This window comes from Devosia marina, assembly GCF_009758415.1.
Taxonomy (GTDB): Bacteria; Pseudomonadota; Alphaproteobacteria; order Rhizobiales; family Devosiaceae; genus Devosia; species Devosia marina.
The window spans coordinates 1,301,638-1,358,758 of the sequence record NZ_WQRF01000001.1 but is presented as its reverse complement, the minus strand read 5'-3'; the positions used below and the strand labels follow the sequence as shown (position 1 = coordinate 1,358,758).

At 61.9% G+C, this 57,121-nt stretch carries 54 protein-coding genes and 1 tRNA gene (2 of these 55 running past the window's edge); 40 read left to right on the top strand and 15 right to left on the bottom strand.

From position 1 onward, the window contains the following. The 4 genes from GO014_RS06600 to hflC all read left to right on the top strand — a co-directional run. A protein-coding gene (locus tag GO014_RS06600; protein WP_157289565.1) for a GNAT family N-acetyltransferase crosses the window boundary here: on the top strand, positions 1-285 show its 3' portion. Its footprint begins 198 nt before the window's first position; 285 of the gene's 483 nt are visible here — the last part of the coding sequence; its start codon lies off the left edge, out of view; its stop codon occupies positions 283-285. Next, positions 282-806: a dihydrofolate reductase gene (locus tag GO014_RS06595; RefSeq protein ID WP_157289564.1), complete on the top strand. Its 525-nt coding sequence runs from the start codon at positions 282-284 to the stop codon at positions 804-806. Before GO014_RS06600 ends, GO014_RS06595 begins: the two co-directional genes overlap by 4 nt. 63 nt (positions 807-869) lie before the next feature. Beyond that, entirely contained in the window at positions 870-1,970 is a 1,101-nt protein-coding gene (gene hflK / locus GO014_RS06590; protein ID WP_157289563.1) for an FtsH protease activity modulator HflK, read from the top strand. Positions 1,971-1,973: 3 nt separating this feature from the next. Next, on the top strand, positions 1,974-3,092 hold the full coding sequence (gene hflC / locus GO014_RS06585) for a protease modulator HflC (protein WP_157289562.1): 1,119 nt from the start codon (positions 1,974-1,976) through the stop codon (positions 3,090-3,092). A gap of 67 nt (positions 3,093-3,159) precedes the next feature. On the opposite strand, the gene serB is transcribed toward hflC, so the two are convergent. Then, entirely contained in the window at positions 3,160-4,032 is an 873-nt protein-coding gene (gene serB, locus GO014_RS06580; RefSeq protein WP_157289561.1) for a phosphoserine phosphatase SerB, read from the bottom strand. A gap of 30 nt (positions 4,033-4,062) precedes the next feature. Here serB and miaA point away from each other — a divergent pair, with 30 nt between their 5' ends. Next, positions 4,063-4,953, top strand: coding sequence for a tRNA (adenosine(37)-N6)-dimethylallyltransferase MiaA (miaA, locus tag GO014_RS06575; protein ID WP_157289838.1), 891 nt, complete (start codon positions 4,063-4,065; stop codon positions 4,951-4,953). Here miaA and GO014_RS06570 read toward each other — a convergent pair. Continuing rightward, entirely contained in the window at positions 4,950-6,365 is a 1,416-nt protein-coding gene (locus tag GO014_RS06570) for an MATE family efflux transporter (RefSeq protein ID WP_246204387.1), read from the bottom strand. The two genes, miaA and GO014_RS06570, sit on opposite strands and share 4 nt — an antisense overlap. Before the next feature lie 80 nt (positions 6,366-6,445). Here GO014_RS06570 and GO014_RS06565 point away from each other — a divergent pair, with 80 nt between their 5' ends. The 4 genes from GO014_RS06565 (at position 6,446) to GO014_RS06550 (ending at position 8,311) form a co-directional block, all read left to right on the top strand. After that, complete coding sequence (locus tag GO014_RS06565) at positions 6,446-6,805, top strand: DUF423 domain-containing protein (protein WP_157289560.1); 360 nt, start codon at positions 6,446-6,448, stop codon at positions 6,803-6,805. Between the two features lie 80 nt (positions 6,806-6,885). Continuing rightward, the gene (locus GO014_RS06560) at positions 6,886-7,161 is read left to right on the top strand and encodes a hypothetical protein (protein ID WP_116588308.1); all 276 of its coding nucleotides are present in this window, start codon (positions 6,886-6,888) and stop codon (positions 7,159-7,161) included. A 319-nt stretch (positions 7,162-7,480) separates the two neighbouring features. Continuing rightward, a complete protein-coding gene (locus GO014_RS06555; RefSeq protein WP_035087182.1) occupies positions 7,481-7,696 on the top strand; it encodes a cold-shock protein in 216 nt (71 codons plus the stop codon). Between the two features lie 141 nt (positions 7,697-7,837). After that, a complete protein-coding gene (locus GO014_RS06550) occupies positions 7,838-8,311 on the top strand; it encodes an NUDIX domain-containing protein (RefSeq protein WP_157289559.1) in 474 nt (157 codons plus the stop codon). 34 nt (positions 8,312-8,345) lie between these two features. On the opposite strand, the gene GO014_RS06545 is transcribed toward GO014_RS06550, so the two are convergent. After that, complete coding sequence (locus GO014_RS06545) at positions 8,346-9,845, bottom strand: inorganic phosphate transporter (protein ID WP_157289558.1); 1,500 nt, start codon at positions 9,843-9,845, stop codon at positions 8,346-8,348. 389 nt (positions 9,846-10,234) lie between these two features. On the opposite strand from GO014_RS06545, the gene GO014_RS06540 reads away from it, so the two are divergent. The 5 genes from GO014_RS06540 (at position 10,235) to GO014_RS06520 (ending at position 16,341) form a co-directional block, all read left to right on the top strand. Continuing rightward, the gene (locus tag GO014_RS06540) at positions 10,235-12,004 is read left to right on the top strand and encodes an acetolactate synthase 3 large subunit (protein WP_157289557.1); all 1,770 of its coding nucleotides are present in this window, start codon (positions 10,235-10,237) and stop codon (positions 12,002-12,004) included. A gap of 21 nt (positions 12,005-12,025) precedes the next feature. Further along, complete coding sequence (gene ilvN / locus GO014_RS06535) at positions 12,026-12,580, top strand: acetolactate synthase small subunit (RefSeq protein ID WP_104893882.1); 555 nt, start codon at positions 12,026-12,028, stop codon at positions 12,578-12,580. A 94-nt stretch (positions 12,581-12,674) separates the two neighbouring features. Further along, positions 12,675-13,415, top strand: a complete 741-nt coding sequence (locus tag GO014_RS06530; RefSeq protein WP_157289556.1) for a pyridoxine 5'-phosphate synthase — start codon at positions 12,675-12,677, stop codon at positions 13,413-13,415. A gap of 232 nt (positions 13,416-13,647) precedes the next feature. Continuing rightward, positions 13,648-14,262 carry an NADPH-dependent FMN reductase gene (locus tag GO014_RS06525; protein ID WP_157289555.1) on the top strand — a complete coding sequence of 205 codons (615 nt, stop codon included), beginning with the start codon at positions 13,648-13,650 and terminating at the stop codon, positions 14,260-14,262. Positions 14,263-14,418: 156 nt separating this feature from the next. After that, positions 14,419-16,341 carry a potassium transporter Kup gene (locus GO014_RS06520; RefSeq protein ID WP_157289554.1) on the top strand — a complete coding sequence of 641 codons (1,923 nt, stop codon included), beginning with the start codon at positions 14,419-14,421 and terminating at the stop codon, positions 16,339-16,341. 33 nt (positions 16,342-16,374) lie between these two features. Here the strand turns inward: GO014_RS06520 and GO014_RS06515 are convergent, their stop codons facing one another. Continuing rightward, entirely contained in the window at positions 16,375-16,806 is a 432-nt protein-coding gene (locus GO014_RS06515) for a hypothetical protein (protein WP_157289553.1), read from the bottom strand. A gap of 108 nt (positions 16,807-16,914) precedes the next feature. Then, complete coding sequence (locus GO014_RS06510) at positions 16,915-18,036, bottom strand: NADH:flavin oxidoreductase/NADH oxidase (RefSeq protein ID WP_157289552.1); 1,122 nt, start codon at positions 18,034-18,036, stop codon at positions 16,915-16,917. A 152-nt stretch (positions 18,037-18,188) separates the two neighbouring features. Between GO014_RS06510 and GO014_RS06505 the strand changes: the two genes are divergently transcribed. Next, on the top strand, positions 18,189-19,073 hold the full coding sequence (locus GO014_RS06505) for an alpha/beta hydrolase family protein (RefSeq protein WP_157289551.1): 885 nt from the start codon (positions 18,189-18,191) through the stop codon (positions 19,071-19,073). Positions 19,074-19,117: 44 nt separating this feature from the next. Here the strand turns inward: GO014_RS06505 and GO014_RS06500 are convergent, their stop codons facing one another. Beyond that, positions 19,118-19,306, bottom strand: coding sequence for a hypothetical protein (locus GO014_RS06500; RefSeq protein WP_133244466.1), 189 nt, complete (start codon positions 19,304-19,306; stop codon positions 19,118-19,120). A gap of 466 nt (positions 19,307-19,772) precedes the next feature. Here GO014_RS06500 and GO014_RS06495 point away from each other — a divergent pair, with 466 nt between their 5' ends. Then, positions 19,773-20,420 (top strand): TetR/AcrR family transcriptional regulator C-terminal domain-containing protein, encoded by a 648-nt coding sequence (locus GO014_RS06495; RefSeq protein WP_116588321.1) that lies wholly within the window; start codon positions 19,773-19,775, stop codon positions 20,418-20,420. Between the two features lie 31 nt (positions 20,421-20,451). Next, positions 20,452-21,474: a ketol-acid reductoisomerase gene (gene ilvC / locus GO014_RS06490; RefSeq protein WP_104893891.1), complete on the top strand. Its 1,023-nt coding sequence runs from the start codon at positions 20,452-20,454 to the stop codon at positions 21,472-21,474. A 51-nt stretch (positions 21,475-21,525) separates the two neighbouring features. On the opposite strand, the gene GO014_RS06485 is transcribed toward ilvC, so the two are convergent. Next, entirely contained in the window at positions 21,526-21,732 is a 207-nt protein-coding gene (locus tag GO014_RS06485) for a DUF2061 domain-containing protein (protein WP_104893892.1), read from the bottom strand. A gap of 159 nt (positions 21,733-21,891) precedes the next feature. Here GO014_RS06485 and GO014_RS06480 point away from each other — a divergent pair, with 159 nt between their 5' ends. From GO014_RS06480 to GO014_RS06460, 5 genes are all read left to right on the top strand, one after another. Next, positions 21,892-22,740: a helix-turn-helix domain-containing protein gene (locus tag GO014_RS06480; protein ID WP_157289550.1), complete on the top strand. Its 849-nt coding sequence runs from the start codon at positions 21,892-21,894 to the stop codon at positions 22,738-22,740. A gap of 94 nt (positions 22,741-22,834) precedes the next feature. Next, a complete protein-coding gene (locus GO014_RS06475) occupies positions 22,835-24,604 on the top strand; it encodes a B12-binding domain-containing radical SAM protein (RefSeq protein ID WP_343030801.1) in 1,770 nt (589 codons plus the stop codon). A 189-nt stretch (positions 24,605-24,793) separates the two neighbouring features. Beyond that, the gene (locus GO014_RS06470; protein ID WP_157289549.1) at positions 24,794-25,258 is read left to right on the top strand and encodes a GFA family protein; all 465 of its coding nucleotides are present in this window, start codon (positions 24,794-24,796) and stop codon (positions 25,256-25,258) included. A gap of 3 nt (positions 25,259-25,261) precedes the next feature. Beyond that, positions 25,262-25,759, top strand: a complete 498-nt coding sequence (locus GO014_RS06465) for a heme-degrading domain-containing protein (RefSeq protein WP_157289548.1) — start codon at positions 25,262-25,264, stop codon at positions 25,757-25,759. Continuing rightward, a complete protein-coding gene (locus GO014_RS06460) occupies positions 25,756-26,634 on the top strand; it encodes a PhzF family phenazine biosynthesis protein (RefSeq protein WP_157289547.1) in 879 nt (292 codons plus the stop codon). The genes GO014_RS06465 and GO014_RS06460 overlap by 4 nt, the downstream gene beginning before the upstream one ends. 36 nt (positions 26,635-26,670) lie before the next feature. Here GO014_RS06460 and GO014_RS06455 read toward each other — a convergent pair whose 3' ends face one another. After that, the gene (locus GO014_RS06455; protein ID WP_157289546.1) at positions 26,671-27,150 is read right to left on the bottom strand and encodes a quercetin 2,3-dioxygenase; all 480 of its coding nucleotides are present in this window, start codon (positions 27,148-27,150) and stop codon (positions 26,671-26,673) included. 44 nt (positions 27,151-27,194) lie between these two features. Further along, a complete protein-coding gene (locus GO014_RS06450) occupies positions 27,195-27,764 on the bottom strand; it encodes a TetR/AcrR family transcriptional regulator (RefSeq protein WP_157289545.1) in 570 nt (189 codons plus the stop codon). Positions 27,765-27,976: 212 nt separating this feature from the next. Between GO014_RS06450 and GO014_RS06445 the strand changes: the two genes are divergently transcribed. The 4 genes from GO014_RS06445 (at position 27,977) to GO014_RS06435 (ending at position 31,382) form a co-directional block, all read left to right on the top strand. Further along, positions 27,977-28,405, top strand: a complete 429-nt coding sequence (locus GO014_RS06445) for a hypothetical protein (RefSeq protein ID WP_157289544.1) — start codon at positions 27,977-27,979, stop codon at positions 28,403-28,405. 97 nt (positions 28,406-28,502) lie between these two features. Next, positions 28,503-28,625 (top strand): hypothetical protein, encoded by a 123-nt coding sequence (locus GO014_RS19360; protein WP_281351139.1) that lies wholly within the window; start codon positions 28,503-28,505, stop codon positions 28,623-28,625. Between the two features lie 119 nt (positions 28,626-28,744). Further along, the gene (locus tag GO014_RS06440) at positions 28,745-30,298 is read left to right on the top strand and encodes a 2-isopropylmalate synthase (RefSeq protein ID WP_104893898.1); all 1,554 of its coding nucleotides are present in this window, start codon (positions 28,745-28,747) and stop codon (positions 30,296-30,298) included. A gap of 139 nt (positions 30,299-30,437) precedes the next feature. After that, positions 30,438-31,382, top strand: a complete 945-nt coding sequence (locus GO014_RS06435; protein WP_157289543.1) for an endonuclease/exonuclease/phosphatase family protein — start codon at positions 30,438-30,440, stop codon at positions 31,380-31,382. On the opposite strand, the gene GO014_RS06430 is transcribed toward GO014_RS06435, so the two are convergent. Beyond that, positions 31,367-32,476: a pyridoxal phosphate-dependent aminotransferase gene (locus GO014_RS06430; RefSeq protein WP_157289542.1), complete on the bottom strand. Its 1,110-nt coding sequence runs from the start codon at positions 32,474-32,476 to the stop codon at positions 31,367-31,369. The two genes, GO014_RS06435 and GO014_RS06430, sit on opposite strands and share 16 nt — an antisense overlap. Before the next feature lie 711 nt (positions 32,477-33,187). Here GO014_RS06430 and GO014_RS06425 point away from each other — a divergent pair. The 3 genes from GO014_RS06425 (at position 33,188) to GO014_RS06415 (ending at position 36,056) form a co-directional block, all read left to right on the top strand. Further along, positions 33,188-33,263, top strand: a tRNA-Lys gene (locus tag GO014_RS06425). A 298-nt stretch (positions 33,264-33,561) separates the two neighbouring features. Continuing rightward, on the top strand, positions 33,562-34,737 hold the full coding sequence (locus GO014_RS06420; protein ID WP_157289541.1) for a lipid II:glycine glycyltransferase FemX: 1,176 nt from the start codon (positions 33,562-33,564) through the stop codon (positions 34,735-34,737). Continuing rightward, positions 34,734-36,056: a lipopolysaccharide biosynthesis protein gene (locus tag GO014_RS06415; protein WP_157289540.1), complete on the top strand. Its 1,323-nt coding sequence runs from the start codon at positions 34,734-34,736 to the stop codon at positions 36,054-36,056. Before GO014_RS06420 ends, GO014_RS06415 begins: the two co-directional genes overlap by 4 nt. A gap of 3 nt (positions 36,057-36,059) precedes the next feature. Here the strand turns inward: GO014_RS06415 and GO014_RS06410 are convergent, their stop codons facing one another. Then, the gene (locus GO014_RS06410) at positions 36,060-36,623 is read right to left on the bottom strand and encodes a hypothetical protein (RefSeq protein WP_104893904.1); all 564 of its coding nucleotides are present in this window, start codon (positions 36,621-36,623) and stop codon (positions 36,060-36,062) included. Between the two features lie 177 nt (positions 36,624-36,800). On the opposite strand from GO014_RS06410, the gene acs reads away from it, so the two are divergent. The 5 genes from acs (at position 36,801) to GO014_RS06385 (ending at position 43,610) form a co-directional block, all read left to right on the top strand. Next, positions 36,801-38,753: an acetate--CoA ligase gene (gene acs, locus GO014_RS06405; RefSeq protein ID WP_157289539.1), complete on the top strand. Its 1,953-nt coding sequence runs from the start codon at positions 36,801-36,803 to the stop codon at positions 38,751-38,753. A gap of 424 nt (positions 38,754-39,177) precedes the next feature. Next, positions 39,178-40,260, top strand: a complete 1,083-nt coding sequence (locus GO014_RS06400) for a glycoside hydrolase family 3 N-terminal domain-containing protein (RefSeq protein WP_157289538.1) — start codon at positions 39,178-39,180, stop codon at positions 40,258-40,260. Positions 40,261-40,351: 91 nt separating this feature from the next. Continuing rightward, complete coding sequence (locus tag GO014_RS06395) at positions 40,352-41,152, top strand: UDP-2,3-diacylglucosamine diphosphatase (protein ID WP_157289537.1); 801 nt, start codon at positions 40,352-40,354, stop codon at positions 41,150-41,152. Positions 41,153-41,240: 88 nt separating this feature from the next. Further along, on the top strand, positions 41,241-42,296 hold the full coding sequence (locus GO014_RS06390) for a glycosyltransferase family 4 protein (protein ID WP_157289536.1): 1,056 nt from the start codon (positions 41,241-41,243) through the stop codon (positions 42,294-42,296). A 114-nt stretch (positions 42,297-42,410) separates the two neighbouring features. Then, positions 42,411-43,610 carry an MFS transporter gene (locus GO014_RS06385; protein ID WP_157289535.1) on the top strand — a complete coding sequence of 400 codons (1,200 nt, stop codon included), beginning with the start codon at positions 42,411-42,413 and terminating at the stop codon, positions 43,608-43,610. A 591-nt stretch (positions 43,611-44,201) separates the two neighbouring features. Here GO014_RS06385 and GO014_RS06380 read toward each other — a convergent pair. From GO014_RS06380 to GO014_RS06370, 3 genes are all read right to left on the bottom strand, one after another. Continuing rightward, on the bottom strand, positions 44,202-44,720 hold the full coding sequence (locus GO014_RS06380; protein WP_157289534.1) for a Clp protease N-terminal domain-containing protein: 519 nt from the start codon (positions 44,718-44,720) through the stop codon (positions 44,202-44,204). A 12-nt stretch (positions 44,721-44,732) separates the two neighbouring features. Continuing rightward, the gene (locus GO014_RS06375) at positions 44,733-44,951 is read right to left on the bottom strand and encodes a helix-turn-helix domain-containing protein (protein ID WP_157289533.1); all 219 of its coding nucleotides are present in this window, start codon (positions 44,949-44,951) and stop codon (positions 44,733-44,735) included. Between the two features lie 208 nt (positions 44,952-45,159). Then, a complete protein-coding gene (locus tag GO014_RS06370; RefSeq protein WP_157289532.1) occupies positions 45,160-50,640 on the bottom strand; it encodes an apolipoprotein A-IV repeat region-like domain-containing protein in 5,481 nt (1,826 codons plus the stop codon). A gap of 357 nt (positions 50,641-50,997) precedes the next feature. On the opposite strand from GO014_RS06370, the gene GO014_RS06365 reads away from it, so the two are divergent. Continuing rightward, positions 50,998-51,390 carry an Hpt domain-containing protein gene (locus tag GO014_RS06365; protein WP_157289531.1) on the top strand — a complete coding sequence of 131 codons (393 nt, stop codon included), beginning with the start codon at positions 50,998-51,000 and terminating at the stop codon, positions 51,388-51,390. 49 nt (positions 51,391-51,439) lie between these two features. On the opposite strand, the gene GO014_RS06360 is transcribed toward GO014_RS06365, so the two are convergent. Next, a complete protein-coding gene (locus GO014_RS06360) occupies positions 51,440-52,099 on the bottom strand; it encodes an outer membrane protein (protein ID WP_157289530.1) in 660 nt (219 codons plus the stop codon). 246 nt (positions 52,100-52,345) lie between these two features. On the opposite strand from GO014_RS06360, the gene GO014_RS06355 reads away from it, so the two are divergent. The 5 genes from GO014_RS06355 to GO014_RS06335 form a co-directional block, all read left to right on the top strand. Beyond that, positions 52,346-53,950 carry a peptide chain release factor 3 gene (locus tag GO014_RS06355; protein WP_157289529.1) on the top strand — a complete coding sequence of 535 codons (1,605 nt, stop codon included), beginning with the start codon at positions 52,346-52,348 and terminating at the stop codon, positions 53,948-53,950. Next, positions 53,947-55,116 (top strand): class I SAM-dependent methyltransferase, encoded by a 1,170-nt coding sequence (locus GO014_RS06350; protein ID WP_157289528.1) that lies wholly within the window; start codon positions 53,947-53,949, stop codon positions 55,114-55,116. Before GO014_RS06355 ends, GO014_RS06350 begins: the two co-directional genes overlap by 4 nt. A 21-nt stretch (positions 55,117-55,137) precedes the next feature. Then, positions 55,138-55,458 carry a 2Fe-2S iron-sulfur cluster-binding protein gene (locus GO014_RS06345; RefSeq protein ID WP_157289527.1) on the top strand — a complete coding sequence of 107 codons (321 nt, stop codon included), beginning with the start codon at positions 55,138-55,140 and terminating at the stop codon, positions 55,456-55,458. Positions 55,459-55,647: 189 nt separating this feature from the next. Further along, a complete protein-coding gene (cysG, locus tag GO014_RS06340; RefSeq protein WP_157289526.1) occupies positions 55,648-57,048 on the top strand; it encodes a siroheme synthase CysG in 1,401 nt (466 codons plus the stop codon). 2 nt (positions 57,049-57,050) lie between these two features. Continuing rightward, positions 57,051-57,121: the 5' end (the start) of a DUF2849 domain-containing protein gene (locus GO014_RS06335; protein ID WP_157289525.1), read on the top strand. Its footprint extends 253 nt past the window's final position; only the first 71 of its 324 coding nucleotides appear in the window; its start codon is at positions 57,051-57,053; the stop codon falls past the right edge of the window.

Below are 57,121 nucleotides of genomic sequence, written 5' to 3'. Positions count from 1 at the left end.
GCGCTCTGGTTCTATACCTATTCGACCTTTCAGGGCCGGCACGGCATCTGGCTTGAGGATATTTACGTCGATCCGGAACTGCGCGGACAGGGAATCGGCAAGGCCTTGCTGGTCCACCTCGCGCAACGCTGCGTAAAAGAGGAGCTGGGGCGGTTCGAGTGGTGGGTGCTCGACTGGAATGAACCCTCCATTGCATTCTACAAGAGCCAGGGGGGCGTGATGCAGGACGAGTGGACCAAGGTGCGAGTGGATGGAGAAGCGCTCTCCAAGCTGGGTCAGCTATGAGCGTTCTCATTTCCCTCATCGCTGCCGTGGCGCGCAACAATGTGATTGGTGCCGATCAGTCCATGCCCTGGCGCATTCCATCGGACTTCGCCTGGTTCAAGCAGACCACGATGGGCAAGCCCATGGTCATGGGCCGCAAGCAGTTCGAAACTTTCTCCAAGCCACTGCCGGGGCGACCGCATATCGTGGTGACGCGGCAGCATGATTATCGACCCGAGGGTGTGCTGGTGCGCCACAGCCTGCAGGAGGCCCTGGCCGCCGCGCGGCGACTGGCCGAGGCCAGCGACCAGAATGAAATCATGGTGATCGGTGGTGGCGACATATACGCGCAGGCGCTGCCGCTGGCGGACCGGCTCTATATCAGCCATGTCGATCTCGCGCCGGACGGGGATGTGCATTTTCCGCCCATTGACGCGGACGAATGGCGGGTTGTCGATGAACCGGACATGCCCCGGTCCGAGCGCGATCCCGCCACCTATGCAATAAGAGTTTACGAACGCATTCAGGGGGGCGCGCATTGATCGGGCGGGCACCTTGCCTATATATGGCAGCAATGATTTCTCGAAGACACCGAAAGGAATGCGATGCCTTGGGAGAATAATGGTGGCGGAGGCGGCCGCAATAGTGGCGGACCGTGGGGCCAGGCGCCTGGGGGAGGCGGGGGCGGGCCACGCCGTCCGGGTAACAATACTCCCAATCTCGAAGACATTCTGAACCGCGGACGCGCTCAGTTTGGCGGTGGATTGCCGGGTGGCCGCTGGCTGCTGGTCGGTGGTGTGCTGCTCTTGGGTGCCTTCTGGGTGGTCAATTCGGTCTATACCGTCGAAGAAGCCGAAGTCGGTGTTGAATTCCGCCTGGGTGCGCCCAAGCAGGATTTATCCACTGCTGGTCTGCATTTCCATCTCTGGCCGATTGAAACGGTTGAGAAGGTGAACACCTCGCAGAACCAGACCACAATCGGTACGGCGACGGGCTCAGGTTCCCGCGGCAATGCCGATGACGGGTTGATGCTTTCTGGCGACCAGAACATCGTCGATGTCCGCTTTGCCGTGCTTTGGTCAGTCGGCAATCCGGTCGACTATGTGATCAATGTCCGCGATCCGGAAGAAATGGTGCGCAACGCTGCCGAAAGCGCGATGCGCGAAATTGTCGGCCGCCGTCCGGCACAGGATATTTTCCGTGACGACCGCGCCGGTATCGCGATCGAGGTGCAGCAAATTACCCAGGACATTCTCGACTCCTACGGGATGGGTGTTTCAGTACAGCAGATCTCGATCGAGAATGCTGCGCCGCCCGCCGAAGTGGCCGATGCCTTTAACGAAGTGCAGCGCGCCGAACAGGACGAAGACCGTTTGCAGGAAGAAGCCCGATCCTACGCCAACACCCTCCTGGGTGACGCACGCGGTCAGGCCGCAGCGCTGCGCGAAGAAGCGGCTGCTTACTCCAACCGCGTGGTGCAGGAAGCGACCGGTGAGGCTGAGCGTTTCAACGCGGTTTATGCCGAATATGTCAACGCACCCGAAGTGACTCGCAAGCGTCTGTTCCTGGAAACCATGGAACAGGTTCTGGGTGCCTCGGAGAAGGTTCTGGTCGAGAACGGTGCCGGCGGCTCAGGCGTCGTGCCTTACCTGCCGTTGCCTGAACTGCGCTCCCGCGCCAACGCAAACACCGGTTCGGGGGAGTAAGCCATGAGCAATCGTCTCTTTATCATCGGCGCCGTCCTGGTGGGGGCCCTCTATGTGCTGTTCTCATCGATCTATGTGGTCAATGAGCGTGAGCAGGCCATCGTTCTGAGGTTCGGCCAGATCACCGATGTCCGCACCGAACCGGGTCTTTATTTCAAGATTCCGACCGATATTGTGGATAGCGTACAGATCATTGAAGATCGTCTGCTGCGCCAGGATATCGCCGACATGACCGTGCAGGTCTCGGGCGGCGCGTTCTACGAGGTGGACGCTTTCCTGACCTACAAGATCGTGGATCCGGTGCTGTTCCGCCAGCGGGCGCTTGGTCAGCTGTCGGTCGCCCAGGATCGTATCGCGACGCGTTTCGATGCTGCCTTGCGTCAGGTCTATGGTCTGCGTGAGTTCAATGCCGCTCTGTCCGAGCAGCGTCCGCAGATGATGACCGAAGCGCGCGATCTGATGCGGCCTGAAATGGCTGCACTGGGCATCGAGATCGTCGATGTGCGCATCCTGCGCACGGATCTTGCGGATGAAGTGTCCGAACGGACTTATGAGCGCATGCGTGCCGAACGTCTGGCTGAGGCCGCGCTGCTGCGTGCCCGTGGTCAGGAACAGGCGCAGAGCCTGCGCGCCATTGCCGAACGTCAGGCGGTGGAAATCGTCGCTGCAGCGACACGCGATGCTGAAATCATCCGTGGTACGGGCGATGCGGAACGGAACCGCATTTTTGCCTCGGCTTACGGGCAGGACGCGGAATTCTTCGAGTTTTATCGCTCGATGGAATCCTACCGGACGGCGCTGGCCAATACCGGCACCACCATGGTCCTCTCGCCTGATAGCGCCTTTTTCCGCTACTTCGGTTCGGACGGCGAAATCCCGGCGGCCAGCACAAGCTTTGCAACGCCGCTGCCGCAGCGATCGGCGCCTCAAACCCCCAGCACCAGCTCGAATGAGCCGGCACTGGATGGCCTGGGCATCGAAGAAACCGTGGCGCCGACCATGACGCTGGACGATGGTTCTGAACTGCAGCCAACCGTGGGCACAGAGGCCCCGCCTCCGGCTGAGGAGACTCCGCCATCGGTCGAGGGTGCAACCCCGACCGAAGTGCCGGCCAGCCAGTAGGCCCAGGGCACGTCAACAAAAGGCCGGCGCAGGAAACTGCGCCGGCCTTCGTTGTTAGAGCGGTCAACTAGCGGACGAATTCGTCGTCGTAATAGCCCTGCAGGTAGAGCAGGGCGGTAAGGTCGCCATGGTCGATGCGGATGCCGGCCGCTTCGGCAACCGCTGGCTTGGCGTGCAGTGCCACGCCAAAACCGGCCACCCCGATCATGTCGAGGTCATTGGCGCCATCGCCGACCGCCATGGTGCGAGCGAGGTCGAGATTGTGTGCACCGGCCAGAGCCAGCAGGCGCTCGCGCTTGGTATTCTTGTCGACAATGGGCTTGGCAACCGTTCCAGTGAGCCTGTCGCCATCGAATTCGAGCACATTGGCAATGGCTTCGTCGAAGCCGATGCGCTTGGCGAAATAGTCGGCAAAGAAGGTAAAGCCGCCCGAAACAAGCGAGGTATAGGCGCCATAGGCCTTCATGGTCTGCACCAGGGCGCGGCCGCCGGGCGCCAGTGTGATGGCTTCGCGGCGCACCTCCTCGATCACCTTGCGCTCCAGCCCCTTGAGCAGGGCAACGCGCGTGTCCAGCGCCTGGGCGAAGTCGAGTTCGCCCCGCATGGCGCGATCAGTGATTTCCGCAACCTGTGGCTTGAGATCGAGCGCGGCGGCCAATTCGTCGATGCATTCCTGCTCGATCATGGTGGAGTCCATGTCGGCAACCAGCAGAAGCTTGCGGCGGCCTTCGGTGGCTACCAGATTGGCATCGACGGCCTTGGCGCCGATGATGTCGCGGGCGACCGCCAGAGCATCTGGTGCATCGGGCTCGAGAATGTCGCAGGCCACACCGTGGTTCAGCCAGTTGAGTTCTCCGCCGGTTTGGGCCACCACAGCCTGCGCCAGCGTTACGCTCAACTCAGGGTCGGCGGGATTGGCGATGAGAGAAAGAACCGGCATGGCGGGCATAACTTTCGGGAGAGTTCTATGATGAGCCAAAGGCGCGCTGTGCTGATAGCGGGTCCGACTGCCAGCGGCAAGTCGGCGCTGGCGCTGGAGCGCGCGCGCGCAGGCGGTGGCGTCATCATCAATGCCGATGCCATGCAGGTTTACGATACGCTGCGGATCGTGACGGCCCGCCCGAGCGTCGCGGATGAAGCAGAGGCAGAGCATCGCCTTTACGGCATTGTGCCGGCCGCGGAGCGGTTTTCGACCGGGCAATGGGTCCGGGCGGCGAAGCTGATCCTGGATGCGGTCGAACCGGCGCGCGAACTGATTTTTGTCGGTGGGACAGGGCTTTACTTTGAAGCGCTGACAAATGGATTCGCTGAGGTGCCGGAAATCTCTTCCACGCTGACCTTTGAAGTTCAACAAGAGATTCAAGCGCTTGAAGAACCGCAGCGGATGGCCCTGCTGGAAGCGGAAGACCCGGTGACCGCCCGGCGCCTGAAGGTGGCCGATCCGCAGCGGGTGACGCGGGCCATTGCGGTCAAGCGCGCGACGGGACGCGCACTGTCGAGTTTCCAGGACGATCAGCAACCGGGCCTGCTGGAGGGATGGTCGGTCGAGCGCATGGTGCTTTCACCCGATCGCGATGTACTGCGCGAGCGCATTGCACGTCGCTTTGAAGCGATGTTCGCCAGTGGCGCGGTCGAGGAGGTTGAGACGTTGCGGGCGCAGAGGCTCGATCCGAGCCTGCCGGTGATGAAAGCCATCGGCGTGCGCGAGATTTCCGACTGGCTCGATGGTGTACATAGCCAGGGCGAGGCGATCACGCTGGCCACCATCGCCACCCATCAATATGCCAAGCGGCAACGTACCTGGTTCCGCAACCGCATGGGTGACTGGCCGCGTCTGGGCCTGGAGGGTAAGGCCCCTTAGGCGTTGATGGAGCGCATCAGGCCCAGGCGCTCGCGGAGGGCGAAACGACCAACCAGCAAGACGGCGACGAAGGCGAGACCGGCGGCAAGGCCGAGCCAGATGCCCACGCCACGCATGTCGAGCACATATCCCAACAGCCAGGCGACGGGCAGGCCAACCAGCCAATAGCCGAAAATGGCCATCAACATGGGCACTTTGGTGTCGCTCAGGCCGCGCAGGGCATGGGCGGCGACCACCTGGGCGCCGTCGACGATCTGAAACAGTCCGGCGATGGCGAGATAGGTTGCAGCGAACATCAATGCATTCTGGTTCTGCGGCAGGGCAGGGTCGAGGAAAAGGGCGACTATGACCGGGCCGAACAGGATGAAGGCAAGGGCAGAGATAGCCATGAAGCCGGTGCCGAGCAGAAAGCTCATCCAGCCCGCCTTGCGGATGCCTTCGGTGTCCTTGCGGCCATAGGCGACACCGACGCGCACCGTGGCGGCGATCCCGAGCCCCAGCGGAACCATGAAGGCCAGCGAGGCGCATTGCAGCGCCACAGCGTGGGCGGCCAGCTCGTCGGTGCCCAGACGGCCCATCAAAATGGCGGCGGCGGCGAACAGGCCAACTTCGGCCAGCACAGTCAGGCCAATGGGCGTGCCGATGCGGAAGATCTCGCGGAAGCGGGGCCAATCGGGCTTCCAGAAGCGGATAAGTATGTTGAAGCGCTTGAAGCGGCGGTGGCGCAGCACATAGGTCAGCATGGCGCCGAGCATGAACAGGTTGGTCAGGACCGTGGCGATGGCAGCGCCACGCAGTTCCAGCCGCGGCAGGCCGAAATTGCCGAACATCAGCAGGTAGTTGGTGATGGCGTTGACGATGACACCGCCCAGGGTGATGACCAGAATGATGCGCGTGGAATCGAAGGTGGAGAGGAAGGAGCGCAGGACGATGACGCCCATGGCGGGCACCAGCATCAGAACAGCGATCTGGATGTATTCTTCGGCCCTTTCGGCCAGGACCGGGTCCTGGCCGAGCCAGCCATAGACGGTGCGGATCTGCAACAGGATCGGTGTGAGCAGCAGCGCCAAGGCAATAGCGGCCCAGAATCCCTGGCGGACGACGCGGCGAATGGCCTTGATATCGCGTCGGCCGCGCGCCTGAGCCGTTAGTGGTGCAACGGCACTAACCGCGCCGACGCCGAACAGGAACAGGGGCATCAGAAAGCTACTCGCCAAAGTGCCAGCGGCAAGCGCTTCCGGTCCAAGCCAGCCCATCATCAGGACATCGGTGGCCTGCAGGGCATTCTGGGCGACCTGGGCGATGACCAGGGGCCAGGCCAGGGCAAAGGTGGCACGCAACTCCGTGCCCCAGCCGGATTTGGCCATGGGGTTCTGTGGCGCCGCACGGGCCGCCGCGACGTTGTCGCTCATTGTCATGTCTCTCACTCGCAGCCCATGCTGTAGTCCAATCCGGTTCCGTGCGAAAGCGCGACCGATGTCTGGAGCATGAGATGGCCAGATTGGTGCCGAGACATTTGCTGGTGCTTGCCGGCCTGATGGGCGCACTTGGCGTTGCCGCAGCGGCTGCCGCCTCGCATGGCGAGAGCCGGAACCTTAGCGCCCTGGCGGCGATGTTTCTGGCCCATGCGCCAGTGCTGGTGGCGCTTGGGCTGTTCGGGCAGGGACGCGTTCTGTTGGGTGCCGGACTGGTGTTGGCAGGCGGCACGCTGCTGTTCGGCGGCGACCTGGCGATGCGCGAATTTGCCGGGCAGGGGGTGTTTGGCGGGGCCGCACCGCTGGGCGGCGGCCTGATGATGCTGGGCTGGGCAGGACTGGCTCTGGCCGGTTTGGTGGGCAAGGGCCGGGATTGAGTTAAGAAAGATTAAAACCCTGCCGGAACCATTCACGGAGCCGTGCATTGCTTCGTGCAAGTGTTTCGTTGGAGGAATTAATGCACAAGATCCTGATTATCGCCGCAACCTGCCTGTCCCTGGCCGCCTGCACCACCACCCAGCAGGGTGCGACCGTGGGTGCCATTGGTGGCGGCATCGTCGGAGCCACCGCAACTGGCGGCAATGTTGTCGGCACAGCTGTTGGTGCCGGTATCGGCGCCGTGGCCGGTGCTGCTGCTGGCGAGCTTCTTGGTTATTACGGGACGAGCCGCGACCGCTGTGTTTACGAGCGCCGTGACGGCACCCGCTATATCGATACCTGCCCGCGCGGATAACGCGCAGCATAGCCAAGCCGCAGCGCCCCCTGCGGCCAAGCGCCCCCAGGCGCCAGACACCCGGTTGGCCCCCCGACCGGGTGTTGTTTTGAACACGTGCGGACAATCGATTGAGCGCGCCGGGCGGTCTTGAAAAAGTCAACAAAAACAGCGATAATTTTGGCATACGTGCCACTTGTCTTGCGCTAACTGAACGACCGGCTTGCCGGAAACTTGGCTACCTCCTGATCTCGTGAACCGTAAGTCCGGAAAAGTTGCACACTCCCGGACAAACCCTTCCGCCGCACACTGCGGCACAACAGACCTAGAGGACCAAGACATGGCCGCCATCACCGGGACCGTGAAATTCTTCAATACCACCAAGGGCTACGGCTTCATCTCGCCCGACAACGGCGAAAAGGACGCATTCGTCCACATTTCCGCCGTGCAGCGTTCGGGCCTGCAGGGCCTTTATGAAGGCGACAAGGTGAGCTTCGAGCTGCAGACCGGCCGCGACGGCAAGGTCTCGGCCACCGAACTGACCCTGCTGAGCTAAGCACGAGACGCAGATTATTGACCGGTCTTTGCCGTTCCCCAAGGAAACGGTGAAGAACCGGAATGGAAGGGGCCCGTTGGGCCCCTTTTGCTTGCAATCGTGTGCACGATCTGTCCGCCTAGGGAAAGTGACGAGTCGAATGTGCCGTTGAACGATATGCGCGAAATACTGAAACATTGGAGCCCGCGGGTCGAAACCGCATCGAGCCTACGCCAATCCGGCGCCATGCCCTATGCGATCATTGAAGGCCGCATGGCGTTTTTGCTGATCACATCGCGCCGCAGCGGCAAGTGGATCTTTCCCAAGGGCGCCATCGAACCCGACATGACGCCCTGGGAGAGCGCCGCGGTTGAGGCGCAGGAGGAGGCGGGAGTCACCGGGGAGATTTCCAGCGAAATCATCGGTACCTACCGGACCGGCGCCGGCGGGGATAATGTCGGGCTGGTCGACGTCGATCTCTATCCGCTGCGGGTAACGCAGCAGTTCGACGACTACAAGGAAAAGGGACAGCGCATGCGCCACTGGGCGACATTGTCCGAGGCGCGGCGCCTGTTGGCAGACCAGACATTGGGGCGCCTGGCTCTGGCGCTGCACAACCGGGTGATTTCGAGCTAGTGGGGGCCAGTCCTGACGGACGAAGGGCAGTGCTTTAGGGGATCAGCAGGCTCAGCCCGAAATAGAGCGATGCCGAGACCAGCGCCGAGGCGGGGACGGTAATCACCCACGCCGCCGCGATGGAATAGACATGCTGGCGCCGCACCAGCATGCGAGTTTCAATGCGACGGGCATTGGCCAGGGCCTCTTCAGGTGTGGCATTGAGCTGGCTGGGGTCGACGAAGCGGGCATTGATCGGCACGGCCGTGCCCTGCAAGTCGCGGCGCGAGATATATTCGCGCACAAAACCGACGCCGAACACCGCGCCGACAGCAATGTGGGTGGATGACACAGGCATACCCAATGCCGATGCGATCAACACGGTAACAGCCGCTGAAAGCGCGGCGCAAAAGGCGCGGATTTCATTAAGCTTGGTGATCTGCTCGCCCACCGTGCGGATGAGGCGGGGGCCGAACAGGGCCAGCCCCAGCGAGATGCCGAGGGCGCCGATGGCCAGGACCCAAAGGGGCAGGGTGATGCCCGAGACTTCGCCGTGACCGGTCTGAATGGCGGTGACAATAGCGGCAAATGGGCCGATGGCATTGGCCACGTCATTGGCGCCGTGGGCAAAGGAAAGCAGCGCGGCAGAGACGATCAGCGGCAGGCGGAAAAGCGCGGCCACGTGCTTCTTGCGGTTCTCCATGTGACGCGACTGGTGGCGGACCCAGGGCATGGCGGCAACCCAGCCCAGCGCGCCAAAGGCAATGCCGAGCGCGATCGGGATGCCCCAGCCGGGCTTCCAGATGCGGCTCAGCCCCTTGGTGGCCAGATACATCGTGAAAATGCCGGTCATGACGGCAACGAATATCGGGACCCAGACGCGCGCCGAGGTGATCTTGTCGAGCCGCGTGGTGATGGTCATGCGGATGATGACCAGAAACACAGCCGCGATCATGCCCCCCATGACCGGAGAAATGACCCAGCTTGCTGCCACGGCCGCAATGGTGGGCCAATTGACGATGGCAAAGCCGGCCGAGGCGATGCCCGAGCCGACAACACCGCCGACGACAGCATGCGTGGTGGAGACTGGGGCACCAACAAAAGTGGCCAGGTTGACCCAGAGCGCGGAGGCCAGAAGGGCGGCCATCATCACCATGATGAAGGTGCGGCTTTCCATTTCTGGGGAGATCAGCAGGTCGCGCGCAACGGTGTTGACCACGTCACCGCCAGCCAGCAAGGCGCCCGCCGCCTCGAAAATACCGGCGATAATCAAGGCACCAACCATGGTCAGCGCCTTGGACCCCACGGCCGGGCCCATGTTGTTGGCCACGTCGTTGGCGCCGACATTGAGAGCCATGTAGCCGGCGATCAGCGCGGCGATGACTACGACATAGGTGCCCGGACCCTGGCCCATGACGAAAGCGGCCCAGGCGCCCACCAGCAGCAGGAAGACCAGCGCAATGCCGGGTGCGGCCAGCGAGCGGCTCAGATTATGGGTCGCTTTCTCGAGGCCCGAAAACCGCTGCAGATCCTTGTCGAGCGCGCTTTTGCCCATGTCACCGAACTGTCATTTTTCGTGTTGGCTCCGCCTTAACATCTCAATGGCGTGCTGCCAGCCCCCATTCGGGCCGGAAACGCGCCCGTGCACGGGAATCCCGGCTCGCTGGCGGCAATGGGTGCATGGCGGCTTGACTTTGGCGTGACAGTGCTTCTATCAATGCGCCGTCTAGAATTTTTGGAGCGGTCCAGTGCGGGCACTCATTCTCGTAGTAAGCAGGCGCATCGGCAACGTGGGGTAGAACCCCGCGCGAAAGCTGGTGCGCCGAACACAGGTCCCGAATGGGGCCTTTTTTATTGCCTTTTTTCCTCAAGAGCGGAAACACAGGCGGCAGGTGAGATAGAGGCCCCGCTGGGAGGGGCGAAAGAGTTAGGAAGGGCTGAGCAATGGCCGAGAAGATGACCGGCGCGGAAATGGTGATTCAGGCGCTGACCGATCAGGGGGTGGAGCACATCTTCGGATATCCCGGTGGTGCTGCGCTGCCGATCTATGACGCCATGTTCCAGCAGGATTTCGTCAAGCACATCCTGGTGCGCCATGAACAGGGCGCGACCCACATGGCGGAGGGCTATGCCCGTTCGACCGGCAAGCCCGGCGTGGTCCTGGTCACCTCCGGTCCGGGCGCGACCAATGCGGTCACCGGCCTTACCGACGCGCTGCTCGATTCCATTCCGCTGGTCTGTATCACCGCCCAGGTTCCAACGACGCTGATCGGCACCGATGCTTTCCAGGAATGTGACACGGTCGGCATCACCCGCTCCTGCACCAAGCACAATTACCTGGTCAAATCGATCGAGGATTTGCCGCGCATCCTGCACGAGGCTTTCCTCATCGCCACCACGGGGCGCCCGGGTCCGGTCGTCATCGATATTCCCAAGGATATTCAGTTCGCCGTGGGCGAATATTTCCGGCCCGAGGCCGAGACGCTGAGGCACCAGTCCTATCGTCCGCAGGTCGATGGTGACCTGGCGGCGATCGAGACCGCCATCGATCTGATGCTGAAGGCGGAACGGCCGATCTTCTATACCGGCGGCGGCGTCATCAATGCGGGCCCGGAAGCCTCGGAAAATTTGCGCGAGCTGGCGGAATTGACCGGTTTCCCCGTGACCTCGACCCTGATGGGACTGGGCGCCTTCCCGGCCTCCAATCCGCAATGGATGGGCATGCTGGGCATGCACGGCACCTATGAAGCCAACATGGCGATGCATGATTGCGACGTGATGATCAATATCGGCGCGCGCTTCGATGACCGCATTACTGGCCGGATCGATGCGTTCTCGCCCAACAGCACCAAAATCCATGTCGATATTGATCCGGCCTCCATCAACAAGGTGGTGCAGGTGCATGTTCCCATTATCGGGGATTGCAATCGCGTGCTGGAGGAGATGATCCGCATCTGGCGCAGCCGTACCAATGCGCCGCGCACCGAAGCCATTGCCGGCTGGTGGACACAGATCCAGAAGTGGCGTGACGTTGGTTCGCTCAACTTCAAGAACTCCGACACGGTCATCAAGCCGCAATGGGCCATTCAGCGGCTCTATGAGGCGACCAGGAAGCAGTCCAAGGAGGTGTTCATCACCACTGAGGTTGGCCAACACCAGATGTGGGCAGCCCAGCATTTCCACTTCGACCAGCCGAACCACTGGATGACGTCTGGTGGCCTGGGGACCATGGGCTATGGCCTGCCGGCGGCAGTCGGCGTGCAGGTGGCCCACCCCGACGCGCTGGTCATCGACATTGCCGGCGAAGCCTCGGTGCAGATGACCATGCAGGAGCTCTCGACGGCGGTGCAGTATCGCCTGCCGGTCAAGATCTTCATTCTCAACAATGAGCGCATGGGCATGGTGCGCCAGTGGCAGGATCTGCTGCATGGCTCGCGCTATGCGCATTCCTATTCCGAATCGTTGCCCGATTTCGTCAAGCTCGCTGAAGCTTATGGGGCCAAGGGCATCAAGTGCGATACGCCGGCCGAGCTCGATGCGGCCATTGCCGCCATGCTCGATTATGACGGCCCGGTGCTGTTCGACGTGCTGGTCGAGAAGGACGAGAACTGCCTGCCCATGATCCCATCGGGCAAGCCGCACAACGAGATCATCCTGCCCGATACGGCCAATATCGGCGACATCATCGACGAGAAGGGACGGCAGCTGGTTTAGGCCGCCGCGGAGGACAAAGACATGAACGCACATTTGCAGCCCACCGGTTCGGCCTATTTCCTGACCCAGGAAACCCAGCTCTCAGAACGCCATACCCTTTCCGTGCTGGTCGACAACGAGCCGGGCATTCTCGCGCGGGTGGTCGGCCTGTTCTCGGCGCGTGGCTTCAATATCGAAAGCCTGACCGTCAGCGAGACCGAACACGACAAGCGACTTAGTCGCATTACTGTCGTTGTGATCGCCACGCCCAAGGTGCTGGTGCAGATCAAGGCTCAGCTTGAGCGGCTGGTGCCGGTGCACCGTGTGCATGATCTGACCGCGGAAGGGGCCTATCTCGAGCGCGAGCTGGCCCTGATCAAGGTCAATGGCACCGGTGACCATCGTGCCGAAACGCTGCGGCTGGCCGATGCTTTCCGCGCCCAGATCGTGGATGCGACGGTGGAAAGCTTTGTTTTCGAGGTGACCGGCAAGCCGAGCAAGATCGACAGCTTCATCGCGCTGATGCAGCCGCTTGGGCTGGTCGAAGTGGTCCGCACGGGCCTAGCCGCGATTAATCGCGGTCCGGAGGGGATGTAATCAGCGAAACGCTGATTGCTCTTATCACAAGGTTCGATTGGGCGAGGCGCCCAGTCTGGTGTATGGCAGGGCCCAGTTCTATCGGGTTCCTGCCATGACTTTGCTTTCCGTTAATCTCAATGCCGTCGCGCAATTGCGCAATCGCCGCGATCTGCCCTGGCCGAGCGTGACGGGAATTGCGCGCGTGGTGCTCGATGCCGGGGCAAGCGGGATTACCGTGCATCCGCGTCCGGATGAGCGGCATATCCGGCGCCTGGATGTGTTGGATTTGGCGGACCTGCTGCGCGCAGACTATCCCAGGGCCGAGTTCAATATCGAAGGCTACCCGAGCGAGGATTTCCTCGAGTTGATCGACCAGGTGAACCCGCAGCAGGTGACCCTGGTGCCTGACGATCCGGCGCAGGCGACGTCGGACCATGGTTGGGATTTTGCCGGCAAGGGCAATTTTCTGCGGTCAGTGGTGCAACGGCTGAAGCGGCCGGATCGCCGCATTTCGCTATTCTGCGATCCGGATGCGGGTGAAGCCGGCATTGCCGCGGCAAAAGCCACCGGGGCGGATCGCGTTGAGCTGTTCACCGGTCCATATGGTGCCTGCTTTGGCGACGCGGCAGAGGCCGAGCGGCAATTATCGGCGCTGGCGGTGACCTGCGGCGCGGCGCTGGATGCAGGTCTCGGGGTCAATGCCGGGCATGACCTGACACTGGTCAATCTGCCGTCCTTCCAGAAGGCGGTGCCTGGCGTTGCGGAAGTGTCCATTGGCCATGGAATCACGGCTGATGCGCTTTTGATGGGATTTGCCGAGGCGACCCGGCGGTACATCGCTGTGCTGGCCTGAGGCGATTGTTCGCTCAGGAAGAACACTTCGTGCGTGCAATCAAGGTAATGACCCGGATTTAAGGTGGCGTTGCTGCCCTGAATGCAGAAATTGCTTGGATTTCTTATGCTTACATGAGTGTGACCGGGGCACGGAAATGTCCCCGGCTGACAAACTCGTGCCCTCTTGAGGCTTTTCGCGACAGGCACATATATCGCCTCAGTTACGAATTGTTACCAAGGAGGGCACTCAAATGTCCAAGCTCAAGATTGGCGTCATCATCTCGTCCACCCGTCCCACCCGTTTCGGCGAAGTGCCGGCCAAGTGGATCCTGGACAAGGCCAATGAACGCCCGGAAATCGCGGCTGAACTGATCGACCTGCGCGATTTCAACCTGCCGTTCTTCGACGAAGCGGCTTCCAATGCCTGGATGCCTTCGCAGAACCCCGAGGCCGTTCGCTGGCAGAACAAGATTTCCGAATTTGACGGCTTCATCTTCGTAGTCGCCGAATACAATCGCGCCATTACTGGTGCGCTCAAGAACGCCATCGACCAGGCCTATGTGAACTGGAACAAGAAGGCTTTCGGGGCTGTCGGCTACGGCACCGTGGGTGCTGCACGCGCCATCGAAAACCTGCGCACAATCGGTATTGAACTGCAGATGGTCTCGACCCGTTCGGCCGTGCACATCGCCGGCGCCGACTTCTTTGCCGTGCATCCGCTGGGCCAGCAGAACAAGCCCATGAGCGAGATCGAAGGCTCGATCGGCAATTCGGCCAACGACATGCTCGACCAGCTGGTCTGGTGGGCAGAGGCCGCAAAGGCCGCCCGCGAAGAAGAAAATTTGGTCTCGGCTGCGGCAGAATAAGCAGCCAGCATAACCAGCGTTCGCTAGGCAAAAGGGGCTTTCTCGTGGGGCAGCCCCTTTTTTGCATGTGGACTATTCAGGTCACCGGGTGTTGTTTGTGATGGGTGACGGGTGTATAGCGGCGCCCGCCCTGAAACAGCGAGAGCCCCCAAGCTCATGACGCATGCGGAAACTGCCGGCGCTCCAGCCGGTGACGTAGCGACCGAACAGGCCAGCCACGGAAAATCGAGTCTGCCGCTCCTCACCCTGGGGGCCATTGGTGTCGTCTATGGCGACATCGGCACGAGCCCGATCTACGCCTTCCGCGAGGCCATGGCGGTGCGTCCCGGCGTCGCGGCGACCGAGACTGAAGTGCTTGGTCTGCTGTCGCTGATCGTGTGGGCCCTGGCCCTGACCGTGGCGTTCAAGTACGTTTTCTTCGTCACCAGGGCCGACAATAATGGCGAAGGCGGAACGCTCTCGCTGATGGCGCTGGCGCGCAAAACCTTTGACAAGCCGCCAGTATGGATTACTGCGCTGGGGGTGGCCGGTGCAGCGATGTTCTACGGCGACGCCATGATCACCCCGGCCATTTCCGTGCTGTCGGCGGTGGAAGGGTTGGAGCTGGTGGCGCCCAACATGTCCCGCTGGGTGGTGCCCATTACCCTGGTCATCATCCTGGGTGTTTTCTTCGTGCAGCGTTTCGGCACGGGCAAGGTGGGGGTGGTTTTCGGCCCGATTACCGCCGTGTGGTTCCTGGTGATGGGGAGCATCGGACTCTACCACATCGTCCAGAATCCGTTCGTGCTATGGGCGCTGAACCCTTACCATGGGATCGAATTTCTCGCGACACATGCCAATATTGCCTTTGTGGTGATGGGCGCCGTGTTCCTCGCCGTGACCGGCGCGGAAGCGCTCTATGTCGATCTGGGCCATTTCGGACGCAAGCCGATCGTGCTGGCCTGGTTCGGCCTGGTGTTTCCGTGCCTCTTGCTCAATTATTTCGGGCAGGGCGCCTTCGTGCTCAATGTGGGGCCGGAAAATGTGGTCAGCCCGTTCTTCGAAATGCATCCGGACTGGGCGTTGGGGCCGTTCGTGGCACTGGCCACCATGGCGACAATCATTGCCAGCCAGGCCGTGATCTCAGGTGTGTTCAGCCTCACCCAGCAGGCCATCGCGCTCAATCTCCTGCCGCGCATGATCGTGCAGCACACCTCGCAGGATCAGCGCGGCCAGATCTACATGCCACAGATCAATACCATCATCATGATCATGGTGCTGATCATGGTGGTGAGCTTTGGCAGCTCGACGGCAATCTCTTCTGCCTATGGTATTGCGGTTTCCGGCATCATGGTGGTGACCCTGGCGTTATTGCTGGTGGTGATGCGCCGCAACTGGAAGTGGCCGCTGGGCGGGGTGATCGCGTTCGGCCTGCTTTATCTGGTAATTGATGGTGGTTTCTTCGCCGTCAATTCGGCCAAGATCGTCCAAGGCGGCTGGGTGCCGGTCGCTGTCGCACTGTTCGTGTCGCTGCTCATGGTGAGCTGGATGACCGGTCGGAACCGGCTGGCGGAGAAAACCCGCCGCGATGAAGTGCCGCTTGAATTCCTGGTCGAGAATCTCGCCAAGAAGAAGCCAACTGTGGTGCCGGGCACCGCGATTTTTCTCACCAGCGATGTCGAGGGCGCGCCCACAGCTCTGCTGCATAGCCTGAAGCACTACAAGGTGCTGCATGAGCAGAACGTCATCCTGACCGTGCGCACCTCGACTTCGCCGCGCGTGCCGGACGATGAAAAGGTGACCATCGACGCTTATAACAATTTGTTCTTCCGCGTGGTGGTGACATTCGGTTTCATGGAAGAGCCGAACATTCCCAAGGCACTGGCGCTGGCCCGCAAGCTGGGCTGGAAGTTCGACATCATGTCGACCTCGTTCTTCCTGTCGCGCCGTTCGCTCAAGCTGGGGCAGAAATCCGGTCCGATCCGGTTCTGGCAGGACCGGCTGTTCATCCGGCTGGCGCGCAATGCCAGCGATGCGACGGAGTATTTCCACATTCCCACCGGGCGGGTGGTGGAAATCGGTACGCAGCTCATCATCTGATTTTTGAGTTCAAAAAATGAGGCCCGGTGGGCCTCATTTCTGCATGTCGGGGCAGAGATAGGGCACGCTGGCGGGGGCAAAACGCTGTTCCTCGACACCGCCGACGAGCTTGAGGGTGAGCACCAGCTCATCGCTGGTCAGCGAGGCAATGTCGGCATTGATGGTCATGCCGTCCTCGTCCCAGGCAATTTCCGTGTCGGAAAGCTGCTGCCAGTTGGAGAGGCGATAGGTCTCCCAGCAACTGTCGGACACCAGGGTGCCGTCGGCGAGGAAGATATGCATGGCGCCGGGCAGGGCGTCGCTGCCTTCCTGCCGCACCCAGACCCGGTTGAGCAGCAAATTGTCCTCGTGCGCTTCGGACTCCTCGGCCGGCGGTTCCGTCTTCTGGGCCATGGCCGGCGCGGCGGCACAGGTACCAACGCCCCAAACGGTCATCAGCGCGAAAATGGCGGCCTTGGTATCCATCAAACGTCTCCCTGCAATGCACCTCACTTGGGCATCACTCTTGTGTGCAACAAGAGTGATCGTCCCAAGGCGGCGAAATTTGGTTCGCGCCGTGACCTTGTGAAGGCCTTATGCGCGCAGGCCCAGCACCCGATCGCGCCCGGAGACGCGCTGGGTCTGTACCGGCCAGAGATCATAGTCCTGGTCGAGTACGCGGGCGGCATGGGCGGCCCAGTTCGGATCATCCAACGCGCCACGCGCCAAGGCGATGAAGTCGGCTTCGTCGCGCTGCAGAATGGCTTCGGCCGCTTCGATGTCGCCCAGCAGGCCGACGGCCATGGTGGGGATGTCGGCACCCTGTTTAACGGTCTGGGCGAATGGCACCTGATAGGCCGCGGTTGAGGCGATGCGCCCCTGGGCCATGCCGCCGCTGGAGCAATCGATGGCATCGACGCCGCGCGCCTTGAGCTCGATGGCCAAGGCGACGCTATCTTCAGGCGTCCAGCCGCCCGGCGCGTTGTCACTCACCGAGAGGCGGACGAGGAGCGGCTTGTCTTCAGGCCAGACAGCGCGCACCGCTTCGGTGACTTCGAGCACAAGGCGCATGCGGTTTTCGCGGCTGCCGCCATATTCATCGGTGCGATGGTTCGAGAGCGGAGAAAGGAACTGGTTGAGCAAATAGCCATGTGCGGCGTGGATTTCGATGGTGTCGAAGCCGGCCTTTTCGGCGCGAATGGCCGCCTCAACAAAGCCGTCCTTGACCCGCTGGATGCCGGCCTTGTCGAGCTCGGTGGGCACCTGGAATTCAGGATTGGCCGGATCATGCGCTTCTGCACTGGGGGCGACCGGTTGCCAGTGTTCGTAACCGACCGCGCGGCGCCGCTCTTCGCTGGCAAGGTCTTCGGGCGTATGCCAGGACACCGGGGTCGAGGCTTTGCGCCCGGCATGTGCAAGCTGAATGCCGGTGGCGGCGCCCTGGCCGTGCAGGAAGTCGACAATGCGGGCCAGGGGTGCAATCTGCTCGTCCTTCCACAGGCCCAGATCGGCGTAGGAAATGCGCCCTTCGGGCACGACGCCCGTGGCTTCCACGATCACCAGTCCGAAGCCGCCCAGGGCGAAGCGGCCCAGATGCACGAAGTGCCAGTCATTGGCGAAACCTTCGATGGCCGAGTACTGGCACATCGGTGCAACCACGGTGCGGTTGCGCAGGGTCAGGCCACGAAGGGAGACGGGTGAAAGCAATTTTGACATTGGCAAAGTCCTTGGCCGGCTGAAGGCTGGATGGAATATCCCTACATGGCCTTTTCCTGCTTCATCGGCAAGTGCCGATGATTGAAAGCTGTGTTGCGAATGACGCATTTCCGTGAATAGCTCCTCGCCTGGACCTCAGAGCGGGAATCGCCATGCCCATCACTGCTAGCCGTTTTCGTGAACTCCTGGGTTTTGAAGATCGTGGTGTGACGCGCCTGGACAAGCGCGTTGAACCCATGGGCGACTATGTCGTCGAGCATCTGCAATTGCGTATTGGCGATGCCGAAGTGCGGGGCATATTGACCCGTCCTAGAGAGATCGCTGCACCGCTGCCCGCCATTCTTTACGGGCATTCCCATGGTGGTCGGTATGATGTCGGCGCCCGCGAACTGCTCGATGGGCGCGAATATCTGGTCAGTCCGCTGGGCCCGGTCTTTGCCCGAGCCGGCTATGTCACCCTGTGCATCGACATGCCGGTCTTTGGTGAGCGCGCCAACGTCACCGAAAGCGCGACCGCCAAGGCACTGCTCTGGTATGGTCGATCACTGTTCGGCGAGATGCTGTCCGATCACGCCGCCGCGCTGACCTATCTGGCGGGGCGTGATGACGTGGATGTGTCGCGCATCGGGGCTTTTGGACTCTCGATGGGCTGCGTGCTCAGCTATTGGCTGGCGGCGCTGGACAAGCGCATCTCAGCGGTGGCGCATCTGTGCTGCTTTGCCGATTTCCGCACCATGGTCGAACTGGGCGCGCATGATGGGCATGGCATCTATCTGACCGTGCCGGGGCTGCTCAAGGAAGCCGATGGCGGATCGATTGCCGCGCTGATCGCGCCGCGCCCGCAGCTCATCTGCGTCGGGGAGGCCGATCATCTCAGCCCGCCGCAGGCCGTGGCACGCGCCATGGACGAATTGCGCCCCGCCTATGCGTCCGCACCGGACAGGCTCGAATTCATTAGTGAGCCTGGCATTGGGCACGAGGAGACGCCGAGCATGCGCGCGGCCGTGTTGCGCTTTTTCGAGCGTTATCTGGGGTAGGGGGCCGGGCCAGGGAATGGCACTTTGCCCTGGCGCCCGTGCCGCTAGCCGATGCCGATGAGATCGAGGGCTCGCTGCTGCAGGTCCGGATTGGTCCAGAGCATGTAACCGCCAAACACCAGCGCGGCGACCAGTGCCAGGCCGAACAGCTTCTTCATCACCGAAAAGACCAGCCAGAGCAGGATCGCGGCGCCGATGCCGAGGACGAGAAGGCTGGACATGTCAGTCGGCATTGGGAGGCCTCTATCGCGTAGATGGCGGCTGTCTAGGAGAGGGGCGTGCCCAGATTGTGGCAAGGGGCGCCAACCGTCCTTGCCTGCTAGTCGGGTCACCTTGCGACGAGCGATCAATAGGAACCACGGCAGCAGGAGAAACCCGCTTCGATCTGTCCCGACAGGGCAAATCTCTCCGGTGGAGTGATTTGAAGTGAGAAGGCCATGAGCGCTACGCGCGAATGGCTGGGGCGGCGACGTCTCTATTTACTTCAGTTTACTGAGACGCGCGCGCCTCGGAACACGTCCAATGCAAAACCGGAGGCCGCAGGGTCGACCGGCGCGCAGACATGTCTGTGGGCCACCAGGAGCCGTTGGGCTCGACAGAGCCACAAAATTCCACTTGCATCGAACCGTACCGTACGGTACGCCCATGTCAGGAAAGGCAGGGCGGTATTGAGCTGCCCCTTGAAGCGAAGAGGTTGCCGTGGCCCTGGCCATCAAGGTCAACGAAGAGACATTCACACCCCGGCAGCAGGCAGTGCTGACGGCGGCGCTGGATCTGCTCGTCGAGAATGGCGACGGGCTGACGATGACGGCAGTGGCGCGGCGCGCATCCTGCTCTAAGGAAACCCTCTACAAATGGTTCGGTGATCGCGACGGGCTGCTGACCGCGACGGTGCAGTGGCAGGCGGCCAAGGTGCGCATGCCGTTCGTTGATCGCAGCCATCTCAACATCAAGGCCTTGCGGGCCAGCCTCGAGCAATTCGCGCGGGACCTGCTGACCACCATTATCGGCGAAGTCTCGATTACCCTCAATCGCACGGCCATCACCCATGCCGCGCAGGAAAAGGACGATCTGGGTAATATCGTGCTCGAGAACGGCCCCATGGCCATTCGCCGGCGCCTGAAGCCGATCCTCGAGGCGGCGCGCGATGCGCGTCTCTTGCGCTTCCCCAATAGCGAGGAAGCCTATCGCACTTTCTATGGCCTGGTCGTGCGCGACGTGCAGATCCGTCTGCTGCTCGGCGACAAGGGGCTCACCCAATCCAATGTCGAGGCGAACATCGAAGCCGATGTGAAGGCCGCGGCGGACCAGTTCCTGACCCTTTATGGGGTCAAGGCAAATAGCTGAAACAAATCGCAAATTCTCAGGGAGACCCCCAATGCGCGTCTATTATGATCGTGATGCCGATCTGAACATCATCAAATCCAAGAAGGTGGCCATCATCGGCTACGGTTCGCAGGGCCATGCCCATGTGCTGAACCTGCGCGACTCGGGCGTCACCAACGTTGCCGTGGGCCTGCGTCCCGGTTCCGCTTCGGCCAAGAAGGCCGAGGGTGAAGGTCTCAAGGTGATGAGCGTTGGCGAAGCTTCGGCCTGGGCCGACGTCATCATGCTGCTGACCCCCGATGAGCTGCAGGCCGACATCTACAAGGAGCACATCGAGCCCAACATTCGCGATGGCGCTGCGCTGGCTTTCGCGCACGGCCTCAATGTGCACTTCAACCTGATCGAGCCCAAGTCGACTGTCGACGTGATCATGATTGCGCCCAAGGGCCCCGGCCACACCGTGCGCGGCGAGTACCAGAAGGGTGGCGGCGTGCCGTGCCTGATCGCCGTGCACCAGGACGCGTCGGGCAATGCCCATGACATCGCGCTGGCCTATGCCTCGGGTGTTGGCGGCGGCCGCTCGGGCGTCATCGAGACCAATTTCCGTGAGGAATGCGAGACCGACCTGTTCGGCGAGCAGGTCGTGCTTTGCGGCGGTCTGGTTGAGTTGATCCGCGCCGGTTTCGAGACGCTGGTGGAAGCTGGCTACGCACCGGAAATGGCCTATTTCGAGTGTCTGCATGAAGTGAAGCTGATCGTCGACCTGATCTACCAGGGCGGCATCGCCAACATGAACTACTCGATCTCGAACACCGCCGAGTGGGGTGAATATGTCACCGGTCCGCGCATCATCACCTCTGAGACGAAGGCCGAGATGAAGCGCGTGCTGCACGACATCCAGTCGGGCAAGTTCACCTCCGAGTGGATGCAGGAAATCAAGTCGGGCGGCGGCGCCCGCTTCAAGGCGACCCGTCGCCTTGCCGACGAGCATCCGATCGAGGAAGTCGGCACCAAGCTGCGCGACATGATGCCGTGGATCAAGGCTGGCGCCCTGGTCGACAAGGCGAAGAACTGATCCTCGCGTCTGCGATGGAATAATGGAAGGCGGGTCTGCGGGCCCGCCTTTTTACTGTTCGATACGGCCCCACTGGATTCGCGCCCAGAGCCGCTCGTGGAGGATGAAGCAGACGAAGCCGGAAAGCGCTCCCGAGACGGCGAGTCCACCGGCTGCCACCAGGCTCCCGGTGGCCAGCCAGCCCATCAGCGTCATGGTGACCAGGCCAATGGCCTGCCATGTGACCGCTTTGACGATGGAACGGGCCGGACTTTCCAATTTATCCTCCTGAGAGATGGGGGTGCTATGCTGCTGTTGCAGCGCTGATGTCAGTCCAGACGCCTGACAACAAGGAGGGATTGGTGACGCCCTGCGACAATTCGGTGCGTTTTGCGACTATTGTTGTTTTTTATCACCATGCGTGGCAAAAGCCCGCATATGGACAAGCGCGAACGGGCAGAAATCTTCAAGCAAAGACTGACCGATGCCGTCGGTCGGGCCGGGTGGTCGCAAACGCGGCTGGCGCAATCGGCCGGGCTTGACCGGTCAACAGTGTCGCAATTGCTGCTTGCGGAAGAGCCGCGATTGCCGAGCGGCCAGGCTCTGGCTGAAATTGCGGCGGCCCTGCAGGTTTCGTCCGACTGGTTGCTGGGCCTGTCCAATCATCGCGGTGCGGCTAGTGAAATACTCGATCAGGCCGTGCAGATGACGGAGGCGGCGCGCCACCCGGTGGATGAGCAGGTGCTGAAGTGGAATGCCGAGGTGCTGGGCGCGAAAATCCGGCATGTCCCGGCTGGGCTGCCCGACATTTTCAAGACCGACGAAGTTCATGTCTTTGAATATGAAACGGCGGTGCGCCGCACGCCTCAACAGGCGATCAGCGATTCGGCGGCGCAAATTGCGCTGCTGCGGCGGCTGGAGACGGATATGGAGATTGCTGTTCCCGTCCAGACCTTGGAGAGCTTTGCTGCGGGCGAATGGCAATGGCGCGGTCTGCCGTCGGAGATTCGCAAACGGCAATTGGAGGCCATGGCCGCTTCGCTTGAGGAATTCTACCCGTCGGCTCGGCTCTATGCGTTCGATGCCCGCGAGCTCTATTCGGTGCCGTTTTCGGTCTATGGCCAGCATCGTGTGGCGATCTATCTGGGGCAACGCTACCTGGCCTTCACGGCGCCCACCTACATTCGCCTGATGGCCCGGCATTTCGACGAGCTGGTGCGCTCGGCGAGTGTGCACGGACATGAAGCGGCCGCCTGGGTGGCCGATCTGGCGCGGCGGGTGCGCTAGGGCGAGCAGAGAAGGGGTCTTTCGTCTCGATTTCATTCTGTTACGCTATTGATCAGCGTCGTCAGTCTTCAGGCTTCCCAACAGGGAGACTATCGTGACTTTGATCAAGCGGTTCGCGCTCTATCTGATCAAGCCGTCTCACTATGATGATGACGGCTATGTCATTCAGTGGAAACTCTCCCCCATTCCGTCCAATTCGCTCGCCTCGGTACATGGGCTGGTGCGCGATGTGATCGACCGCAAGGCGCTGGGCGACGATTGGGACGTCGATGTCGAGACCATCGACGAGACCAATACCGAGATCGACATCAAGGAGGTTATCTCCGACTGCAAGAGGGCGGACGCGGCGTTGGTCATGCTGATCGGCGTGCAGTCCAACCAGTTCCCGAGGGCGCTCGATATCGCCCGGCCGCTCAGGGTCGCTGGAGTGCAGGTGGCAATCGGCGGGTTTCATGTCTCTGGCGTGATCTCGATGCTCAATGGCGAGGACGCCGATTTCAAGACGGCGCAGGCGATGGGCATTTCCCTGTTTGCCGGGGAAATGGAGGGCCGGACCGATGCAGTGCTGGCCGATGCTATCGCCGGGACGCTGCAGCCGCTCTACAATTTCATGCACGATCTGCCGGGGATCGAGGATACGCCGGTGCCCTTCATGCCCGCCGAGCATGTGTCGCGCACGGCCTATAACCTGACCAGCTTCGATGCGGGCAGGGGATGCCCCTATCAGTGCTCATTCTGCACCATCATCAATGTGCAGGGGCGCAAGTCCAGACGCCGCTCGCCCGATGATATCGAGAAGATCATCCGGCTCAATATGAGCCAGGGCGTGCATCGCTATTTCATCACCGACGACAATTTCGCGCGCAACAAAGACTGGGAGGCGATCCTGGATCGCCTCATTCACATGCGCGAGGTCGAGGGGTTGAACTTCAATTTCATCATCCAGGTCGACACCCTCTGCCACCGGATTCCCAAGTTTATCGAGAAGTGTTCCCGCGCGGGGGTCACGCGGGTGTTCATCGGGCTGGAGAACGTCAATCCGGCCAATCTCAAGGATGCCAAGAAGCGGCAGAACAAGATTACCGAATACCGGGCGATGCTGCAGGCCTGGAAGCAATGGCATGTGATCACCTATGCCGGGTACATCCTGGGCTTTCCCACCGACACGCCCGAGCGGATCATGCATGATATCGACGTGGTCAAGCGTGAGTTGCCCGTCGACATACTGGAATTTTTCTTTCTCACGCCGCTACCAGGATCGGAGGACCACCAGAAATTGCATCGCGCCGGGGTGGCGATGGACCCCGATCTCAACAAGTATGACCTTAATCACTACACCACCGGCCATCCCAATATGAGCAAGGCCGTGTTCGAAAAGGTCTATGCAGACGCTTGGAGCCGCTACTACTCGCTCGACCATGTCGAGACGATCATGCGGCGGGCTGCAGCTTCGGGTGTGTCCACTGCGCAAGTACTCTTGCTTTGCACCTGGTTTATGGGCGCGCTCAAGATAGAGGGTGTGCATCCGCTCGAGGTTGGCTGGATCCGCAAGAAGTCGCGGCTGAACCGGCGCTCGGGAATGCCGATAGAGCCAGCTGTGCTGTTCTATCCGAAATATTATGCGGAGCTGGGCTGGAAACTGGCGCGATGGGCCTGGCTCTACTTCCGCTTTGGGCTGAAGCAGCTCAAGGTGGAGCGCGATCCCAAACGGCAGGACTATACCGACCTCGCCATGTCGCCGGTCAACGAGCACGATGCGGAGGATCTCGAACTGTTCAAGACCAGTGACGCAGTTGCCTGGCTGGACCAGCAGAAGCGGATCAATAACGCACAGCACGGTATCAAGACGCCGGCAGCGGAGTAGGGGACTGTCGCCGCCACATTGGCTTGCGCGCCGGGCCCGCCGGGCCCGCCGTCATCACACCCTTGGTCCCTCCCATCAAGGGAAGGAAGCAAGGGTGGGGTGCAAGCTTCGCCAGCAAGCGCAGGAAGCCACCTTTCCCCCGGCGGTCAACTGGCCTAGAAGTTGGCCTGCAAGCGAGGGAGATGAGTCATGACTCTGCCAAATTTTCCGGTCGAGGGCGGGTGTTCGTGTGGCGCGGTGCGGTATCAGCTCGAGGCCAGTCCGCTCAGCGTCTATAATTGCCATTGCAAGGATTGCCAGCGCTATTCCGGGGCCGGCTGGTCCATGTCAATGATCGTCAAGGATGACGACCTGCAGGTGCTGTCCGGCGACACCGAGCGCTATGGCCGTACGGCCGACAGCGGCAATGTCATTGACATGCATTTCTGCGCCAACTGCCATACCTGGCTCTGGAACGTCCCACCGGCAGGCGGGATAAAGGTGATGCGCGCCGGGTCACTGGACAATATGGATTGGGCGGCACCTGTGGGAAATATCTGGACAGACAGCAAGGCGGCCTGGGCCGGTATCGACCCCGGCCAGGTCAATTTCGCCAAAGGCGCTACGGATCGGACCCCGCTTTTCGACGCCTGGACCCGCGCGCATCAGAGCTAAGCCATGAGCAAACAAGACGATATTGTATTGGTCACTCGCCAGGAAAACGAACTGGTTCTGTCGCGTTTTGACGAGGCAGTGGCCTTCGAAATCGGCGCTGCCATCCGCGGGCGGGCTCTCAATGAAGGGCTGTCGCTGGTGGTCGACCTCAGAACCTGGGACCGCCAATTGTTCTTTTCGGCCACGCCCGGCACCAGCGCTGACAATGCCGAATGGGTGCGGCGCAAGATCAATTCGGTGCGGCGTTTTCAGCGGGCCAGCTATCGGCTGGTGCTGGAACGGGGGGAGGCGCCTTTCCCAACCCAGTCCGGTGCCGATCCAGCCGACTTCGTGATTGCCGGGGGCGGGTTTCCCATCCGGGTGACCGGCGCCGGGATTATCGGTTGCCTCACTATTTCCGGACTGCCGGGGCGCAAGGACCACGGCGTGGCCGTTGACGCGCTCTGCGACTTTCTGGGCAAGGTGCGGGCGGACTATGCCCTTGCGGAGGCGACCAATTGAGGCTGTCCTACCTGATCCTTGACGTCTTCACGCGCATTCCGCTCAAGGGTAATGCGCTGGCCGTGGTGCCCAAGGCGGACGGTCTGATGGACAATGAGATGCAAGCCATTGCCCGCGAGTTCAACCTGAGCGAGACGGTTTTTATCTGCAAGCCGCAGAACGAGCGCAACAGCGCCATGCTGCGCATCTTTACGCCCCATCAGGAACTGCCCTTTGCCGGTCATCCCACGGTTGGCGCGGCTGTTTCGCTGGGGCTGAACAGCCGGGCCTCGGCCATTCGCATGGAAGAAAAAGTGGGTCTGGTCACCGCGCTGTTCGAGCGGCTGGACCGGCGGAGCGGGGAGGCGCGCTTTACCTTGCCACGGCTGCCGGCGCGCATTGCCGAATTGCCTGACCGGCTGGGGATTGCGCAGGCACTGGGGATCGAAGTCGATGAGATTGGCTGCGATGTCTATAAGCCGGCGGTGTTTTCAGCCGGTGTAACCTTCCACCTCGTGCCGGTCCGAGATGCCTCGGTGCTCAAGCGGGTGCGGGTCAACAAGACGGCTTGGGACCAGGTGTTCGATCAGGAACATCACTCTGCCTATGTATTCACTCTCACCCCGGAAGAGCGCGAGAACGATATTGCCGCGCGCATGTTCGGGATGGATATCGGAGAAGATCCCGGCACTGGCTCGGCCGCTGCGGCGCTGATCGGGCTGTTGGCCGAGCAGGCGATGGGGACCGGGCAGACCGACTATGTCCTGCGCCAGGGTCACGAAATGGGACGGCCCTGCCGCATCACGCTGCAATTGCGCAAGGACAATGACGTATTGGTGTATGGCGCCATTGGCGGCGAGGCGGTGGTGGTCGGCGAAGGCGTCCTGGATCTCTAAACGCGCGACCGTCCGGCTCGCTCTGGCCCGGACGCATTAGCCTAGCATTTCGCAACCGAAGCGCATCGCGATTGGCGGAAGTGCAGCGAAATCCGCAATGGCGTCTTCCGCACTTGGTATCCGCTTTGCCAGTGCAGGAATGCTGCTGGCACGTACGAGGTCCTCGAAACCGCCAGGGGTCAGCAGAAAAAGCATTCGCGCGGGTCCCTTTCGCACCGTGTAGCCGTGGGGGATGCCCCTGGGGCCAAATACAGTGTCGCCCGGACCGGCCTTGATCCGCTTGCCATCCACCTGGAACTCAATCTCTCCTTGCAGAACCAGAAAAGTCTCGTCCTCGCGGTGGTGAATGTGAAGCGGTGTTTCTCCTTCGTTTTCAAGTACTTCAATGAGAGTAAAGTGGCCTCCGGTCTCCTTTCGCTCGGCCTTGATCACGGCTAGTGAACCTAGCCACCAATAGGCTTCGCCTTCGCCCGCGTGGCGGACAAAAGGTGCAAGTGACTTACTCGTGCTGTCCATGACGTCATCCTCGCATAGCTGGCCCGCGGGCCAGGGTTGATCGGTCACAAATTGAGCCAAGCGGTGAGCATGTCAGCTGTCATCTCGCCAGCCAGTTCAAGTGAAATGCCACGCAGACGCATGGCGCGAAAACTCATGAAGTCCAGTCGGGCCGCAGCGCATTGCATGACTGGCTCGGAGAGTTGCTGCGGCAAGACGGCCTCCTTCACAAAATGCGTAACGGTGGTGCGCAAATGCTCCTCCCATTCGCGAACTGCCGCCAATTCTCGCTCCCGAGGGTCCGACTCCAGATAGATCTCGTTGCGGTGGTAGAACTCAAACAGTGCTCGGCAGACACGCAAGAGACGTTCGCGCGGTGCGGTGGCCTTGCCGATGATCCCCGTGATGTCATCCGCCGACGGGGGAGCGGCCTTTTGCATGAGCAACTCGCCACAGGCCGGCACCAGTTGCTCCAGCGAGGGAAAGTGCTTGTAAACCGTACCAACCGAGACGTCTGCGGCACGGGCAATGTCCTGCCAACTGGTGGCGAAGATGCCTTTCCTGGCATGCAGGTCCAGCGTGGCCGCGACAATCCGCCCGCGCGTTTCTGCGGTGGCGCCGCTGCGCTTGTCCATCCGATAATTTCGCGGCGAGACGTGTCCTCCTTTTTAATTGAATGAATAATCTATGCAATGAATTTCGACTGAACGCAATTGGTTTTTCGAGGCGATAAGGCCGGTCCGATCCTTCCGCTGCCGAAAAAGCTGCTTCAGCCAGATCTAAACCTGCTCTTTCTCCGGGGCGCTGCTGTGGTACTCTAGTGAATGGGGACATTGGGAGGGTAGCCGTGGACGTCGTGATCAATCTTCTTATCTGGGTGCACGTTGTGGCGTTTATCGCCGGCGGCTCGAATTCGGTGGTTGGGCCGGTTATTGGCGCTCGCATGGCGACGGCGACGGCGGAACAGCGCAGTGGCTATTTTGGCGTGATGAATACGCTCTCGCAGGTGGGCAAGGTGGCCATGGCCGCCCTGCTGATAACCGGGCCGTTGATCATGTTCATGAAGTATGGCGGGCTGGGCAGCGCTTCGTTTTGGTTCTGGATCAAGATGGCGCTGGTGGTCGTGATGCTGGCGGCCATCATCTATGGCGGCATTCAGTTCAAGAAGTCGCAGAGGGGCGATGCGGAGGCGGCGAAGCTGGCTGACATTGCGCACAAGATCACCGGCCTGGCGTTTCTCGGTGTGCTGCTGTCTGCGGTGTTTGCATTCGAGTGACGATAAAAAAGTAACATAATTCAGCCTGCTACCCTTGCGCCGAGAAACGGCTTGGCGCATTGTGGCCGACAATTGATAGCCGTACCAGAGCGTACTCATGCAGCGCCGCCGCGCCAAAGCCATTGCCATCGCACAAACCCAGGCCCTTCAGGCCCGTTTGCTGCTGGCCGCAGGCCTGCTGCTGCTCCCTGCGTTGCTTCTCCTTCTTATCAGCCCCTGATAACCGGCAGCTCGCCATAGCGAGCGGGTCGTCAGGGGATTGCGCAAAAACCGAACATCAACACATGTGCGGTCCTGCGAGTGTTTGCCTCGGGGCCGATAGGGAACCAAGAGAAGTCAATGTCCGTCGACAGCAATAAAGAACGCGTCTTCATCTTCGACACCACGCTGCGCGATGGCGAGCAATCGCCCGGCGCCACCATGACCCTTGAGGAAAAACTCCAGGTCGCCGAGTCGCTTGATGAAATGGGCGTCGACATCATCGAGGCCGGGTTCCCCATTGCTTCGAATGGCGATTTCGAGGCTGTCGTGGCGGTGGCCAAGCAGGTCAAGAATGCGACCGTTGCCGGTCTCGCCCGCGCCATCAGCGCCGATATCGATCGGGCCGGCGAGGCTGTGCGCCATGCCCAGAAGGGGCGCATCCACACCTTCGTGTCCACCTCGCCGATCCATCTGGCGCACCAGATGAAGAAGACTGAGGACGAGGTGATCGAGATCATCGCCCGCACGGTGACGCAGGCCCGCAACCTGATCGATGATGTCGAATGGTCGGCAATGGACGCCACGCGCACCCCGATGGAATTCCTCAAGCGCTGTGTCGAGACGGCGATCAAGGCCGGAGCGACCACGATCAACCTGCCCGACACCGTGGGCTATGCGGTGCCCGAAGAGCATTTCGCCATGTTCAAGGAGATCATCGAGACGGTGCCCGGCGCCGACAAGGCGATCTTTTCGGTGCATTGTCATGATGATCTGGGTATGGCAGTCGCCAATTCACTGGCCGGTGTGGCCGGTGGCGCGCGCCAGGTCGAGTGCACCATCAATGGGCTGGGCGAACGGGCCGGCAATGCGGCACTGGAAGAAGTGGTGATGGCGCTGCGCACGCGTGGCGACGCCATGCCCTACTACACCGAGATCGACAGCACGCAGCTCAGCCGCGCCAGCCGCATCGTTTCGGCGGCGTCGAACTTCCCGGTGCAGTATAACAAGGCAATTGTGGGCAAGAACGCCTTCGCCCACGAAAGCGGCATCCACCAGGACGGCATGCTCAAAAATGCCGAAACCTATGAAATCATGACCCCGGCCAGCGTCGGCATCAAGGAAACCACCCTGGTCATGGGCAAGCATTCGGGCCGCGCCGCGTTCAAGGACAAGCTCAAGGAGCTGGGTTACGAGCTGGGCGACAATGCCTTCCAGGAGGCGTTCCAGCGCTTCAAGGATCTGGCGGACCGCAAGAAGCATGTCTATGACGCCGATATCGTCGCTCTGGTCGACGACGAAGTCGGCTCGGTGGGCGACCGCATCCGGCTGGTCGACATGGAAGTCGTCAGCAAAACCGGCGGCACGCATCGCTGTGATCTGACCGTCACCATCGATGGCGAAAAGAACAGTGTTTCGCTCGAAGGCACCGGTTCGGTGGACGCGATCTTCAATGCCATCAAGGCGGTCTCAGGGCAGAACCCGCACCTGGTGCTCTATGCCGTTGATGGCGTGACGGGCGGCACTGACGCGCAGGCCTCGGCCCATGTGCGCCTTGAGATGAACGGCCGTATCGCCTCGGGCAACGCTGCGGAGCCCGATACGCTGGTGGCCTCGGCCCGCGCCTATCTCAATGCGCTCAATCGCGTGATGATTGAGCGCGGGGCTTCTGCGCAGGGCGCACTGGCGGGCTGAGCGCGAGGACATCGCGGAAATTCATGGGGCGCGGTCGACAGGCTGCGCCCCATTGCTTAATCACTTGCTCGCGCAATGCTTGCGCACCGGCGCCCAAGATGGTCTAGCCATGGTCGGGCTGTCTGGGAGTGAACGATAGATGTGGGGCAAAGCAGAATTCAGGGGCGGCCTCCTCGTGCTCCTTGGCGCGCTGATTGTAGCACTGGCCGTGGTTGTCTCGGGCCGGTACCTACCCGGCCTCATTCTGTTGCAGAGCTTGCGGTTTCACATCGTGGCGGCCGGAATTGTTCTGGCGCTGGCCCTGATTGCGCTCGGAGGACGCTGGCGCGGGGCGTTGGCGCTGGTGCCGCTATTGGCGGCGGGGCTGCACGGCTATTGGCTGGTAGGGGAGCTCTATACCAATCGCACCATGCCGGACGAGGCACCGGTGACCCACTTCCGGTTCCTCAGCTTCAACGTCTTGTCGGGCAATCCGCGGGCGAGCGAACTGGTTGACGCCGTGCTGGCTGATCCTCCCGAAGTCGTCCTGGTGATGGAAACACCTGGTATTGAGCCTCATCTCAATCGGTTGGCTGAAATCTATCCTTATCGGCTGGGCTGCGAGAGGACAGAAAGCTGCGATATTTCGCTTTATTCGCAACTGCCCATAGAAGAAGGCGGCGTCCAACTATTCCGCCCGTTCAACCGGGAGAGGTTGGTCACTGCGCGGGTCCGGGTTAACGGGTTGCCGGTGACCATTGTCGGCACCCATTTGACCAAACCTTATGACGATCACGTGGTCTGGCAAGAAATGGCGATCCTACGGCGCCTGCTCGCCAATATCGAGGGGCCGCTGGTGCTATCGGGCGACTTCAATTCGGCCATCTGGACGCAGTCGGTGGGCATGTTGATGCAGGAAGGCCGATTGGTGCCAGGTCCGTCCACGCCTGCAACCTGGCCGGTCCGTCTGGGGCCGTTCGGTGTGCCGATCGACAACATGTTTACTCGGGACAATGCCCGTATCCTGACACTGGAGTCGGGGGAGAGTCATGGCTCCAATCATCGCCCACTCTGGGCCACCATCGGGCTCTACGCGGCCGAATGAGCCTGCCTGAGGGCCAGGGGCAGGGCTTCTGAGAGAATGTCCAGCTCGCGGTCCGGCGCCGCACTGACGCGGATGTGCTGGTCCAGCCCCGGTGCGGCCGGCTTTCGTACGAAAACACCCTGTTTCCCCAAGGCCTCAAGAACCCGCGCGGCGAAGGGCCCATCGCTGCCGCAGTCGATGGCGACAAAATTTGTCGCCGAGGGCAGGGCGACCAATCCGTTGTCGTGGGCGATCTGTGCGATGCGGTCGCGTGCAGCAGCGATCGCGGTGACTGCGTGATGCAGATAGGCCTGGTCATCCAGCGCCGCGAGGGCTGCAACCTGGGCCAGCTTGTTGACGCCAAAATGATTGCGAATGCGATTGAAGGCACCGGCAAGCCGGCGATTGCCTATGGCATAACCACAGCGCAATCCGGCCAGGCCATAGGCCTTCGAGAAAGTCCGCAGGCGCAGCAGATTGGGCCGGTCGGTGTCCAGCGGCGGGCCCTGGTCCGGCGCCGTCTCGAGATAGGCCTCGTCCAGGACGATGAGGCAGGTCTCGGGCACGGCGTTGATGAACCGCTCGATATCGCTGGCGGGCCAGAATGACCCCATTGGGTTGTCGGGATTGGCCAGATAGACCACGCGCGCATCGGTCTGGCGGGCCATAGCGGCCAGGGCCTCGGGATCTTCATGAAATTGCCGGTAAGGAACAAGTCGCAAGTCGCCGCCGAATCCGGCCACGTGATAGTTGAATGTGGGGTAAGCGCCCAGCGAGGTGACGACGATATCACCCGGCGCAATGAAGAGACGGACCACCAAGCCCATCAGTCCATCAATGCCTTCGCTGACGGCCAGTTCATCGTTGGCGACCCCTATATGTTTGGCCAGCGCAGTCCGCAGCGCATGGTTCTCCGAATCGGGGTAGGTCCAGACGTCGGGCGCGGCATTGCGAAGGGTGGCAATCACGCGCGGGCTGGGTCCGAAGCCCGACTCATTGGCACCAATGCGGGCCCTTGTGGCTATGCCGGTCTGACGTTCAATCGCTTCGGGGCCGACGAAGGGGACGGTTTCCGGCAGTGCCTCGACGACGGGCGTGAATGGGGGCAGGGGCAAGATGGGATCCTTGGCGACGATTCCGAACCCATACTAGCGGCGCCGTCCGAGCTTTCCAGCGTGCATTGTGGCCTCTCGATGAAGCGGTCGAGAATTTGATGATTCCATGTCGTGAAGAGGGCAAGAACTAGACGGTCGGAGTGCAGCTTCGATCAGGTCCCGCTGTTTTGCACAGGCGCAGAAAATCTTCACGGTCTGCAAAGTCCCGGCTGCGCTTGGCTGACACGGCGCAGGCCCAATTGGTGGCATTTGAATCGAATGCGATTCAGGTGGGCAATAAGTCGGGAACTATGCAGGTCCACCTTTTGGAGGAGCCGGAAACGGCGATTCTTCAGTTAAATTCCAGCCAGAAGGAGTGAGCGATTGCCTCCAACCTACGTGCTTGCGCGTGACCACCTGCAGCGGGCCGCCACCATCCTCCAAGGAGCCGATCAGCGGTCTCGGCAGCTTCGACACATCATCGAAAGGACGATCGGACTCATGGATGAGGTGCGGGCGGAGTCCCGCGAACCGGTCAGTAACGTGGTCGAGCTGAACGATTACCGGCATCTGCAGCAATGATCCCGAACAGCCCGGCCCAAGCGGCCGGGTTGCCGCCCCCAGCTATCCTGTATGACAGTTTTGCACACAATCTGATTTTGAGCGCTAGACAGCTCTGAATCACTTTGGTAGATAGGCGCCACTTTGGTGCCGAGGCGCTTCAAAAAGCCCGGGTGCATAGCTCAGATGGTAGAGCAGCTGACTCTTAATCAGCGGGTCCAAGGTTCGAGCCCTTGTGCACCCACCAAAGCCCTTGATGACATTTTGGTCAAGATGCGCCGGTGGCATGTTGGCACCGGCCTGACGGCGTGAGCACTGGTGGTCCGCTGCCCGTGGAGTTCAATGGTGAACATTTGGCCATGCCGCCGCACAACTGACGTCATTTAAGGTGCGGCCAGTGAACGCCGCTTCGTCCTCTCCTCCCAGAGCGGTAGGCTTTGGTAACCAAGGCCAGAAGTTTGGGACATTTGTTGCGACGGGATAGGGATTTGCACACCTGCTGGGTCTAGCGTTCGGCTGAACGCGCATCAGTTGGAAGCAGAGCCATGTCCTTATCTGCACGAGCAGCCCAAAGTGACGCCGAAGCCCTTGTGTCCTCGCCGACCCGCATGGCGGCGCCGGCTGTGCTTGTGCGTCCAGTTGATGGGCAGGAATGGGACGCTGTCGTCGGCGGCTTCGATGGTGTCTGCCAGGAGCAGCTTTATGCATTCGCCACGATCCGCTGGCCCGGCGTGACGGTTGAACCCCGCCTGTTCGAGCGCAATGGGCGCGTCATAGGCGGTTCGCTGGTCATGGTGCAGCGCCTGCCGCTCGGCCTGAGCCAGATTGCCATCATCAAATGGGGCCCGATCCTCGCGGACACCAAGGCTCAGGATGGTGCATTGCTTTATCAGGGCATGATCGAGGCGCTGGTGGCTGAATATGCCGACCAGCGCGGCATGATGCTCTCCATTCTGCCCCATGCCAGCACCCAGGAGAATCACGGCGAGTATTGCGAGCTGCGCGCACGCGGCTTCAAGCGTGGGGCCACCCTGCGATTTCCAGACCGCTATCTGGTCAACCTGCGCCTCTCGGACGAGGCGCAACGCAAGAGCTTCGGGCAGACCTGGCGCCGCCAGCTCAACAAGTCCGAGAAATCGGACCTGCTCTTCGAGCCTGCCGGCGCCCAGAACATCGATGCGTTCAAAACGCTCTACGCGGCGATGAGCGATCGCAAGCAATTTCCTGACTATTCGGCCTTCGACACGCTGGACGCGCTGATGGCGCTCGATCAGCCTTTGCGGCCCGAATTGTTTTTCGTGCGGCAGAGCGGCGATCTGGTTGCGGGCGCGCTGATCTTCAAAGCGGGGGATCGGGCCGTCTATCTCTACGGGGCCACAAATGACAGGGCCCTGCCGCTGCGCGCCGGCTATTTCCTGCATTGGCATATCATCCGCTGGCTACGCGACCACAGCCGTGCAAGCTGGTACGATCTGGGCGGCACAGATGGCTTTCATGGGCTGCACCAGTTCAAAAAGGGCATGGTGGGTGATGCGGGCCTGATCCGGCCTGTGCCGCCGGTGGCCAATTTTGCGTCGCGGCCTTTGGCCTATGCGCTGGGCGCCGGAGCCTTTGCCGCGCGGGAGGCCTATAACGAGCTGCGCCGCCACATTGAGGCGGTGCGACCTTCGCGAGCCCGACCCGACCAGACGCCCTTGCCATTGCCCGAAGAGTTCCGATGAGCCTCGCACGCCGGCTGGCATCGCAATCGACAATCATTTTCGGCGGACGGCTGTTCGGCGCCGGCCTGATATTTCTGGTACAGGCGTTCATTGCGCAGGTCTGGGGCGCTGCCATTCTGGGCGACTATCTGGTGGTGATCGCTGCGGTAAACCTGATCGCCGTAACCATGCCCCTGGGTTTTCAGACCATCGGAACTTATTTTGCTGCTGAGTATCGTGCCCGAAGCGATCGGCGCCAGCTCATTGCGTTTGTTGTCCGCGCCTATGGTCATGTCGGCCTGACCTTTCTGGCGCTTGTGCTGGCGGGGCCGCTTGTGCTGGGTTGGCTCGGGCTGGGACAACATGTTGTTGCCATGCATTACACGCCAGTTGCCTTGCTCGCTCTTGCGACAGCGCTGGTCTATGTCAACGGTGCCGTACTGGTCGGGCTGAAGCGACCTTTTGCAGGTTTCTTCGCTGACGGGATTTTCCGGCCCATGATGGTGCTGGGAACAGTACTTGCCTGTGCAGCGATGCTGAGTGCGCCCGTCGAAGCCTTCAGCACCATGCTCTGGGTCACCGCCTTGGGCTATGTGCTGATTGCGCTGGTGCATATGGGAATTGTAATCGTCACGCTGCCGCGCATCGGCGAGACTGCTGAGAGGCGCGACGCCGACGCTCCCCGCTGGTGGCGGTTCGCCGCGCCCTGGGTGCTCATCACACTGGCGACTGACTTCTTCTTCGATATCGACCTGTTGCTGCTGGCCAATCTGCTGGACCGCGAGGAACTTGCCATTTTCGGCGTCTGCACGCGGATATTTTCTCTGGTGTCATTCGGTGTAGCCGCGGTCTATGCCGTGATCCTGCCGGAGATGTTCGAAAGCGAGGCCAATGCGGATCGCGCGGCTTTTCATCGTAAGGTGGGTGAGGCCAATTTGGCGGCGAGCGCGGTGTCGCTGGTGCTGTTTGGCCTCGTGATCGTCGGAGCGCCGTTCGCTTTGCTGCTGTTCGGCCCCGCATTTACAGCCGGGGCGCTGCCGCTGGCCATATTGTGCCTGGGACTGGTAGTGCGCTCGGTCATGGGGCCCGCATCAATGGTGCTGTCCATCCATGACCGGCCCTGGGCCAGCCTGCCTGCCGTATTGCTCGGCATGGGCACCCTGTTCGTGGGCAATCTGGTTCTGGTGCCCGCATTTCACCTGGTCGGCGCAGCACTGGCGGCGATCATCGCAATTTCGGTCTGGTCGGTAGCCCTTTGGCTGATCGCGCTCAGAACCGCCCAGATCGACGTGTCGATCCTGCAGTGGTTCAAGGCCCGGCGCGTGGTGGCTGCGGAATAGGCGCTAAGCCCCGACCAGCCCCTTGAGTCGGTTCTTGAGGCGCCCCAGGCGTCCCACATAGCCGCTGTCATAGGGGACATCGGGTCGCGTATAGAACTTCTCGATCAACAGGTAGTCCTGGCCGAAGATGTGTTGCTCGAGCAGGGCGGTTTCCCTGTAGCCATAGCGCTTGAGCAGCATGCGGGCGATTTCGTTTTCCGGGCGGACATAGGTGTAGGCCTTATGAAACCGGGTATTGTCCCAATGGGCATCGAATTCACGCATGCCGAACATGCCCAGCTTGGTCTGGCGATGGCTGGGGAATACCCAGCTCCAGTAGCGAAAGATCGAACCGCATTCTGGCCCGGACACCATGGCGCCCCCCGGCACACCGTCGGCGCACATCAGCATGATGTGCCATGGGTCGATGGCCATGAGCCCCTTGAGAAAGGTCCGGTCCAGCCTGCCCGCCTCATGTTGCTTGAAGCGGTCATTGTAATGCGGCGAGGTCAGGATGACGTCGCTCAGCTCGCGATACACAAGGTCCAGATCCGCATGGGTGGCGGCCCGGATGGTCATTTCTGCCATGATGCTGCTCCGCGCTAGAGGAGCGGAAAGTGTATCCAGTTCCGGTTAACGGCAGGTGCCGTGCCTATCGAGCAAACACCCTTGCCGGAAAAACCCATTAAATCGCAGGTACTAGGCCTTGCCGCCATGGGGGTGGAACATTATTACGGATGCCGGGAGAGATAAGGGAGGATGACGATGAGCGACCAGCTCCTATTCCAGCCAAGCGCGGCTGCGATCGCGCGCACCCATACCACAGCCGAGCAGTACAATGCGCTGTATCAGCGTTCGATTCAGGACCCGGATGGGTTCTGGGCGGAACAGGCGAAGCGCCTCGACTGGGTAACTTTCCCCACCAAGATCAAGAACACAACGTTCGAATATCCCGACGTGTCGATCAAGTGGTTCGAGGACGGCGTGCTCAACGTAGCTGCCAATTGCATCGATCGGCACCTGGCTGAGCGCGGCGATGACATTGCCATTATCTGGGAGCCGGACAATCCGGAGGACCAGGCCGAACATATCTCCTATCGCACCCTGCATGAAAAAGTGTGCCGCTGCGCCAATGTGCTGAAATCGCTCGGCGTCAAGAAGGGCGACCGCGTCACCATCTACCTGCCGATGATCCCTCAGGCCGCCTATGCGATGCTCGCTTGCGCGCGCATCGGGGCGGTTCACTCGGTGGTGTTTGGTGGTTTCTCGCCCGACGCTCTGGCCGGACGGATCAATGATTGTGACTCGGCAGTGGTCATCACCGCCGACGAAGGCCGTCGCGGTGGCAAGACCGTGCCGCTCAAGGCCAATGTCGACAAAGCGCTGGAAGACTGTCCGGGCGTCTCCAAGGTGCTGGTGGTGCACAATACCGGTGCCGATGTCGCCATGAAGGGCTCGCGCGACGTCTGGTGGCATGAAGCCGCGGCCGGCGTCGAGCCGTTCAATGATCCCGAACCGATGAACGCGGAAGATCCGCTATTCATTCTTTACACCTCCGGTTCGACCGGCAAGCCCAAGGGCGTGCTGCACACCCAGGGCGGCTATCTGCTCTACACCTCAATGACCCATGAGTTGAGTTTCGACTACAACAAGGGCGATGTGTTCTGGTGTACGGCCGATGTCGGTTGGGTGACAGGGCACAGCTATATCGTCTATGGCCCGCTGGCCAATGGCGCGACGACTGTAATGTTCGAGGGCATTCCGTCCTGGCCCGATGCCAGCCGCTTCTGGCAAGTAGTGGAGCGCCACAAGGTCAATATCTTCCACACCGCTCCGACCGCCATCCGCGCCCTGATGGGTGCGGGGTCCGAGATTGTCGAGAAGCACGAGATGCCCTCGCTGCGCCTGCTCGGAACGGTAGGCGAGCCGATCAATCCCGAAGCCTGGATGTGGTACTACAACAAGGTGGGCAAGGGACGGTGTGAGATTGTCGATGCTTGGTGGCAGACGGAAACCGGCGGTCATATGATCGCTCCATTCCCAGGAGCCATCCCAACCAAGCCCGGTTCGGCAACCAAACCGTTCTTTGGAATTCAGCCCGAGGTGCTGTCGCCGGAAGGCAAGGTGCAGGAACAGACCAAGGCGGAAGGCGTGCTGGTCATCAAAGATAGCTGGCCCAGTCAGGCCCGCACCATCTGGGGTGACCATGGCCGGTTCGTCTCGACATATTTCGAGACCTATAAGGGCAACTACTTCACCGGTGACGGCTGTCGCCGCGACGAAGATGGCTATTACTGGATTACCGGGCGTGTTGACGACGTGCTCAATGTTTCCGGCCACCGCCTGGGTACGGCCGAGGTGGAGAGCGCTCTGGTTGCGCACCCAAAGGTTTCCGAGGCAGCCGTGGTTGGCTTCCCGCATGACATCAAGGGGCAGGGCATCTATTGCTATGTCACGCTGATGGCCGGCGAACAGAGCAGCGACGAGCTGCGTCTTGAGCTGCGCAACTGGGTGCGCAAGGAAATCGGACCGATCGCTTCGCCCGATTTCATCCAGTGGGCGCCTGGTCTGCCCAAGACGCGTTCGGGCAAAATCATGCGGCGTATCCTGCGCAAGGTCGCGGAGAACGAGTTTGGTTCGCTTGGGGACACCTCAACCTTGGCAGATCCATCCGTTGTGGATGATCTGATTGCCAATCGCCAGAACAAGCCGGCGTAGGGCAAAAAAAATCGGGCGGTGGCACCACGTTCCACCGCCCTTCCAGTTCGGCGGGGGCCGGCTGGAAGGTTGAATAACCGCCGGTCCTGCGACCACCTTGAGCTCAGTATGGATGCAAACTCCGATTGCGCATAACGCAAATGGATCAGTTGGAACGATTTTTTTCAGAATCACAGGAGTTTTCTGAAAAAATCGGCCGGAGAGGCTGTTTTCTGAAAAAGATCGGGCGGCGAGGCGCGGTGCCTGCCACCCGACCAGTTCGGTGGGGAGCCGAAGAAGGTTGAGAAATCCGACCCTGCGTCCACCTTTGTGAGGGTTTGGCATTGCCCGGCCCCTTGCGGCCATCCCCTGTTCAGGGGAGACCATTGTCTTGCCGCCATTTGCTGGGCACTCTGCAGATCCGATTCCTCAGCCGGTGATGTCCGTGCTTCGATTGCTTTGCGCCCTTATTGTCCTGCCATTCTTGGCGCAGCCGGCGGCGGCCGCGACGCTGGAAGAAATGGCAGGGCAGATGATTCTTGTCGGTTTTGAGGGCGACGCACCTGCCGATGCCGGCGTCAAAGCCGTCGTCAGCGACCTTGAGGCCGGACGCTTGGGCGGGGTGATGTATCTCAAGAAAAATGTGTCGAGCCTGCAGACCGTGCGGGAGATGAATGGCATTTTCCGTGCTGCGTCCCCGGACTTGCCACCCTTCATCACGCTTGATCAGGAAGGCGGGGCGGTGGAGCGGTTGACCCGCGATGTGGGGTTCACCGAAATTCCCAATGCCGAAACGGTTGCCGCCAACAACACGCCGGAGCAGGCGGAGGCGATCTACGCTCGCATGGCCGAAAGCATTGCTGAGCAAGGTTTCTCGGTCAATTTCGGTCCGGTGGCGGACCTTAACACAAATCCGGAAAACCAGATCATCGCGCGTTTCGGGCGAGCCTTTTCGGCTGACCCCATGGTGGTGATCGACTATGACGCGGCCTTTGTGCGCGCGCATCGCGCCGCGGGTCTCGTGACGGCGCTCAAGCACTTTCCGGGGCATGGCTCTTCCACCGCCGACAGTCATGAAGGTTTCGTGGATATCACGCGGAGTTGGTCGCCAGATGAGTTGGAACCCTATCGGGTATTGATCGCCGAAGACATGGCCGACATGGTCATGGTGGGGCATCTCTACCACGCCGATTATGCCAATGGGGACGGGGAGACCCCGTCATCTTTGTCATCCCGCTGGATCGATGGCGTGTTGCGGGACGAGCTTGGTTTTGACGGCGTGGTAATCAGCGACGATCTGGAAATGGGCGCGATTCGCGAGCATTTTTCGCTTGAGGACACGGTCGTCAAAGCGGTGCGCGCGGGCATGGACATCCTGTTGTTCTCCAACACGGCCGATTATCGCCCGGGGCTGGCCCGGGAGGTGCTCGACATCCTGATGAGCGAGGCTGCGTCCGACCAGGCCTTTGCCGATAGGATCGAGGACAGCTATCGCCGAATCGTGGCGCTCAAGGCGCGGGTGCAGTGAAGAGGCTTTCCCCGGCTTTCTTGGCAGGCGTGTTTGCAGCGCCGGGCGCAGCCGATAAGATGCCCTCCCGTAGTGAGGAGGCCCGAGACTGATGTCGGAAGAGCGCGAGATCAGGCGTGTTCGGGCGCTTTTCCTGTCGGATGTGCATCTGGGCATGAAGCCGATCCGCAGTGCACAACTGGCCGATTTCCTGCTCGCGCATGATGCCGAGACGATTTATCTGGTCGGGGACATTCTCGATGGCTGGCGGCTGGCCAAGCAGTGGCACTGGCCGGCCCAGTATAACGAGGTGATCCAGATCATGCTCGACAAGGCGACTGCCGGTACGCGGATCGTCTACCTGCCGGGCAATCACGACGAGTTCCTGCGCGAATATCTCGGCACCTATTTCGGCGAGATCGAGCTGGTGGATCGCACCATCCACACTTCGGCGACGGGCAAGACCTATTTGGTGATCCATGGCGACCAGTTCGACGTGGTGGTGATGAATGCCAAGTGGCTCGCTCATGTGGGGGACTGGGCCTATAATGCGGCGCTGCGCGTCAACATTGCCATCAACTGGGTGCGGCGGCGGCTGGGGCTGCAATATTGGTCGCTCAGTGCCTGGGCCAAGCAGAAGGTGAAGAACGCCGTTTCGGTGATCGGCCGGTTCGAGGAGGCCCTGGTGCACGAAGCCAAGGAGAGCGGCGTCGATGGGGTGATCTGCGGTCATATCCATTTTGCCGACATCCACGACCGGCTGGGCATCCAATATATCAATACCGGCGACTGGGTGGAGAGCTGCACGGCCATCGTTGAGAATGACGATGGGGCGTTCGAGCTGATCAAGTGGACCGAAATGGTCACCGGCGATACCCGCAAGCCGAAATTGCGCCAGAGTTCCGGGCAGTAAACCCGTCAAGTGAACGTCACATGGCCGTCACGCAAGCGACGCGGGGAACGCGCACCATGGTGGCATTGCGAGCAATCGTGGTGTCGCCATGTATATCGATCCCAAGCTTTCCCGCCGCCGTATCCTGATCGTCACTGATGCGTGGCGCCCGCAAATCAATGGCGTGGTGCGCACGCTGGAGAGCCTGGCCGGGCAATTGAGAGCCTGGGGGCACGAGGTCAGCTTCCTCACCCCGGAGCCATTCTGGACCGTGCCGGTGCCTACTTATCCCGAAATCAGGCTGTCGCTGGCCTCGCGGCGGGAGGTGTTCCTGTCCATGGCGCGGTCGCGGGCGCATCACATCCACATCGCCACTGAAGGCCCGCTGGGCCTGCTGGCGCGGCGCTATTGCCTGGAGCGGGGGAAGGCCTTCACCACCAGCTTTCACACCCGCTTTCCCGAATATGCGGCGGCGCGGCTGCCGCTGCCCGAGGAGTGGAGCTATGGCTATCTGCGCTGGTTCCACGATCCGGCGGTGGCAACCATGGTGCCGACGCCGTCGCTGCGGACCGAACTGAGTGGCCGCGGCTTCTCGCATTTGACGCTGTGGGGCCGGGGCGTGGATGGGGTGCGCTTCCATCCAGGCGAGAAGACCCTGTTTACCGATCTGCCCGGTCCACATCTGCTGTATGTGGGACGTGTCTCGGCGGAAAAGAACGTGACGGCCTTTCTCGATCTCGACGTGCCGGGCAGCAAAATCGTGGTGGGGGATGGGCCGGACCGGGCGCATCTGGAGCGGCTTTATCCGGACGCGCATTTTGTCGGCTATCTGCACGGCGAGGAACTGGCTGCCGCCTATCGCAGCGCTAATGTGTTCGTGTTTCCCAGCCGCACGGATACGTTTGGCAATGTGGTGACCGAAGCCCTGGCCTCGGGCACGCCGGTGGCTGCCTATCCGGTCACCGGGCCGCGCGACGTGGTCACTGACCCCAGAGCGGGCACGCTCTCGGAAGATCTGGGCGCCGCGGTGCGCCGGTGCCTGACCCTGCGGCGCGCAGATGCGCGCGCGCTGGGCGAGCAGTTCACCTGGGCGGCGAGCGGCAACCAATTCCTGTCGGCGCTGACGCCGGCCAATGCGCCCGCAAAGCTGGCAAGGGCCATCTAGAACGTTCCAGAGACCGGTTTTGCAGACGATTTGGGTGGAAATGCCCTTGCGTCGCGCGCGCTTCCGAGTCAGTTGAGGGAACGCGGCGCGCCTCTGCGCCGGGAGTCCATTTCCATGCCATCGGCCTTTTCGCGCTGGGATTCGCCCGAGCTGCGCGCTTCCATTTATCAGTTTACCGTCTATCTGCCGGGCGGCGTCGCGTCGGTGTTCCTGGGCATCTGGCTGAGCGAACATGGCATTCCGGCCGACCAGATCGGCCTGATCAATGCGCTGCCGACACTGCTTCTGCTGGGCCTCAACATGATCGTCGGCCGCGTTGCCGACCGGGCCGATGACTGGCGGACGGCGCTGATCGGCATTTCCATTGTTTCGGCGTTGACGGCGATACCGATGTATTTCGTCTCCGAGTTCTGGGGCATTTTGCTGGTCTGGGGACTGTGCGCCTCCAGCAATGGCCTGGTCGCGCCGGTGATCGATGCCGCGACAGTGCGCATGACACGCCGCAACGGCACTGATTTCGGTGTCATCCGGGCCTGGGCGACGGTGGGCTATGTCGTGGGCGCGGGCGGTATCGGGCTGTTTCTCAACGTCCTCGGCTCGGGTGCATTCATCACGCTCTATGTGGCCATGGTCGTCGCACGGGCCGGGCTGGCGTTCCTGCTGCCGCGGTTCCGGGCCCCGAAACCGCAGGTGACCCTGGCCGGTGCGGCGCCTGAAGCGGTGGCGCCACCCAGCCGGCTCAAGGATGCGCTGCAGCCCTGGTTCGTGCTGCCGCTGCTGGCCTTTGCGCTGGTCAACTCGTCCAATGCCGTGATTGGCGGGTTCGGGGCGTTGCTCTGGCACGAAAACGGTATTCCGAGCTACTTCCTGGGCCCATTGCTCGGCTTTGCAGCCGTCGGTGAAGCGGTGCTGATGTTTGTCTGGCGGCGCTTTGGTGGCCGGGTGACGGCACGTAACATGATCCTTGCCGGGGCCGTTGCCGGGCTGATCCGCTTCACCATCATGGCGTTCAATCCGCCGGTGGAGGTGCTGTTCCTCACCCAGTCGCTGCACGCATTCAGCTTTGGCATGGGCTATTTCGGGGTGGTGCACTTCATTGCCAACTGGACCAATGAGGCCAATGCGGCAGAGGCGCAGGGCTTTTTCAACATGCTCAACATGGCCATGGCCATGCTGGCGCTAACCGTGTTCGGCGTGCTGGTCGAGTTCTTCGGTGCCTATGCTTTCTTCTATTCGACGGTGACCTCGTCGCTGGCGATCGGCTGCGTGCTGTGGTCGCTCAAGATGCGGCCACCGAAATCGCTGGTGGGGTAGGGCGTTTGTCACGGCGTTTCCATTGCTCAGGCCGTGAATGTACGCCAGCTGGCCCTAGTGGCCTCCGGTTGTGCAGTGGACGTGTTCCGAGGCACGTGCGTCTCGGTAAAACTAAGTAATAGAGACGTCGCCGCCTCGGAACACCGGGTTTCTCCTGCTGTCGTGGCCCCTATTGATCGCTCGTCGCAAGGTGACCCAACGAGCAGGCAGGCCCTGGAGCGACCCAGAGCCCAACCGGCTCCCCCCGCAAAAGTTCGCTGCAGTCCGTCCGCGCGGGAGTGATGACTGGGATTATGGGGGAGGTTTTGGGCGCGGGGATTACTTTTTGCTTTGGCAGGCGCTCTTTGAAGGGGATGCCCCCACCCAGCCACCCCCTGATAGGGGGAGGGGTGGTGCGGAGGTTATTGCGGCCAGCGTGCCAGAGAATGCGGTGATCGGCGAGGCTCTGTATTGCCTGCCAGCGCAATGGGTTGGGCATCGCGGCGAGGAAGCGGTAGGGGCGTTCCCGCCGGTGGTCCGGTCCTGCAAGCCAGAGTGGGGCCATTGAAGGCCGTGGCGACAGAGATCACCACGTCGAACAGCAGGCACCGGTCACGTGGCCGGCGAGTAGCTTGCGGCCACCTCCTCGGCCATCGTGCGCAGCAGGACGGGATCTGAGCCCATGCCGCGAAGCGCACGGGCTGCAATCCCATGAGGCATGGCCGCCACGACGGCTACGACATGGGCACCAAGAAGAGGGGCATGCTGGTTGCGAGAGTCTGCCAATGCCTGCATGACGTCCTGCCCGGATGGTGCTGCATGGTAAGCACCCGGCGCTGGAGGCCTGGCCACGGCGTCGTGGTGGTCGGCAGTCGGCTCAACGGCCAGCCCGATTGATTCCAATGCGGCGACGTATTGCTGGGCGATAGCGGCCTTCAGGCCATCGGGATCCATTCCGGCTGCCTGAAAGGCGCGTCGCGCCGTGCCGTCCTCCATCTCCAGCGCCGCGAGGAGAAAATGCTCGGCGCCCGGTTCCGGCTGCCGGTCATGCAGTGCGTGTTTCTCTGCGCGTTCGCAAAGCTGCTTTATCGTGCCCATGTCGCGAAGCTTGGACTTGATGGCGTTGAACATTGTATTGCCTCTTCAGGTCGGGTTTTGACGGGTGAGGTGCGAAAGACGCTTGTGTGCGGCCTGCTTGCTGACGCCGAGCGCCTGGGCGATCCTTGACCAGGACCACCCTGCATCGAGGGCGGTCCCTACAGCCGTTTCTTCCATGCGGTCCGCCAAGTGGCGCAGTGCCACCACGGCAGCCAGTGCTTCGTCGGGGTCGTCGGGGGTTTGGATGTTGCGGAGGTCGATCATGTGTCAACTGTAGTTGACGGCAATGAAGCTGTCAACACTTGTTGACGAGGTTCAGGGTCACAACGCTCATGGGGGGAGCAGCATCGCTGCGACCGACCGGGTGTGCAATCCTGCAACAAGGGCAGCACAGTGCGCCATGCACCGTTGATTCAAACAAAAGGCCCCGGATTGCTCCGGGGCCTTTTGCATTTCCTGGCTCTCAACAGCCTCAGCCGAGGCGGCCGCTGGCGTGGGCGAGGGTGGTGTAGACCTTGCCCTTGTCCGAGAGCAGATATTCGCGGGTTTCGGCGGCGGGGTTGGGGCCGGCAGCGGCGCGTTTGAGGAGCTGTTCGAACTCGCTCATATAGGCCTGTGCGGTCCTGGCGAAGTCGGCGTCGCGCTGGATGCGCTTGCGGACTTCGTCATAGGTGCCCTGGCCGGTGAGCGTATAGATGCGCCGGGTGAACACATTGCTTTCGCCGGCCTGGTAGCGGGCCCAGGCTTCGCCCAGGGCCGCATCGTCGATGGCGCGGGCGATTTCCTCGCTGAGGCCGGACAGGGCCTGCGGGGCGGAACCGCCGGCCTGCTTGGCCGAGGCGTTGCGCAGCACGTCGCGCAGCCAGCCGCCGCCTTCGGCTTCGGTGGCCTGGCGAGGCGCGGGCGCCTGGGTAGGGGCAGGTGCCGCCTGCTGCGGTGCGGGTGCGGGGGCGGCGGGTGCCGGGGCCGGGGCCGGGGCGGGCTGCGAGACAATAGCGGCCGGGCGGATCGGATCGACCAGTGTCTGGCGCGGGGCCTCGGCGCGATAGGTCTCACGCGGCGGCTCGGGCTGGCGCGGCGGCGGCTGATAGGCCGGGGGCTCAGGCGCACGCGGGGGCCGCTGGCTGGCGCGACGGTCGGTCAGGTCGTGGCTGGCCGGCTGGCTGCGCACGATGGCGTTGAGCTCGGAGAGGGCCTCGATCTGCTCGGCCACGACGCGGCGCATGGCGGCGGCGCTGGCACGGGTTTCCTCGGGCAGCTCGTTGACGCCACGGGCCAGCTCGGCGCGGGTGGATTCGAGCTCGGTGCCCACTTCGCGGGCCGTTTCGCGCATGGCGCGGGCGGTGTCGGCAAAGCGCTGGGTGGCTTCTTCGATGGCGCGCTGCATTTCGGTGACCATGCGCTGCTGGGCTTCCTGAAGGGCCTGGTTGGCGCGGCGGCCTTCGCTGTCGGCCACTTCGTGGAACTCGCCCAGCTTGCCGGTAACTTCGCCGGTGGTTTCATCCAGTGCGCGGCGCAGCTGGCCGGTGTTGGACGCAATGGCGTTGCGCACCGAGCTGGTCGAATCCGAGATGGTGTCGGCCAGCGTGCTGGTGGTGGAGGTGAGAACGTCGGTAACGCTGCCGGCGGTGGAGGACAGCACGTCGCTGACGCGGCTGGCATTCTCGTCCAAAGCCGAGTTTACGCGGCCCGCATTGTCCTCGAGGACGGAATTGACGCGGCCGGCATTTTCCTGGAGGGCCGAATTGACCTGGCTGGACTGTTCGCTGAGCGCCAGGCGCACCGACTGCGAGGTCTGGTTGAGGGCGGCGGCAGCGGCTTCGGCGGCGCGCTGAACAGCGTTGTCCATCTCCGAGACATTGCTCTGCAGCGTGGTCGAGAAGCGCTCATTATTGGCATAGAGCGCATCGGTGACGCTGTTGGCGTTCTGCTCAAGCGCCTGGGTGACGGTGGCCGTGGTCTGGCTCAGGGCGTCGGTGACCGCATGGGTGGTGCCGTTGAGAGCTTCGTCCATGGCGCGGCGGGCGCCGATCAGGCGGCGTTCGGTATCGTTGACCGTATCGGCAATGGACTGGGCGAACAGGCGCATGCGGCCATCGATATCGTCGGCACGGGCGGCAAAGCTCTGCGCCAGCGCATCCATGGCGCCGCGGCGATCCTCGAGATTTTCCAGCGCATTGGAGCTGGAGGCGTCGAGTGTCTGGGCGGCCTGGGTGAGGCCGGAGGCCTCGGCGTCGAGACGGCCAAGCATGGTGGAGAACTGCTCGACCATGCCGGCAATGGTGGCCTGCAGGGCGCCGACATGCTGGGTGACCATGGTGCCGGCCTGTTCGGTCTGGCCCATGGCTTCGCGCATGGTGTTGGAATAGTTCGCGGTCTGCTGGGCGACGCTGGTTTCCAGGCTCGCCAGATTTGCGGTGGAAGCGTCCAGCACGCGCTGCAACAGCAGGTTGGAGTCGTTGAGCTTGTTGAGTGCGCTGGTGACGTCGTTAAGAATGCGCGAGGTGGAGACCGACATGATCTCTTCGGCCTCGCGGGCATTTTCGCCCAGGGCATCGCGCAGCAGATTGCCGTGGCTGGCCAGGGCGGTTTCCAGTTGCGCGGATTTCTCGGTGACCAGGTTCGCGAAGGCGTTGGTATGCTGTTCGACGGACTGGTTGATGGTGGTCAGGCGCCCTTCGATGGCGTCGGCGGCGCCAACGGCCTTTACCGACACCAACTGGTCGATATTGCTGGCGGCCATGCGGATCTGTTCGAGCGCGCTGCGCACCGCAGAGTCCATACGGTTGGCAGTATTTTCGACATCGGCCGAAATGGTGCTGGTGGCCGCGGTGATGCGGGTGGCGATGGTTTCCTCGATGCGGTCGGCGCCGGCTTCGAGATCGGCCATGGACTGGGTGATCGAGGTGCTGATCGAAGCGTTGAGCGCGGCCAGGCGCTCGGCCGTGATATCGGCGCGTGCGGTGATCGCCTCGGGCAGGGTGCCCAGGCGCTGGTCGACCATCTCGATAACGGCCTTGCGTGCCGAGCTGACGCCGGATTCGATGAGTTCGGCGGCCTGGCGGGCGCTTTCGCCCACGGTCTCGCTGGCGCTTTCGATGCGGGCGGCAACGCCCTGTTCGGCGTCGGAAATACGGGCAATGGCATTGTCGAGCCCGGCGCCGAGGGTGTCATTGACCTCGGCAACCTTGCCCGAAACGCGGACCGACATGTCGTCGAGCCGGGTTTCCATGGTCGCGGTGACTTCGCGCAGCGAACCATCAATGCTGTCGCGGGCCTTGGCGCTATGCTGGTCGAGGGTTTCTGCCAGTTCGGAGGTATGCAGGCCAATGGTTTCGCCAATAGAGGCGGTGTGGGTCGAGAGGGTGTCGGACAGCGCCTGGGTGCGGGCGTTAAGCGCATCGGAGAGCTGCTGGGTGCGGGTGTTGACCGCGCCGGCCATGTCTTGGGTGCGCTCGTCGAGGCGCGAGATGAGGCCTTCGGCACGCTCGTCGAGCTGTGCGGTGAAGGCACCAGTGCGGGCGTCGAGGCCGGAATTGAGCGCTGTCGTGCGCTGATCGAGTTCGGAGGTGAGCGTGGTGGTCCGCTGGTCGAGCTCGGTGGCAAGGGCGCTGGTGCGCTGGTCGAGCTCGGAGGTCAGGGTGCTGGTGCGTTCGTCCAGGCGGGATACCAGAGTGCCGGTGCGCTCGTCGATCTGGTTGGCAAAGTCGCCGGTGCGGGTTTCCAGCTCGAGCGAGAGCGCATTGGTGCGCTCGGAGATGGTTTCGCTCAGGATCTGGGTGGTCTGGTTGAGCGTGGTCTCGAAGCGTTCGGTCTGCCCCGAAAGGGTGTCGGCCATGCGCTGGGTGCGGCCAGCAATGGCCCTGTCGAAGGCCTGGGTGCCGGTCGAGAGTGTCTCGCCCAGTTCCTGGGAGCGCAGGCGGATGGCCTCGTTGACCTCGGCGCTGCGGCTGACCAGGGTCTGCTCGAGCTCGCCAGTGCGCGCAATGATGGCGTCGCTGACCTCGATGGTGCGGGTCGAGAGCATTTCGTCGAGCTTGCCGGTGCGGCTGTCGAGCGCTTCGGTGAGAATCTCGGCGTGGCCGTCCAGGCTGTCAGAGATTTCCTGGGTGCGGTTGGTCAACGTCTCGGTGATGGCCTTGGTCTTGGCGCCGATCACTTCGCTCATTTCGCGGGTGCGATCGGCGACGATGTCGTTGAAACGACCCGATTCCTCGTTGAGCGCCATTTCCAGAACGTTGGCGCGAGCGGCGAAATTGACGCCCTGCTGGTCAAGGCGCTGCACCAGGCTCTCGCCCTTGTCGCCGATGACATTGTCGAGGGCGTGGAGCTTTTCGTCGAGCAGGCCGGTGATTTCGGTCAGGCGCGTGTCGAACAGGCTGAGCGAATCCTGGCCCGCCGTGGACAGGGTTTCGCGCGCGCGCTCGGAGGTGTCGTCCAAGGCGCCATTGATCTCGATGATGGCCGATTGCAGGCGGCTATCGAGCGCGTTGAGCTGGATCGACACCGATTCATCGAGCTGGCGGGTGAGAGTGGCCAGGAGCAGCTCGGCCTCGGTGGCGCGGCCGCTGATGTCGCCGGAGACGCGGGCACCAATCGAAGCCAGGGCCTCGCTGACTTCCTCGCCGCGGGTGCGGAGCTGATCGAGCAGCGACGTGCCGCCATCGGTCAGGAGGTTGGAGAGTGCAGCGGTGCGCTCGTCCAGAGCCGTCGAGAGGTTGCCGGTGCCCGTTTCGATCAGGCCGGCGATGGCGCGGGTCCGGTCCTCGAATGTGCCTGTCAGGGCCTGGGTGCGTTCCTCGAGTTGCTGGGTGCGCGAATCCATGGCCAGCGCAATGCTGTCGGCATGTTGGTCCAGCGCCTGGCTGAGCTTGCTGATGCGGCTTTCAATGCCGGCATTGATCTCGGCGGCCCGTTCGTCAAGTGACTTGCCGATGGCAGCTGCATTGTCTTCGAAGCCGAGCGACAGGCGTCCAGTGCTTTCGTCGAGAGCGCCGAGGAAGTCGGACGTGCGGTTATCGACCAGGGCAACAAAGCCGTCGGCACGTTCGGAGAAGCCGGTGGTCAGCGTGTTGCCCGCGGTCTCGAGCGCGCGGGTGAGATTGCCGCCGCTGTCCACGATGGTGCCGGCGATGCGCTGGCTGATCATGTCGAGGTCGAAGACGAGGCCGGTGTGGCTCTCGGTAATGGCTTCGCGGACCCGCTCGGTATTGGTCAAAACGCTTTCGCGCTGGCTGGCCAGTTCGGCGATGAGCGCACGCATGCGCGACTCATTATCCGAATAGGTGCGTTCGAGCGCGGTGACCTCATTGTGGATCATCACTTCAAGCTCGCCGGCGCGCGACAGGGCGCGCTCCAGGCCATCGCCAAGCGCGTTGACTTCGCGGCGCACGGCCTGACCGACCGAGGCGACCTTGTCGGCAGCGGTCACCTCCGGTTCTGCCAGGCGAATGGCCGCCTGGGTAATGGAGGAGGCGGCGTTTCGCAGATCGGCGGCGCGGCGGAACAGGGTCGCCACGGCAAAAAAGCCCAGAACAGGCACGACCATGATGGCCAGGGTGGCGACAAATTCTATGGTGCTGGCAAAGGTGCCGAAATCGAGCATCTGCGTGCCGAAGCGCAGCCAGGCGACGGTCGCAACAGCGGCGATCCAGAGCACCGATAGCAGCAGGGCCAGCCAGGTCGGGGTGGCCGAGGACCGGCTCTGCAGGTTGTAGAGAAGCTTGGAGGCGGAGACGCGGTCGTCATTGGCCACGGTCCCGGCCTGCTGGGCAATGCGGTCGGCGGCGCGCAGGCGCTCGGAGCGCGCCGGGTCGGGCTTCTTTTCGGGCTTTTTTTCCTGAGCGGGCTGGGCCGGCGGATCCAGATTGAACACGGAGTCCTTCAGGGCATCCTCGACGGCCGAGAAGGCCAATGCGGCCGGATCGTTCTGGGGTGTCGGATTTTTCGCCATACTCTTTACAACTCTCGCGTCGGCACAACAGCATCACGGCGGACAATAGGAGTCGTCATGGCATAATGGCCCTTTCCGGGCCGGTCGCCAAACCGGAACAATTCGATGCAAATGCCCCGCATCGTCCCCACGAACCCTCACCGCCGCGCGCTGGTTCAAAGCTCATTCATACATTCAATTTTATGCAAACCGAACGGTTTCTTACCCAAAGGTTAATTTTTGGGTGGGAAACGTTAAGGACTGGACGGCCAAACAAAGGCGAAGATGTGGCTTAAGCCCCTGTTCACGCCCTGGGCCTTAGGCTTGTGCACAAGGCAGGGGCCATGGCGCCTGCCGGTGTAGTCAGGAGTAGCCAGAATGGCGCAAAGAGCGATTGTCGAGGAAGCGCTTCCTCAATCCCAGCATCGGCCGATACGGCCCGTCGATCTGGTGCATCTGGCCAAGCAGTGCCTGGGGGATGAAAATCTCGAACTGGAAGTGCTGCGCCTGTTCGATACGACGCTGTCCACCTATTTCGGACGCCTCAAGCTCGCCACGGCTTATGACGATCTCGCCATCAACCTGCATTCGATAAAAGGGGCGTCCGCCGGTGTCGGTGCCTGGAGCGTTGCCGATCTGGCGCAGCGCCTTGAAAAGGATCTCAAGGGTGGCCGCCCGCTCCGTGCCGAACAGATCGACGATCTGGGCATGGCGGTGGAGGAAGTGCGCGACTTTATCGCGCGGATGCTGGCCAACAGCCCGGAAGACTGACCGGCACGCATAGCTGGGCAGAAGCGGGGGCGCACCCCCGCAATTCCAATCAGAAGCGATAGCCGATACCGGCTCGCAGGGCGTGAGAGGTGACCTTTACGTCGGAATGAACGACATCGAAGGTCATGTCGCGCACCCCCAGATCCGTGTAACGGTATTCTGCACGACCGAACCAATTTTCATTGAAGGCAAGTTCCGCACCGGCGCCGACGGTCCAGCCGAAGCGGATAGAAGAGTCGTGATAGCTGACATTGGTCGGGCTGGTGGTCGAACCGCCGGCATGGGCTGCGGCAAGCCCGGCAGTCCCGTAGACAAGGAAGCTGTCGGTTGCGACACCAAGCCGGGCGCGCAGTGAGCCCTGGAAATTCACATAGCCCCGGCAAGTCCAGGCAGCGCGCGTACCGCAGGCCACCGACTGGTCATAACTAGACCATTCAGCATCCGCTTCGGCGCCATAGACCAGGTTTTCCTGATGGACATTGTAGCCTGCGAACAGGCCGCCGATGAAGCCATTGTCTTCGAAGGTCCCTTCGCTGGGGACGTCGATACGCGTGCGTTGCCCGCCAAGAGTGGCGCCGAGATACTGGCCGCCCCAGCCGCCATTTGACATTGGGTAATAGGGCTCGGGTTGGTAAGGAAGGAATTTATCCGCAGCGAGCGCTGGCGATGCCAATAGCAATGCGGCTGAAGCCACCATGAGTGTGCGCATAAATACCTCCTGCGTCTAAGCTTATCGTCGACGATTATGCTTAATACCGGCTTAATGGGCAGGGATAGCGGCATGCGTCGCCGTGCCCCTGGTCCCGACGGTTTTTTGGTCTTGCGCGATGAACCCGGAAAGTCGCCGCAACGGCCTCCCAGCCCCGTCATTTGACCGGGCAACGGCCATTCTCTATAGAGCAGGCCACTATGACGCGCGTGCCGATTGTCCGGCACCCCATGCCCAAAAGTTCCCATGTCGACACAGTCCCTTGCCATCGAGGCTGCGCCTCGGACCAATCTTGAACCGTTCCAGACCCGCCGGACCTTTGCGATCATTTCGCACCCGGACGCGGGCAAGACCACGCTGACCGAGCGCCTGCTGGCGGCTGCCGGGGCGATCCAGTCGGCCGGCATGGTGCGCGGCAAGGCCGGGGCGCGTTCGACCCGTTCGGACTGGATGGAAATGGAGCAGCAGCGCGGCATCTCCATCACCTCATCGGTGATGACGTTTGAATTTGACGGGCTGACGCTGAACCTGCTCGACACGCCGGGCCACTCGGACTTTTCTGAGGATACTTATCGCACGCTGACAGCGGTGGACGCCGCGATCATGGTGATCGATGCGGCCAAGGGCATTGAAAGCCAGACGCTGAAGCTGTTCGAAGTGTGCCGGCTGCGCGACATTCCGATCATCACCTTCATCAACAAGGTGGACCGCGAGGGGCTCAGCCCGCTCGAACTGATCGACGAAATCCAGGGCAAGCTGGCGCTCGACCTGACGCCGGTATTGTGGCCGATCGGGCAGGGCGTGGATTTCGGCGGCTATATCGACCTGGTCGAGAAGCGCGTGCTCAATCCACAGGGCAAGATCCTGGCCGAGTACGAGGCGCTTGAAGATCTTCTTGAGGTCGAGGAACTGATCGACAATCCGGTGTTCATGAGTGCGCTTGAGACACTGGAAATGGCGCAGGCAATGTTGCCGGGATTCGATCTCAAGACCTTCCATGAAGGACATCTGAGCCCGGTGCTGTTCGGCTCGGCGCTCAAGGGCGTATCGGTTGCCGAATTGCTGCGTACGCTGGGGGATTGGGGTCCGGAGCCGCGGCCGCAGCCAGCTTTGCCGGCGCCCATTCCGCCTTCGGATAAAAAGGTGAGCGGATTCGTGTTCAAGGTGCAGGCGAATATGGACGCCAATCACCGCGACCGCATTGCCTTTGTTCGGTTGTGCTCGGGCAAGTTCGAGCGCGGCATGCGCCTCAAAAATGTCCGCTCGGGCAAGGATATGGCCGTGTCCAATCCGATGTTCTTTTTCGGCAGCAATCGAGAATTGGCTGAAGAGGCTGTTGCAGGAGACATTGTCGGCATTCCCAACCACGGGACCCTGTCGGTGGGCGATACGCTGACCGAGGGCGCCAATATCAATGTCACGGGCATTCCCAACTTCGCACCGGAAATCATCCGCCGCGTCCGCCTCACCGATGCGATGAAGACCAAGCAGATGTCGAAGGCGCTGAACGACCTTGCGGAGGAGGGGGTGACCCAGGTCTTCCGCCGGATGATGGGCGCCGACTGGATCGTGGGCGTGGTCGGTCAATTGCAGCTCGAAGTGCTTTCGGCACGGGTGGCCAAGGAATATGGGGTGCCGATCACCTTTGAGAGCCTGGGCTTTGAAGTGGCGCGCTGGGTCGAGTGTGAAGACGCCGAGGAACTCAAGCGCTTCATCGCCGCCCAGAAGACCAACATGGTGGAAGATCGCAATGGCGCGCCGGTATTCCTGGCGCAGAATGCCTGGTGGGCGGACCGGGCCAAGCAGGACTGGCCCAAGATCGATTTCCTGACCACCAAGGAACGGCATTGAACGCGCCGGACCGTATCGCCGAATTCGTTGCGGCATTGCGCGATGCCTTTGTGGACGGCTCGCTGATCCGGCTCAAATGCGGCGGCTATCATGGCGCGGAAGCCGGGCTCAAATCGGTGGAGGCGCGCAAGGTGTCGATCAAGGCCGGCGAGCGGCTGAGCTTTGTGTTTCGCTACAAGACCCGCGACATCACCAAAAATCTGACGCTGGACGAGGCTGCGGGTTTTCTTGAGCACGGGCTCGCCGCCGAGTGGCGCTCTGCCCGACTGGAAGCGACCGGATCTGACCTGCAGTTTGAACGGCAGGGCGACAAGCAGCGGCTGAAGCGAACAGAAACCAGCGGCCGTGCGGCGCCCGAAGCCAGTCACGACCGGGCCAAGAACCGGCCGCTATCGGACACTTCTGCGGTGTGGCTGCACGCGCTGGGGATTACCGGCAAGGACGGGCAGGTGCGCAATGATGCGCAGGACAAGTTCCGCCAGATCAACAAGATGGTGGAAATTTTTGCTCCTCTGATTCAGGGGCTTAAGGCAGAGAATCCGAAGATCCTCGATATGGGCGCGGGCAAGGGCTATCTGGATTTTGCGCTTTATGACCATCTGCAGGCGCAGGGGCGAAGCGCTGAGATCATTGGCGTCGAATTGCGGGCGGCGCTGGTGTCGGCCGGCAATGCGCTGGCGCAGAAGAGTGGCTTTGCCGGACTGCGGTTCGAGTCAGGGTCCATTCTAGACTATGACGCTAGTGGCGCCGATGCGGTGATTGCGCTGCATGCCTGCGACACGGCGACCGATGACGCGATCTTTCGGGGAATCGCGGCGGGGGCGGGGCTGATTGCCGTGGCGCCGTGCTGCCACAAGCAGATTCGGCGCGAAATGAGCATCGGCGTGGCCGACGACCGGCTCGAGTTCCTGCTGCGCCATGGCACCTTCATGGAAAAGCAGGCCGAGATGGTAACGGACGGGCTGCGGGCGCTGCTGCTGGAGGCGCATGGCTATCGCACCAAAGTGTTCGAGTTTGTCTCCGACGCCCATACACCGAAGAACAATCTGATCGTTGCACAAAAGGGCAAGGCAGCTTCCCGCCAGTCGGTGCTTGACCGGATCGCGGCGGTCAAGGCTATGTTCGGTATCGATAAACATTATCTCGAGGGCCTGCTCGGCCTTTGATCGACGTTCTACAGGCACCTAATGACCAAGATCACCTATATTACCAACGATGGCGAACGCATTGAAACCGAAGGGGAAAATGGTTCGACAGTGATGGAAACCGCGATCGTGAACGCGGTGCCGGGGATCGTGGCGGAATGCGGCGGTGCCTGCACCTGCGCGACATGTCATGTTTACGTCGATGAAGCCTGGCGAGAAGTGGTTGGTGGCCCGTCCAACATGGAAGAAGACATGCTCGATTTCGCCTTCGATGTGCGGGACAACAGCCGCCTCTCGTGCCAGATCAAGGTGCGCGACGAGATCGACGGCCTCGTGGTGCAGGTGCCAAGCCGTCAGGGCTGAGCGCGACGCTTGAGCAAAATTTTCGTGCATTGGGGCCGGAAGGGATTCATTTGGCGGCTCGCATGGCCTGCCGCGCTTGGATTTCCACGGCGGCCAAGCGCAGGGAAATATAAAAGCTATTGATTTTCAACGTCTTGTTGCAAGCGCGCGTTTTGGATTATTTTGTCCCATCTATCAGACAGGACGACTATGGGACTTCTCAACACATTTCCGTTGAGCTTCAAGGTCAAGGGCAGGCGCGTCATCATCGTCGGTGGCGCCGACGAAGCCCTTAACAAAGTCCGGTTGGTTGCTAAGACGACCGCATCGATAGAGATTTATTCCCGCCAGATCGAAACCGATTTCTCCGCCTTTCCCGTCGCGGTGTTCGAACGCGCTTTGCGCGCGGAAGATGTTGCTGGGGCGGCGCTGGTGTTTGTGGCCGAAGAGGGCGCGGATGCTGAGCTCGCCAAGGCGGAGGCGCGGCGACTAGGCATTCCGCTCAACGTGGTCGACGTGCCTGGCGAATGCGACTTCTACACCCCGTCCATCGTTGAGCGGGCGCCGCTGACCGTGGCGATCTCCACCGAAGGCAATGCGCCGGTGCTGGCGCGGCTGGTGCGGGCTCAGATCGAGGCGCTGCTGGCGCCGGGGGTCGGGAAAATCGCGAGTCTGGCCGGAGGTTTGCGGCATCGTGTTGAGAGCCTGATTCATGACGGGGCGGCGCGGCGGCGCTACTATGAGGATCTGGTGTCCTCGCCTGCTGTCGAACAGGCTGTGGCCTCCAGTCCCATTGCCGGGATCGCCGAGGCCGAAAAGCTGTTGTCCGCCCATGCGGCTGACAGGAGCGGGCAGGGCATAGTGTGGCTGATCGGCGCCGGGCCGGGCGCCGAAGACTTGCTGACGCTGCGCGCGCAGCGGCTATTGCAGCAAGCCGATGTGATCGTGCATGACCAGCTCGTGCCGGCGCCTGTGGTCGAGATGGGCCGCCGCGACGCCGAGCAAATCTGCGTCGGCAAGGCGCGGGGACATCATTCTTTCAGTCAAGCGCAGATCAATACGCTAATCGTTCGTCTCGCCAGCGAGGGCAAGAAGGTTGCCCGCCTCAAATCGGGTGACCCGATGGTGTTCGGGCGCGCCGGTGAGGAAATCGCTGCGCTGCGCAAGGCGGGCATCGCCTATCAGATCGTGCCGGGTGTTAGTGCGGCCCTGGCCGCTGCGGCGGACAGCGCGACGCCGGTAACACTACGCAAGGTGTCGAGTGGCTTCGTGATGGCGACGGCGCATGGTGCCGATGACGGTGACCTTGCCCACTGGGCGGCCTTGTCGCAGTCCGGTCTTACATTGGCGCTTTATATGGGCAAGGCGATTGCAGCCGAAGTTGCCGGGCGGCTGGTGTCACTCGGGGCTGCGCCGGACCTGCCGGTGGGCATCGTGGTCAATGCCGGGCGCTCAAACCGCACGCTCTATGCGGCAACGCTGGGGCAATTGGCGGCAGGCGCGGTGGATTTTGTCGATGGACCGGCGGTCATTCTCGTCGGCCGGGCCGTGGCTGAAGGCGATTGGGCGGATGCCGCCGATGCGGCCGCAAGCAGTTTCAAGGTAGCGTAACAATGGACATCCTGACGGGCAATGAACTGATCTCGGGGGCGACCGTCTATCTCGACGGGCAAGGCAACTGGAT

Coding starts and splice junctions, on each gene's coding strand:
- GO014_RS06595 (WP_157289564.1), top strand. CDS start 282: ATGAGCGTTCTCATTTCCCTCATCGCTGCCGTGGCGCGCAACAATGTG.
- hflK (WP_157289563.1), top strand. CDS start 870: ATGCCTTGGGAGAATAATGGTGGCGGAGGCGGCCGCAATAGTGGCGGA.
- hflC (WP_157289562.1), top strand. CDS start 1,974: ATGAGCAATCGTCTCTTTATCATCGGCGCCGTCCTGGTGGGGGCCCTC.
- serB (WP_157289561.1), bottom strand. CDS start 4,032: ATGCCGGTTCTTTCTCTCATCGCCAATCCCGCCGACCCTGAGTTGAGC.
- miaA (WP_157289838.1), top strand. CDS start 4,063: ATGAGCCAAAGGCGCGCTGTGCTGATAGCGGGTCCGACTGCCAGCGGC.
- GO014_RS06570 (WP_246204387.1), bottom strand. CDS start 6,365: ATGAGCGACAACGTCGCGGCGGCCCGTGCGGCGCCACAGAACCCCATG.
- GO014_RS06565 (WP_157289560.1), top strand. CDS start 6,446: ATGGCCAGATTGGTGCCGAGACATTTGCTGGTGCTTGCCGGCCTGATG.
- GO014_RS06560 (WP_116588308.1), top strand. CDS start 6,886: ATGCACAAGATCCTGATTATCGCCGCAACCTGCCTGTCCCTGGCCGCC.
- GO014_RS06555 (WP_035087182.1), top strand. CDS start 7,481: ATGGCCGCCATCACCGGGACCGTGAAATTCTTCAATACCACCAAGGGC.
- GO014_RS06545 (WP_157289558.1), bottom strand. CDS start 9,845: ATGGGCAAAAGCGCGCTCGACAAGGATCTGCAGCGGTTTTCGGGCCTC.
- GO014_RS06540 (WP_157289557.1), top strand. CDS start 10,235: ATGGCCGAGAAGATGACCGGCGCGGAAATGGTGATTCAGGCGCTGACC.
- ilvN (WP_104893882.1), top strand. CDS start 12,026: ATGAACGCACATTTGCAGCCCACCGGTTCGGCCTATTTCCTGACCCAG.
- GO014_RS06530 (WP_157289556.1), top strand. CDS start 12,675: ATGACTTTGCTTTCCGTTAATCTCAATGCCGTCGCGCAATTGCGCAAT.
- GO014_RS06525 (WP_157289555.1), top strand. CDS start 13,648: ATGTCCAAGCTCAAGATTGGCGTCATCATCTCGTCCACCCGTCCCACC.
- GO014_RS06520 (WP_157289554.1), top strand. CDS start 14,419: ATGACGCATGCGGAAACTGCCGGCGCTCCAGCCGGTGACGTAGCGACC.
- GO014_RS06515 (WP_157289553.1), bottom strand. CDS start 16,806: ATGGATACCAAGGCCGCCATTTTCGCGCTGATGACCGTTTGGGGCGTT.
- GO014_RS06510 (WP_157289552.1), bottom strand. CDS start 18,036: ATGTCAAAATTGCTTTCACCCGTCTCCCTTCGTGGCCTGACCCTGCGC.
- GO014_RS06505 (WP_157289551.1), top strand. CDS start 18,189: ATGCCCATCACTGCTAGCCGTTTTCGTGAACTCCTGGGTTTTGAAGAT.
- GO014_RS06500 (WP_133244466.1), bottom strand. CDS start 19,306: ATGCCGACTGACATGTCCAGCCTTCTCGTCCTCGGCATCGGCGCCGCG.
- ilvC (WP_104893891.1), top strand. CDS start 20,452: ATGCGCGTCTATTATGATCGTGATGCCGATCTGAACATCATCAAATCC.
- GO014_RS06480 (WP_157289550.1), top strand. CDS start 21,892: ATGGACAAGCGCGAACGGGCAGAAATCTTCAAGCAAAGACTGACCGAT.
- GO014_RS06470 (WP_157289549.1), top strand. CDS start 24,794: ATGACTCTGCCAAATTTTCCGGTCGAGGGCGGGTGTTCGTGTGGCGCG.
- GO014_RS06465 (WP_157289548.1), top strand. CDS start 25,262: ATGAGCAAACAAGACGATATTGTATTGGTCACTCGCCAGGAAAACGAA.
- GO014_RS06455 (WP_157289546.1), bottom strand. CDS start 27,150: ATGGACAGCACGAGTAAGTCACTTGCACCTTTTGTCCGCCACGCGGGC.
- GO014_RS06450 (WP_157289545.1), bottom strand. CDS start 27,764: ATGGACAAGCGCAGCGGCGCCACCGCAGAAACGCGCGGGCGGATTGTC.
- GO014_RS19360 (WP_281351139.1), top strand. CDS start 28,503: ATGCAGCGCCGCCGCGCCAAAGCCATTGCCATCGCACAAACCCAGGCC.
- GO014_RS06440 (WP_104893898.1), top strand. CDS start 28,745: ATGTCCGTCGACAGCAATAAAGAACGCGTCTTCATCTTCGACACCACG.
- GO014_RS06435 (WP_157289543.1), top strand. CDS start 30,438: ATGTGGGGCAAAGCAGAATTCAGGGGCGGCCTCCTCGTGCTCCTTGGC.
- GO014_RS06420 (WP_157289541.1), top strand. CDS start 33,562: ATGTCCTTATCTGCACGAGCAGCCCAAAGTGACGCCGAAGCCCTTGTG.
- GO014_RS06415 (WP_157289540.1), top strand. CDS start 34,734: ATGAGCCTCGCACGCCGGCTGGCATCGCAATCGACAATCATTTTCGGC.
- GO014_RS06410 (WP_104893904.1), bottom strand. CDS start 36,623: ATGGCAGAAATGACCATCCGGGCCGCCACCCATGCGGATCTGGACCTT.
- acs (WP_157289539.1), top strand. CDS start 36,801: ATGAGCGACCAGCTCCTATTCCAGCCAAGCGCGGCTGCGATCGCGCGC.
- GO014_RS06395 (WP_157289537.1), top strand. CDS start 40,352: ATGTCGGAAGAGCGCGAGATCAGGCGTGTTCGGGCGCTTTTCCTGTCG.
- GO014_RS06390 (WP_157289536.1), top strand. CDS start 41,241: ATGTATATCGATCCCAAGCTTTCCCGCCGCCGTATCCTGATCGTCACT.
- GO014_RS06385 (WP_157289535.1), top strand. CDS start 42,411: ATGCCATCGGCCTTTTCGCGCTGGGATTCGCCCGAGCTGCGCGCTTCC.
- GO014_RS06380 (WP_157289534.1), bottom strand. CDS start 44,720: ATGTTCAACGCCATCAAGTCCAAGCTTCGCGACATGGGCACGATAAAG.
- GO014_RS06375 (WP_157289533.1), bottom strand. CDS start 44,951: ATGATCGACCTCCGCAACATCCAAACCCCCGACGACCCCGACGAAGCA.
- GO014_RS06370 (WP_157289532.1), bottom strand. CDS start 50,640: ATGGCGAAAAATCCGACACCCCAGAACGATCCGGCCGCATTGGCCTTC.
- GO014_RS06365 (WP_157289531.1), top strand. CDS start 50,998: ATGGCGCAAAGAGCGATTGTCGAGGAAGCGCTTCCTCAATCCCAGCAT.
- GO014_RS06360 (WP_157289530.1), bottom strand. CDS start 52,099: ATGCGCACACTCATGGTGGCTTCAGCCGCATTGCTATTGGCATCGCCA.
- GO014_RS06355 (WP_157289529.1), top strand. CDS start 52,346: ATGTCGACACAGTCCCTTGCCATCGAGGCTGCGCCTCGGACCAATCTT.
- GO014_RS06345 (WP_157289527.1), top strand. CDS start 55,138: ATGACCAAGATCACCTATATTACCAACGATGGCGAACGCATTGAAACC.
- cysG (WP_157289526.1), top strand. CDS start 55,648: ATGGGACTTCTCAACACATTTCCGTTGAGCTTCAAGGTCAAGGGCAGG.